The sequence below is a fragment of the Stackebrandtia albiflava genome, assembly GCF_007994225.1.
GTDB classification, from domain to species: Bacteria; Actinomycetota; Actinomycetes; order Mycobacteriales; family Micromonosporaceae; genus Stackebrandtia; species Stackebrandtia albiflava.
In genome coordinates, this window is record NZ_VLLL01000006.1 from 456,005 (window position 1) to 510,301 (window position 54,297).

General features: G+C 70.2%; 58 protein-coding genes, 1 tRNA gene, 1 pseudogene and 1 riboswitch. Of the genes and pseudogenes, 28 read left to right on the plus strand and 32 right to left on the minus strand.

Going from position 1 to position 54,297, the window contains the following annotated elements:
• Positions 1–251: 251 nt before the first annotated feature.
• From LX16_RS12880 to LX16_RS12890, 3 genes are all read right to left on the minus strand, one after another.
• Positions 252–419: a DUF397 domain-containing protein gene (locus tag LX16_RS12880; protein WP_147138532.1), complete on the minus strand. Its 168-nt coding sequence runs from the start codon at positions 417–419 to the stop codon at positions 252–254.
• A gap of 461 nt (positions 420–880) precedes the next feature.
• Positions 881–1,057, minus strand: a complete 177-nt coding sequence (locus LX16_RS27940; RefSeq protein WP_147138534.1) for a DUF397 domain-containing protein — start codon at positions 1,055–1,057, stop codon at positions 881–883.
• Positions 1,054–1,872 (minus strand): Scr1 family TA system antitoxin-like transcriptional regulator, encoded by an 819-nt coding sequence (locus tag LX16_RS12890; protein ID WP_158645581.1) that lies wholly within the window; start codon positions 1,870–1,872, stop codon positions 1,054–1,056. The genes LX16_RS27940 and LX16_RS12890 overlap by 4 nt, the downstream gene beginning before the upstream one ends.
• Before the next feature lie 377 nt (positions 1,873–2,249).
• Here LX16_RS12890 and LX16_RS12895 point away from each other — a divergent pair, with 377 nt between their 5' ends.
• Both LX16_RS12895 and LX16_RS26605 read left to right on the plus strand, forming a co-directional pair.
• Positions 2,250–2,558, plus strand: a complete 309-nt coding sequence (locus tag LX16_RS12895; RefSeq protein ID WP_147138538.1) for a hypothetical protein — start codon at positions 2,250–2,252, stop codon at positions 2,556–2,558.
• Positions 2,555–2,713 (plus strand): hypothetical protein, encoded by a 159-nt coding sequence (locus LX16_RS26605; protein ID WP_158645582.1) that lies wholly within the window; start codon positions 2,555–2,557, stop codon positions 2,711–2,713. The genes LX16_RS12895 and LX16_RS26605 overlap by 4 nt, the downstream gene beginning before the upstream one ends.
• A gap of 97 nt (positions 2,714–2,810) precedes the next feature.
• Here the strand turns inward: LX16_RS26605 and LX16_RS12900 are convergent, their stop codons facing one another.
• Entirely contained in the window at positions 2,811–3,653 is an 843-nt protein-coding gene (locus LX16_RS12900) for an ABC transporter permease (RefSeq protein WP_147138540.1), read from the minus strand.
• Positions 3,650–4,642, minus strand: coding sequence for an ATP-binding cassette domain-containing protein (locus LX16_RS12905; RefSeq protein ID WP_147138542.1), 993 nt, complete (start codon positions 4,640–4,642; stop codon positions 3,650–3,652). Before LX16_RS12905 ends, LX16_RS12900 begins: the two co-directional genes overlap by 4 nt.
• 225 nt (positions 4,643–4,867) lie before the next feature.
• Between LX16_RS12905 and LX16_RS12910 the strand changes: the two genes are divergently transcribed.
• Complete coding sequence (locus LX16_RS12910; protein WP_211354488.1) at positions 4,868–5,821, plus strand: DMT family transporter; 954 nt, start codon at positions 4,868–4,870, stop codon at positions 5,819–5,821.
• A gap of 139 nt (positions 5,822–5,960) precedes the next feature.
• On the opposite strand, the gene LX16_RS12915 is transcribed toward LX16_RS12910, so the two are convergent.
• Together LX16_RS12915 and LX16_RS27580 are read right to left on the minus strand one after the other, a co-directional pair.
• Entirely contained in the window at positions 5,961–6,605 is a 645-nt protein-coding gene (locus tag LX16_RS12915; RefSeq protein ID WP_147138544.1) for a DUF305 domain-containing protein, read from the minus strand.
• A gap of 2 nt (positions 6,606–6,607) precedes the next feature.
• Positions 6,608–7,522, minus strand: coding sequence for a thioredoxin-like domain-containing protein (locus tag LX16_RS27580; protein ID WP_244615817.1), 915 nt, complete (start codon positions 7,520–7,522; stop codon positions 6,608–6,610).
• Between the two features lie 177 nt (positions 7,523–7,699).
• Here LX16_RS27580 and LX16_RS12925 point away from each other — a divergent pair, with 177 nt between their 5' ends.
• From LX16_RS12925 to LX16_RS12935, 3 genes are all read left to right on the plus strand, one after another.
• Entirely contained in the window at positions 7,700–8,065 is a 366-nt protein-coding gene (locus LX16_RS12925) for a BlaI/MecI/CopY family transcriptional regulator (RefSeq protein ID WP_147138546.1), read from the plus strand.
• A complete protein-coding gene (locus tag LX16_RS12930; RefSeq protein ID WP_147138548.1) occupies positions 8,062–9,000 on the plus strand; it encodes a M56 family metallopeptidase in 939 nt (312 codons plus the stop codon). Before LX16_RS12925 ends, LX16_RS12930 begins: the two co-directional genes overlap by 4 nt.
• Before the next feature lie 448 nt (positions 9,001–9,448).
• A complete protein-coding gene (locus tag LX16_RS12935) occupies positions 9,449–10,096 on the plus strand; it encodes a dihydrofolate reductase family protein (RefSeq protein ID WP_147138550.1) in 648 nt (215 codons plus the stop codon).
• Positions 10,097–10,145: 49 nt separating this feature from the next.
• Here LX16_RS12935 and LX16_RS12940 read toward each other — a convergent pair whose 3' ends face one another.
• Complete coding sequence (locus LX16_RS12940; protein ID WP_147138552.1) at positions 10,146–11,192, minus strand: hypothetical protein; 1,047 nt, start codon at positions 11,190–11,192, stop codon at positions 10,146–10,148.
• A gap of 127 nt (positions 11,193–11,319) precedes the next feature.
• On the opposite strand from LX16_RS12940, the gene LX16_RS12945 reads away from it, so the two are divergent.
• Together LX16_RS12945 and LX16_RS12950 are read left to right on the plus strand one after the other, a co-directional pair.
• Positions 11,320–12,477 carry a sensor histidine kinase gene (locus LX16_RS12945; RefSeq protein WP_147138554.1) on the plus strand — a complete coding sequence of 386 codons (1,158 nt, stop codon included), beginning with the start codon at positions 11,320–11,322 and terminating at the stop codon, positions 12,475–12,477.
• Positions 12,417–13,223 (plus strand): response regulator, encoded by an 807-nt coding sequence (locus LX16_RS12950; protein WP_147138556.1) that lies wholly within the window; start codon positions 12,417–12,419, stop codon positions 13,221–13,223. Before LX16_RS12945 ends, LX16_RS12950 begins: the two co-directional genes overlap by 61 nt.
• A 66-nt stretch (positions 13,224–13,289) precedes the next feature.
• Here LX16_RS12950 and LX16_RS12955 read toward each other — a convergent pair whose 3' ends face one another.
• Genes LX16_RS12955 through LX16_RS12965 form a run of 3 tightly spaced genes read right to left on the minus strand, consistent with a single transcriptional unit; the run spans position 13,290 to position 14,597 of the window.
• Positions 13,290–13,748, minus strand: coding sequence for an SgcJ/EcaC family oxidoreductase (locus tag LX16_RS12955; RefSeq protein WP_147138559.1), 459 nt, complete (start codon positions 13,746–13,748; stop codon positions 13,290–13,292).
• 33 nt (positions 13,749–13,781) lie between these two features.
• Positions 13,782–14,363 carry a DUF6069 family protein gene (locus LX16_RS12960; protein ID WP_211354490.1) on the minus strand — a complete coding sequence of 194 codons (582 nt, stop codon included), beginning with the start codon at positions 14,361–14,363 and terminating at the stop codon, positions 13,782–13,784.
• 45 nt (positions 14,364–14,408) lie between these two features.
• The gene (locus LX16_RS12965) at positions 14,409–14,597 is read right to left on the minus strand and encodes a hypothetical protein (RefSeq protein ID WP_147138562.1); all 189 of its coding nucleotides are present in this window, start codon (positions 14,595–14,597) and stop codon (positions 14,409–14,411) included.
• A gap of 60 nt (positions 14,598–14,657) precedes the next feature.
• Here LX16_RS12965 and LX16_RS12970 point away from each other — a divergent pair, with 60 nt between their 5' ends.
• Both LX16_RS12970 and LX16_RS12975 read left to right on the plus strand, forming a co-directional pair.
• Positions 14,658–15,665: a hypothetical protein gene (locus LX16_RS12970; RefSeq protein ID WP_147138564.1), complete on the plus strand. Its 1,008-nt coding sequence runs from the start codon at positions 14,658–14,660 to the stop codon at positions 15,663–15,665.
• Positions 15,662–16,774, plus strand: a complete 1,113-nt coding sequence (locus LX16_RS12975; protein ID WP_147138566.1) for a class I SAM-dependent methyltransferase — start codon at positions 15,662–15,664, stop codon at positions 16,772–16,774. Before LX16_RS12970 ends, LX16_RS12975 begins: the two co-directional genes overlap by 4 nt.
• Before the next feature lie 36 nt (positions 16,775–16,810).
• Here LX16_RS12975 and LX16_RS12980 read toward each other — a convergent pair whose 3' ends face one another.
• The 3 genes and pseudogenes from LX16_RS12980 to LX16_RS12990 all read right to left on the minus strand — a co-directional run bounded on the left by LX16_RS12980 (position 16,811) and on the right by LX16_RS12990 (position 18,559).
• A complete protein-coding gene (locus LX16_RS12980; RefSeq protein ID WP_147138568.1) occupies positions 16,811–17,722 on the minus strand; it encodes a hypothetical protein in 912 nt (303 codons plus the stop codon).
• A 252-nt stretch (positions 17,723–17,974) separates the two neighbouring features.
• Positions 17,975–18,178: pseudogene (locus tag LX16_RS28250) on the minus strand (heavy-metal-associated domain-containing protein); the annotation flags it as partial.
• A 93-nt stretch (positions 18,179–18,271) separates the two neighbouring features.
• Positions 18,272–18,559: a metal-sensitive transcriptional regulator gene (locus LX16_RS12990; RefSeq protein ID WP_147138572.1), complete on the minus strand. Its 288-nt coding sequence runs from the start codon at positions 18,557–18,559 to the stop codon at positions 18,272–18,274.
• A gap of 214 nt (positions 18,560–18,773) precedes the next feature.
• Positions 18,774–18,943, plus strand: a riboswitch (cyclic di-AMP (ydaO/yuaA leader).
• Between the two features lie 13 nt (positions 18,944–18,956).
• Between LX16_RS12990 and LX16_RS27950 the strand changes: the two genes are divergently transcribed.
• From LX16_RS27950 to LX16_RS13005, 3 genes are all read left to right on the plus strand, one after another.
• On the plus strand, positions 18,957–19,904 hold the full coding sequence (locus tag LX16_RS27950) for a C40 family peptidase (protein WP_158645583.1): 948 nt from the start codon (positions 18,957–18,959) through the stop codon (positions 19,902–19,904).
• A 140-nt stretch (positions 19,905–20,044) separates the two neighbouring features.
• Positions 20,045–21,022 carry a C40 family peptidase gene (locus LX16_RS13000; protein WP_158645584.1) on the plus strand — a complete coding sequence of 326 codons (978 nt, stop codon included), beginning with the start codon at positions 20,045–20,047 and terminating at the stop codon, positions 21,020–21,022.
• Positions 21,023–21,243: 221 nt separating this feature from the next.
• Complete coding sequence (locus LX16_RS13005; RefSeq protein ID WP_147138579.1) at positions 21,244–21,900, plus strand: ribosomal eL19 family protein; 657 nt, start codon at positions 21,244–21,246, stop codon at positions 21,898–21,900.
• 79 nt (positions 21,901–21,979) lie between these two features.
• Here LX16_RS13005 and LX16_RS13010 read toward each other — a convergent pair whose 3' ends face one another.
• The 4 genes from LX16_RS13010 to LX16_RS13025 all read right to left on the minus strand — a co-directional run bounded on the left by LX16_RS13010 (position 21,980) and on the right by LX16_RS13025 (position 26,027).
• The gene (locus tag LX16_RS13010) at positions 21,980–23,626 is read right to left on the minus strand and encodes a beta-N-acetylhexosaminidase (RefSeq protein WP_147138581.1); all 1,647 of its coding nucleotides are present in this window, start codon (positions 23,624–23,626) and stop codon (positions 21,980–21,982) included.
• A gap of 189 nt (positions 23,627–23,815) precedes the next feature.
• Positions 23,816–25,069 (minus strand): coiled-coil domain-containing protein, encoded by a 1,254-nt coding sequence (locus LX16_RS13015; RefSeq protein WP_147138583.1) that lies wholly within the window; start codon positions 25,067–25,069, stop codon positions 23,816–23,818.
• A 155-nt stretch (positions 25,070–25,224) separates the two neighbouring features.
• Positions 25,225–25,599, minus strand: a complete 375-nt coding sequence (locus LX16_RS13020; protein WP_147138585.1) for a fluoride efflux transporter FluC — start codon at positions 25,597–25,599, stop codon at positions 25,225–25,227.
• Positions 25,596–26,027 carry a FluC/FEX family fluoride channel gene (locus LX16_RS13025; protein ID WP_147138587.1) on the minus strand — a complete coding sequence of 144 codons (432 nt, stop codon included), beginning with the start codon at positions 26,025–26,027 and terminating at the stop codon, positions 25,596–25,598. Before LX16_RS13025 ends, LX16_RS13020 begins: the two co-directional genes overlap by 4 nt.
• A gap of 180 nt (positions 26,028–26,207) precedes the next feature.
• Between LX16_RS13025 and LX16_RS13030 the strand changes: the two genes are divergently transcribed.
• Both LX16_RS13030 and LX16_RS13035 read left to right on the plus strand, forming a co-directional pair.
• On the plus strand, positions 26,208–26,978 hold the full coding sequence (locus tag LX16_RS13030) for a S1 family peptidase (RefSeq protein WP_147138590.1): 771 nt from the start codon (positions 26,208–26,210) through the stop codon (positions 26,976–26,978).
• 489 nt (positions 26,979–27,467) lie between these two features.
• The gene (locus LX16_RS13035) at positions 27,468–28,106 is read left to right on the plus strand and encodes a DUF998 domain-containing protein (protein ID WP_147138592.1); all 639 of its coding nucleotides are present in this window, start codon (positions 27,468–27,470) and stop codon (positions 28,104–28,106) included.
• 78 nt (positions 28,107–28,184) lie between these two features.
• On the opposite strand, the gene LX16_RS13040 is transcribed toward LX16_RS13035, so the two are convergent.
• The 4 genes from LX16_RS13040 to LX16_RS13055 all read right to left on the minus strand — a co-directional run bounded on the left by LX16_RS13040 (position 28,185) and on the right by LX16_RS13055 (position 31,907).
• Positions 28,185–29,207, minus strand: coding sequence for a hemolysin family protein (locus tag LX16_RS13040; protein ID WP_147138595.1), 1,023 nt, complete (start codon positions 29,205–29,207; stop codon positions 28,185–28,187).
• Positions 29,204–30,574 carry a hemolysin family protein gene (locus LX16_RS13045; RefSeq protein WP_147138597.1) on the minus strand — a complete coding sequence of 457 codons (1,371 nt, stop codon included), beginning with the start codon at positions 30,572–30,574 and terminating at the stop codon, positions 29,204–29,206. The genes LX16_RS13040 and LX16_RS13045 overlap by 4 nt, the downstream gene beginning before the upstream one ends.
• Positions 30,575–30,778: 204 nt before the next feature.
• Positions 30,779–31,552, minus strand: coding sequence for a TerC family protein (locus tag LX16_RS13050; RefSeq protein WP_147138598.1), 774 nt, complete (start codon positions 31,550–31,552; stop codon positions 30,779–30,781).
• 124 nt (positions 31,553–31,676) lie between these two features.
• On the minus strand, positions 31,677–31,907 hold the full coding sequence (locus LX16_RS13055; RefSeq protein ID WP_147138601.1) for a hypothetical protein: 231 nt from the start codon (positions 31,905–31,907) through the stop codon (positions 31,677–31,679).
• A gap of 332 nt (positions 31,908–32,239) precedes the next feature.
• Here LX16_RS13055 and LX16_RS13060 point away from each other — a divergent pair, with 332 nt between their 5' ends.
• Positions 32,240–33,154: a LysR family transcriptional regulator gene (locus LX16_RS13060; RefSeq protein WP_147138603.1), complete on the plus strand. Its 915-nt coding sequence runs from the start codon at positions 32,240–32,242 to the stop codon at positions 33,152–33,154.
• A gap of 692 nt (positions 33,155–33,846) precedes the next feature.
• Here LX16_RS13060 and icmB read toward each other — a convergent pair.
• Positions 33,847–34,251 (minus strand): coenzyme B12-dependent isobutyryl CoA mutase small subunit, encoded by a 405-nt coding sequence (icmB, locus tag LX16_RS13065; RefSeq protein ID WP_147138605.1) that lies wholly within the window; start codon positions 34,249–34,251, stop codon positions 33,847–33,849.
• A gap of 510 nt (positions 34,252–34,761) precedes the next feature.
• Here icmB and LX16_RS13070 point away from each other — a divergent pair.
• Genes LX16_RS13070 through LX16_RS13080 form a run of 3 tightly spaced genes read left to right on the plus strand, consistent with a single transcriptional unit; the run spans position 34,762 to position 36,905 of the window.
• Entirely contained in the window at positions 34,762–35,145 is a 384-nt protein-coding gene (locus tag LX16_RS13070) for a group I truncated hemoglobin (protein WP_147138606.1), read from the plus strand.
• A gap of 3 nt (positions 35,146–35,148) precedes the next feature.
• Entirely contained in the window at positions 35,149–36,264 is a 1,116-nt protein-coding gene (locus LX16_RS13075; protein WP_147138608.1) for a globin domain-containing protein, read from the plus strand.
• Positions 36,265–36,266: 2 nt separating this feature from the next.
• Positions 36,267–36,905, plus strand: a complete 639-nt coding sequence (locus LX16_RS13080) for a DivIVA domain-containing protein (protein WP_147138610.1) — start codon at positions 36,267–36,269, stop codon at positions 36,903–36,905.
• Between the two features lie 17 nt (positions 36,906–36,922).
• Here LX16_RS13080 and LX16_RS13085 read toward each other — a convergent pair whose 3' ends face one another.
• Both LX16_RS13085 and LX16_RS13090 read right to left on the minus strand, forming a co-directional pair.
• On the minus strand, positions 36,923–37,933 hold the full coding sequence (locus LX16_RS13085) for a GNAT family N-acetyltransferase (RefSeq protein ID WP_147138612.1): 1,011 nt from the start codon (positions 37,931–37,933) through the stop codon (positions 36,923–36,925).
• A 177-nt stretch (positions 37,934–38,110) separates the two neighbouring features.
• The gene (locus tag LX16_RS13090) at positions 38,111–38,968 is read right to left on the minus strand and encodes a lytic transglycosylase domain-containing protein (RefSeq protein ID WP_147138613.1); all 858 of its coding nucleotides are present in this window, start codon (positions 38,966–38,968) and stop codon (positions 38,111–38,113) included.
• Between the two features lie 618 nt (positions 38,969–39,586).
• Here LX16_RS13090 and LX16_RS13095 point away from each other — a divergent pair.
• On the plus strand, positions 39,587–41,194 hold the full coding sequence (locus LX16_RS13095; protein ID WP_158645585.1) for an adenylate/guanylate cyclase domain-containing protein: 1,608 nt from the start codon (positions 39,587–39,589) through the stop codon (positions 41,192–41,194).
• Between the two features lie 149 nt (positions 41,195–41,343).
• On the opposite strand, the gene LX16_RS13100 is transcribed toward LX16_RS13095, so the two are convergent.
• From LX16_RS13100 to dacB, 3 genes are all read right to left on the minus strand, one after another.
• Complete coding sequence (locus tag LX16_RS13100; RefSeq protein ID WP_483263573.1) at positions 41,344–42,972, minus strand: glycoside hydrolase family 10-like protein; 1,629 nt, start codon at positions 42,970–42,972, stop codon at positions 41,344–41,346.
• A gap of 452 nt (positions 42,973–43,424) precedes the next feature.
• Complete coding sequence (locus tag LX16_RS13105; protein WP_147138619.1) at positions 43,425–43,904, minus strand: adenine phosphoribosyltransferase; 480 nt, start codon at positions 43,902–43,904, stop codon at positions 43,425–43,427.
• On the minus strand, positions 43,901–45,229 hold the full coding sequence (gene dacB, locus LX16_RS13110) for a D-alanyl-D-alanine carboxypeptidase/D-alanyl-D-alanine endopeptidase (protein WP_211354491.1): 1,329 nt from the start codon (positions 45,227–45,229) through the stop codon (positions 43,901–43,903). Before dacB ends, LX16_RS13105 begins: the two co-directional genes overlap by 4 nt.
• Before the next feature lie 157 nt (positions 45,230–45,386).
• Between dacB and LX16_RS13115 the strand changes: the two genes are divergently transcribed.
• Together LX16_RS13115 and LX16_RS27595 are read left to right on the plus strand one after the other, a co-directional pair.
• Positions 45,387–45,899: an inorganic diphosphatase gene (locus LX16_RS13115; RefSeq protein WP_147138621.1), complete on the plus strand. Its 513-nt coding sequence runs from the start codon at positions 45,387–45,389 to the stop codon at positions 45,897–45,899.
• A 106-nt stretch (positions 45,900–46,005) separates the two neighbouring features.
• The gene (locus LX16_RS27595) at positions 46,006–47,244 is read left to right on the plus strand and encodes an LURP-one-related family protein (protein ID WP_147138623.1); all 1,239 of its coding nucleotides are present in this window, start codon (positions 46,006–46,008) and stop codon (positions 47,242–47,244) included.
• 2 nt (positions 47,245–47,246) lie between these two features.
• Here the strand turns inward: LX16_RS27595 and LX16_RS13125 are convergent, their stop codons facing one another.
• Together LX16_RS13125 and LX16_RS13130 are read right to left on the minus strand one after the other, a co-directional pair.
• On the minus strand, positions 47,247–48,836 hold the full coding sequence (locus LX16_RS13125) for an MDR family MFS transporter (RefSeq protein WP_147138625.1): 1,590 nt from the start codon (positions 48,834–48,836) through the stop codon (positions 47,247–47,249).
• Positions 48,837–48,890: 54 nt separating this feature from the next.
• A complete protein-coding gene (locus LX16_RS13130; RefSeq protein WP_147138627.1) occupies positions 48,891–49,436 on the minus strand; it encodes an alpha/beta hydrolase in 546 nt (181 codons plus the stop codon).
• A gap of 131 nt (positions 49,437–49,567) precedes the next feature.
• Here LX16_RS13130 and LX16_RS13135 point away from each other — a divergent pair.
• A tRNA-Thr gene (locus LX16_RS13135) sits at positions 49,568–49,643 on the plus strand.
• Between the two features lie 339 nt (positions 49,644–49,982).
• Positions 49,983–50,423 carry a VOC family protein gene (locus LX16_RS13140; RefSeq protein WP_211354492.1) on the plus strand — a complete coding sequence of 147 codons (441 nt, stop codon included), beginning with the start codon at positions 49,983–49,985 and terminating at the stop codon, positions 50,421–50,423.
• A 116-nt stretch (positions 50,424–50,539) separates the two neighbouring features.
• On the opposite strand, the gene LX16_RS13145 is transcribed toward LX16_RS13140, so the two are convergent.
• The gene (locus LX16_RS13145; protein WP_147138629.1) at positions 50,540–50,749 is read right to left on the minus strand and encodes a hypothetical protein; all 210 of its coding nucleotides are present in this window, start codon (positions 50,747–50,749) and stop codon (positions 50,540–50,542) included.
• A gap of 43 nt (positions 50,750–50,792) precedes the next feature.
• Here LX16_RS13145 and LX16_RS13150 point away from each other — a divergent pair, with 43 nt between their 5' ends.
• The 4 genes from LX16_RS13150 (at position 50,793) to LX16_RS13165 (ending at position 53,283) form a co-directional block, all read left to right on the plus strand.
• A complete protein-coding gene (locus LX16_RS13150; RefSeq protein WP_147138631.1) occupies positions 50,793–51,143 on the plus strand; it encodes a hypothetical protein in 351 nt (116 codons plus the stop codon).
• A 46-nt stretch (positions 51,144–51,189) separates the two neighbouring features.
• The gene (locus LX16_RS13155) at positions 51,190–51,984 is read left to right on the plus strand and encodes a hypothetical protein (RefSeq protein ID WP_147138633.1); all 795 of its coding nucleotides are present in this window, start codon (positions 51,190–51,192) and stop codon (positions 51,982–51,984) included.
• A gap of 98 nt (positions 51,985–52,082) precedes the next feature.
• Positions 52,083–52,793, plus strand: a complete 711-nt coding sequence (locus LX16_RS13160) for a DUF981 family protein (protein WP_147140752.1) — start codon at positions 52,083–52,085, stop codon at positions 52,791–52,793.
• A gap of 52 nt (positions 52,794–52,845) precedes the next feature.
• Positions 52,846–53,283, plus strand: coding sequence for a VOC family protein (locus LX16_RS13165; protein ID WP_147138635.1), 438 nt, complete (start codon positions 52,846–52,848; stop codon positions 53,281–53,283).
• A 12-nt stretch (positions 53,284–53,295) separates the two neighbouring features.
• On the opposite strand, the gene LX16_RS13170 is transcribed toward LX16_RS13165, so the two are convergent.
• Entirely contained in the window at positions 53,296–54,111 is an 816-nt protein-coding gene (locus LX16_RS13170) for a siderophore-interacting protein (RefSeq protein ID WP_147138637.1), read from the minus strand.
• Positions 54,112–54,297: the final 186 nt, after the last annotated feature.

The following is a 54,297-nucleotide window of genomic DNA, read 5'->3' on the forward strand; positions in this document are numbered from 1 at the left end:
CACCGGTCGCCTCCCGGCTCTGCCTTGGGTGGTCGGGGGCTCGTGCGTGCCGTCGAGAAGCGCCGAAAAACCGGACATCAGGGCTTATTCGAGGCACATCGATGGGCCTCAGGCCACCCAAGGCGCGGAGAGGGGTTACGAGACGGGTAAGGCGACGGCCGAAGAGATGACGTCATGCGGTGACCGACCGACCGCCTCCTGAGAGTTCCCGTGCGGTTCCGTCGAGAAGACCGCCGCCGGTGCGTACGGTGTCATTGCACCGCGCGCAGTAGGGCGGTGAAGTCGGTGCGTTCCAGGGCGAGGCTGCCGAGTTCGGGGGCTTTGCTGTCTCTCACCTCCACGGGGCCGGTCACGCGGACCTCGACGCAGTTGCCCGTGTTGGCACCGCTTCGGCTCGACTTGCGCCATCTGCCGGTCATGTGAGGGCTCCCTCCGGGAAGGTGGCGGTCGTCGGCTCCGCCGCGTATGTCCTCAACGTAGTGGCTATGGGCGTGACACCGTGAGGCCGCGCGAAGGATGTGGCACGAATGGATGCGGCCCGCGCCGGGAGAGGTCCCGCGCCGGGGTTCGCAGACTGGAAGCCCCGGCAGATGACACTGGAGGACCCATGTCCATCACTCGTCGTCGCGCCGGTGCGCTCGCCTGCGCGGCCATGACCGGCATGTCGGCGGCCCGTGGCATGTGTCCTCAATGTAGTGATGAGGGCTGTGACACGGCTTGGTTGGCCGTACGACGATCGACATGCCTCGAATAGGCTCTTATGTCCGATTGTTGCCGGTCGTATGACCAACCAAGCCGGCATTTTGCCCAACCAAGCCGATGCGGCCCGCGTTCGGGTGCGGGCCGCATCGGCTTGATGTGTTGCGGGTGCGCTTCGCTGCTATCCCACCGAGCGCAGAAGGGCGACGAAGTCGGTTCGGGACATTTCCAAGATCGGAGAGCGGTCGCCCATCTTGGAATCCCGGATCTCTGGGGTGCCTGCGTGCATCCGAGCTTCCACACAGTTTCCACCGGTGGAAGGGCTACGGCTCGACTTGCGCCACTTGCCAGGCGTCATTTCAAGTACTCCTCTATCGGCTGGGCTCTAGTCCAGACCATCTCGAAGATGGCCCTGTGACGAGACACTACGTCGGAGTCTTCGACGTAGCGACACCCGTCAGCGGCTTCAATGAACACGAACGGAACGCCGACGCCTTCCGGGCTGTCGATGGGGTCGATAATCGTGAAACCCCCGATCATGCTCGCGTGAAGCCGGGTGAGGACACGGACTTCCACGCTCGGCAATGCGTCGAGTTCTTGCAACCGGTTTAGTTGGCCGCTTTGAACCTCCGGAAGGTCATCGAGATAGCTGAGCGAGGACTGGCCCAGCACCAGGCGGATGGTGGGTACCGGATCGGTGAACACGAGTTCGTGTCTTTGGCGCCATGTCCGTTCGACCATTTCGGGAGTGGCAGAGGGACTGACCGGCGGGAGCTCGACGGCTTGTACCGCCCGCAGGTATTCCATTGTCTGAGCCAAAGCGGGAATGAGATCGAGTTCAACAACGTCGATGGAGGTCGCGGACATCTCGGCTTCATAGAGTGTGCGCAGTTCAGGAGACAGCTTTGCACTCTCCCAGATGCCCTGCTGTCCGGCTTGCATCAGGAGCCCGGTCATGCGTCCGATCTCGGCGGATGATGCGTTGTAGAGGCGGGCGAGCATCATCAGATCGGACCTTCGAGGTGATGATTTCGCCTTCTCCCACCGACCGACGGTCGTGGGGTCGCATCCGATTTCGGCTGCGGCGGCGTCAAGCGTGACGCCGCTCGCGCGGCGCAGCCGTCGCATCATTTGAGCGAGTGTGTGGCGGGCGAGAGCCGGTGTCTTGGACATGCAGATAGCTTCGCATGGGGCAGCCTGCACTGAACAAGCGGTGGATTGCAGGCTGCGCGGCATGTTCCGTTGCGTGACTGTGGTCACTTAAGGTGATGACTGTGGGCGATGCGGTGAGTGCGCGCTCACCGAGGGGGCCGGGCACGCTAGCGACGCGCCCGGCCCGTGGACCATCCACAGTGATCGGAGTCAGTCATGGACGGCAATCACAGGATACGTGGCGAGGCGGTGACGGTCCGCCGCCGCCCGCCCGCCCAGATTTCACATGGCGGACGCGAACACTGGAAGGATCCGTTCACCGGCCGCCGCTGCTGGGTCTGCGGCGAGCGATGGCCCTGCGATCCGGCGTGGCGCGCGGCGGAGCGGGCGGTGGGACGATGACCGCCGATCCCGTGACGGACGTCGTATGGGGCGGCCTCACCGTGTACGGGACGTTCCGGGTGTCGGAGGCGCGGCAGGTCCTCACCGTGACCTCGGCGCCGACCGCCGAGCACACCATCCGGGTGTGGGGCGTCTGGCGCGGCTCCCGTGTCCTCATCCTCACCATCTCCTGTCCCGGAACGTGCCCGGAGGCGCGGTGGGGTGCCGGATGGGTGGACAACCCGCCGGACTGGCGGCGCGACATCGAGAACGGGGCCGTCGCCGTGTACCGGCGGTGGATCGCCGAACGGGGGCGGACGCCATGACGGCCACGACGACACCGACCGTCACCTGCCCCGCCTGCCGGACCGCGCGGCGCGACGACTGCGCCATCTGCGGGGGCCGTGGCTGGGTGGCGTTCCGAGACCTCGTCCACGACCGGGTGTCCACACCCGGCCACGGTGTCACCGTCCGCCCGTGACACCTCGGGCCGCCCGTCGGCCGCCACCGGCGGGCGGCCTTCCCGGACACGCCACGGGGCCGGTCCGAATCACCCGGACCGGCCCCGAGACGGTGGTTCACTTGCGGTTGTAGAGCCGCATCGTCAGGGTGCCGAACACGACGATCAGGACCGCCGAGGCGATACCCGTCCACATGAGCTCGGCCGGGTCGAGGTTCCCGTTCATCAGGCCCCGCACCGACGCCGCGACGTGCGTGATCGGGTTGACCGACACGAAACCCTGCAACCAGCCCGGCATCGTCTCCGGCATCACCAGGATGTTGCTGAGGAACGTGCCCGGGAACAGCACCATCATGCTGACCCCCATCACGGACTTCTCGGAACGCAGCAGCAGCCCGAACATCGTCCACAGCCACGAGAACGCGAACGAGAACACCACCAGCACACCCACGCCCGCCAGGACGCCCAGGATCCCGCCTTCGGGCCGGAACCCCATGATGAGGCCCAGAACCAGGATCGTCACCGAGGCCATCGTGTACCGGAAGGCGTCACCCAGCAGGTAACCCACCATGGGCGCGGGACGCCAGATCGGCAGCGTCCGGAACCGGTCGAACACGCCCTTCTCGATGTCGGTGTTGACGGCCAGCCCGGTGTACATGGTCGTCATGACGACGCTCATCACCAGGATGCCCGGCAACACGTACGTCAGGTACTCCCCGGTGGAACCGGCGAGGGCACCACCCAGCAGGTACGTGAACATGAGCGTCATCATGATTGGGAACGCCGTCACGTCGAACAACTGCTCCGGCACGTGCTTGATCTTCAGCATCGCGCGCCAACCGAACGCCATCGACGCGGCCAGCGCGCTCGGGCGCGGCGGCGGTTCACCCTTCGCCAACACGGCGGACAGGCTCTCCGAGGCCGGGACGTAACCCGGTTCGGTCGCGGTCGTGGTGGTCATCGTGACTCCTCCTGCGTCGTCGCCGGGCGATCCGTCAACGCCATGAACACCTCGTCGAGGCTCGGCTGCCCCAGCGAGAAGTCGTCCACGGTGATTCCCGCGGCGGCCAGCTCGGTGAGCGCCTTCGCGGCCTGCTCGGCGGCACCGGCGTCCGACACCGTCCCCGACAGCCGCGCCGTCAACGCGACCGGGTCGGGCTCCAACCGCACCTCCACCGACAGGATCTTGTTCAACAACTGCTCGGCCTCCGCTCGCCGGTCGGCGTGCCGGAGCCGCACGTGCACCGAACCGGCACCGACCGACGCCTTCAACTCGCCGGGGGTGCCCTCGGCGATGACCTTGCCGTGGTCGATGACCGCGATACGGGACGCCAGGTGGTCCGCCTCGTCCAGGTACTGCGTCGTCAACAGGACCGTGGTGCCCTGGCCGACGATGATCCGCACGATGTCCCACACCTGGTTGCGGCTGCGCGGGTCCAGCCCGGTCGTCGGCTCGTCCAGGAACAACACCTGCGGCGTCTTGATGATGCTCGCGGCGATGTCCAGACGGCGCCGCATACCGCCGGAGTACTTCTTGACCTGCCGCCCGGCGGCCTCGGTCAGCCCGAACGCCTCCAGCAGCTCGGCGGCACGCGCCCGCGCCGCCGGTTTGCGGTGCCCGACGAGCCGCGCCAGCAGGGTCAGGTTCTCCGCGCCGGTCAGGTCCTCGTCGACCGAGGCGTACTGGCCCGTCATCGACACCTTGCCGCGCACCTTGTCGGCCTCACCGACGATGTCGTGCCCGAACACGGTCGCGGTGCCGCCGTCGGGACGCAACAGCGTCGCCAGCATCTTCACGGCCGTCGTCTTGCCCGCCCCGTTGGGGCCGAGCACGCCGTACACCGTGCCGGCCGGGACGGCCAGGTCGATGCCGTCCACGGCGCGGTTGTCGCCGAAAGTCTTGACCAGGCCGGTCGCCTCGATGGCCAGGCCGGTCGGTTCAGAAACCATCACATTCCCCTGTTGATCGTTTACCACCGACATCACGGCAGCGTATGCCGACGGCTCGGGTGACCGCATCGGTCGTGAGCGGTGGCCGCCGGCTACGTCACACGGAGTACGACGCGGCGACGGCACACCGTCGACGCGACCATACGACCCCGGTGTGACAGAACGCTCGGACTCGACGGCGGATTTCCGCTGGCGTGGCGGGCTCCGCCGCGCCAGGGTGTACACGTGTCCGAATCCCCCTCGGCCGGGACGCCCCGGTCCTCCACGCTACTTCCATTCCTGGCGCTGTGCTTCACCGTCGTGATGTGGGCCTCGGCGTTCGTCGCGATCCGCTACGTCGGTGCCGAGTTCACGGCCGGGCCGCTGTCACTGGGGCGGCTGGCGGTGGCGGCGGTGCTGTTGGGCGGCATGGTGCTGTGGCAGAGCCGCCGCGCCCCCGCCACGGACACGGCGGCGCGCGCCCTGCCGCGCGGACGCGCGTGGGGTTGGTTGCTGCTGTGTGGCGTGTCGTGGTTCGGCGTGTACAACGTCGCCCTCAACGAGGCGGAACGCCGTATCGACGCCGGAACCGCGTCGATGCTGGTCAACATCGGCCCGATCCTGATCGCACTGCTCGCCGGATGGCTGCTCGCGGAGGGTTTCCCGCGTGCCCTGCTGCTGGGTGGCGGTGTGGCCTTCATCGGTGTCGTCGTGATCGGCGTGGGCGGCGCCCCCGGCGGGGCCACCGACCCGCTGGGTGTGGTGCTCGCGCTGGTCGCGGCGGTCTGTTACGCGATCGGAGTGGTGAGCCAGAAGCGGTTGCTGGGGACGGTGTCGGGACTGCGGGTCACGTTCCTGGCGTGTGTGGTCGGCATGGTGGCGTGCCTGCCGTTCCTGCCCGCGCTGTGGTCGGAGCTGGCCGCCGCGTCCCCGGCGGCGGTGTGGTGGCTCGTGTACCTGGGTGTCGGCCCGACCGCGTTGGCGTTCAGCACGTGGGCGTACGCGCTGGCCCGGACCAGCGCGGGGCGGACGGGCGCGACGACGTACCTCGTGCCGCCGGTGGTGGTCCTGTTGGCGTGGCTGCTGCTGGGCGAGGTCCCGGCGTGGACCGCGGTCGCCGGCGGTGTCGTGTGCCTGGCCGGTGTGGCGTTGACGAGGCGGCGGGCACGGGTACCGGGCCCGGTGACGGCGACCCGGTGACGACCGGCGAATCGGCCTCGGCTCGCGCCGCCGGTCGACTTCCGCAGGACGCAGCCGCCTTGACCGACCCACGGGCGCGAATCAGGCTCACCGGGCGAGGCCATTGTCGCGGCCGACCGCCCGGCAAGCCGATTACACGTCAACCCGTCTGGGCGCTGCCCTCGGTGCCGCGCAGGCGATCCGCGATCTCGGTCAACGCGTCGATCTCGCTCTGCTGGCCGCTCACCATCGCGTCGGCGAGCCAGCGGACCTCCTCGTCCTCGGTGAGTTCGAGGACACCCTCGGCCATGTGCACACCGCCGACGTGGTGGTTGATCATCAGTTCGCAGAACAGCAGGTCGGCCTCCAGGCCGGTCAGCGAGTACAGCTCCGTCAACTCGTCCTGCGTCGCCATGCCCGGCATGATCCGGCCGTCCTTCGCCCAGGAACCCATGTCCATCGGCATGGTCATCCACTGCATCGGTTCGTCCGTGGAGGACTGCGGCAGGTTCCAGTCGCGCAGCCAGGTACGCATGACACCGATCTGTCCCTGCTGGGTCAGGCCGATGTCGTAGGCGATGGTCCGCAACGCCTCGTCGCCGCCGTTGTCGTACAGGTACATCGACATCGCGACGGCCTGACCGTGGTGCAGGGACATGTCCCACGCGAAACCCGCCTCGGGCGAGTCCGCGCCCGGCGGGTTCTCCCGGGTCGACATCACGCCCACCGACAGGCCCAGCGCCACCGCCACGAGTGCCGCCATCACCACCGACAGGATCGGCCGTGCCGAGATCGCCCGCCGCATCGTCACATCCCCGGCGCGAGCACCGGAGTGGTGCCGGTCGCGGTGACGCCACGCGAGCACGTCGCGTTGGGCTCCTGGCTCGCCGTCAGGCGGTACTTCGCGATGAACTGGTCGATGCGCTCGTCGTTGGCCGACTCCAACTGGAGCTGGTAGCCCCAGGCGGTCAGGATCACCGGCGCGGGCTGGTCAGGGTAGGGGCTCATGAACGTGTAGTCCTGGCCGGTCGTCTTGCCCGCGAGGCGTTCCACCTGCTCGGCGGGCAGATCCGGCTGGTAGGTGATCCAGATCGCGCCGTGCTCGAGGCTGTGCACCGCGTGCTCGTTGGGGATCTGCTCGTCGTAGACGACACCCGTGCACAGCTGCCACGCGACGTTGTGGTTGCCGCCGGCGGGCGGCGTGAGGGCGTACTGCACCGAGCCCTCGACGTGGTCGCGCTGGGTGACCCAGTCGGCGCCCTCCTCGAAGTAGTCCACCGAGCCCTCGATCGTGACGTCCGGGTCGGTGACGCTCTGCTCCGGCAGGGTCAGCACCGGGATCGCGATCAACGCGCCGACCACCAGCACCAGGGCGCTCACTGTGAGGATCATGCCCCACGGTAGCGACTTCTTCGGCGCCGCGACCGGTTTGCGGCCCTTCTTGGGGTTGCGTCCACCGGGGCGGTTGGCGGCGGCCTTGCTGCCGGGCCGGGACCCGGCGGCACCGGCGCGGGGGGTCTTGGGCTTGGCGCCGACGGGTTTGGTGTCGGTCTTCTCGGCGGGGGCGTTCGCGGTGTCGGCGGCCTCGGTCTCGTCCGTCGCGTCGGCGGTCGCGGTGTCGGCGTCGGTGTCCTCGACGGTCGCGGCGGCTTTCGGCTCGGTCCGGGCGGTTTTCGGCGGGCCGGATCGACCGGGACGCTGATTGGACTTCTTCTTCGCCATTGCGCGGTGCCTCACGAGGGGGATGGGGGTTGTCAACGACTCAACTACTAAGCACGATAGTAGTCGATGACATTCTCAGCGGATCGACCACGATCCATCCGAAAACACTGCTGGCGATAGTAGTCGCCGACCAGGGCTAAGATCAACGCTCGCTATCTACCGGGGGTAACGAACATCATGCGCCGGTTCGGCGAACTCGAACAGCAGATCATGGACACCGCGTGGGCGGCCGACCGGCCGCTCACGGTCAGACAGATGCTCCAGTGCGTGGACCGCGATCCACCACCGGCCTACACCACCGTCATGACGGTCATGGACAACCTCCACCGCAAGGGCTTCCTGGTGCGGTGCCGACAGGGCCGCGCCTGGTCCTACCGGCCCGCCGAGAGCCGCGCCGACCACGACGCCCGGCTGATGGCCGAAGTGCTCGGCTCCTCCGCCGACCCCGCCGCCACCCTGCTGCGGTTCGTGGGCCGGATGTCACCCGAGGAGCTGAACCGGCTCCGGGCGCTCATGCCCGAACCGCCCGGAGGTGGACGGTGAACGTCGCACCCCTGCTCATCGCGTACGCGGGACTGCTCACCTTCGCCGGACCCGTCCTGCTCCGCCGCGCCCGATGGACCGACAAGGCGCCCCGGCTCGCCCTGGCGACCTGGTTCAGCCTCGCCGGTTCGGCGGTGGCCGCCGCCGTGCTGTCCGGGGTCGTCCTCGTCGTCCCCTACCACCCGGTCGGCGGCGGACTCCCCGGCTTCCTGCGGAGCTGCCTCGCCGCCCTGGACCACCAGTGGGGACCCACCGGCGCGCGCCTCGTCGCGACCACCGCGCTCCTGGTCACCGCCGTCACCGCTGCCCGGCTCGCCTACGCGGCGGTCGTCGTGCTCAGCCGGCAGCACCGGACCCGCCGCGCGCACCTCGACGGGATCCGGCTGCGCGCCCGCCCCGACCGGCGGACCGGGACGCTGCTGCTCGACCGGGCCACACCGGCGGCCTGGTGCCTGCCCGGCGACGGCGGCACCGTCGTCGTCACCACCGGTGCCCTCCGGGCCGTCGACGCCGCCGGGCTCGCCGCCGTCCTCGCCCACGAACGCGCCCACCTCGCGGGGCGGCACCACGTGTTGACCGACCTCGCCCGGGTGCTGCGCCGCGCATTCCCGGGGCTTCCGCTGTTCGCGCAACTGCCCGCGCAGGTGGACCGGCTGGTGGAACTGCGCGCCGACGACGTGGCCGCCGGGCGGTCCTCCCGGCGCGGCGTCGCGACCGCCCTGCTGGCGCTCGCCCTGTCGGGTGCCCCGCGCGCCGCGCTCGCCGCCTCCGGCGGCGACACCGTCCGCCGGGTGGAAAGGCTGCTGGCGGCACCGGAACGCCTCACCGGCCTCGCCCGGGGCGGCGTGGTCACCGGTAACGCCGCGTCACTGCTGTTGCCGGTGATGCTGGCCGCCGTACCGGCGTTCACCGTCGCGCAACTGTGCTGCCGGTGAGCGGCGACGGGGTCCCGGTCGTCGTCTCTCGCCCGCCTTCCGGCTCCGGTGGCGGTCGGTCGTTCACCGGGATGCCGTCGTCCAGCCGGGCGCCGACGGTGACCGGGTTACGGGCGGCCTCTCGTTCGGGCGATGGGCAGCCGTGTTCCGGGCGATCCCTCGTCCAGGCGGGTGCCGACTGTCGGACCACACGGACACCGGCGATCGACCGTCCACACGGGATTATCCACAACCCCGCCCGTGTCCACAACCCTCCGCCGCGGTGCTCGACGGCGGAGGGTCGCCGCTCCTAGGCTCGACGCCATGGGGAGGAGGAGTGGCGGCCCCCGAGCCCGGGGCGGCGTTGATCACGTCCTCGGATCCCCGCCCGTACCCCCTACGTGACGCCGCCGATCCCGCTGGCCTACAGTACCGGTTGTATTTTGCAATCACTCTGAAGGAGTCGTAAGTGGGCCAGGTACGCGTCGATCTGAACATCTCCCTCGACGGCTATGCGACCACCACCGACCAGACCCCGCAGGACCCGATCGGCCAGGACTGGGGACGCCTGCAGGCCGCCTACCTCGCGACCCGCACGATGCGTGAACGCGTGTTCGGCGAATCCGGCGAGGGCACCACGGACCTCGACGACGACTTCGCCGCGGCCTACTTCGAAGGCGTGGGCGCCGAGATCATGGGCGCGGGCATGTTCGGCCTGCACCTCCACCCCGACGACCCCGACTGGCAGGGCTGGTGGGGCCCCGAACCGCCGTTCGGTATCCCGGTCTTCGTGCTCACCCACGAGCGGCGGCCCACCCTGACCATGGAGGGCGGCACCACGTTCCACTTCGTCCAGACCTCCTTGGAGGAGACCCTCGCCCGCGCGAAGGAGACGGCGGGCGACCTCGACGTCCGTATCGGCGGCGGAGCCAGGGTCGTACGGGCCTACCTGGCGGCGGGCCTCGTCGACCGGCTCCACGTCGGCATCACCCCCATCCTGCTCGGCCGCGGCCGGAACCTCTGGGAGGACCTGCGCGGACTCGAACAGGACTACGAGGTCACCAGCGAGGTCGCCCCGAGCGGAACCATCCACGTGACCTTCACCCGCCGCACCTGACCCCGCACGACCCGGAGCGGCGGCCCCGACCGGGCCGCCGCTCAGCCGTCTACCGCCGAACCGCCACCCCGTCGCACTCGGCGCAGACGCGCCTGCGCCGCCGGTACGCCACGGTCGCCGTCAGCAGCGCCGCACCCCACACCGGCCACAGTGTCTCCGGCAGGGTCGCCGCCATGTCCTCGACGGACACCCCCATCACCACCACCACCCTGATGTACATGAACCCTGCCGCCGTCACCAGCACCGACACGAACGTGGCGGGCACGACCGCGAGCATCGGCGGCACCCGCCTGCCCGCCAACCCGACCATCCAGCGTGGGAACACCTCACCCCACCGTTGCACCAGGCCCAACGTCAGGACGGCGCCCCCGGCGCCGAGGGTGGCCAACAGCGCACCCGCCAGCCACACCCCCTCCCGCTGCCCATCGGCGAAGTCGACGGGGTCCATCCCCAACGGGAACCCCAACGCCCAGAGCCACCGGGTCGCGCCGTACACCAACGGAACCACGACCGCCACCGCCACCGCGACCCGGCTGAGCCGCGCGATCCGGGCGGAATCCGCCCGGCGTCCGCATCCCCGGCATCCGGTCCCCGTCTCCCGGGCGTACCGCACTGTGGTGACGGCGACACCCGCGCCGATGAGCGTCAGAAGCAACAGGTTCACGCGCGGCCAGGTGTACAGCTCGGCGAAGCCCGCGTCGGGCGGCCACCCGAAGAACGTCTTACCGACCGCGAGGATCGGCGTGTACGCGACCACGATCAGCGGCCGGAAGTCCTGGATCACGACGGTGAGTCCCGCCGACAGCACCGCCCCCGCCGATATCAACGCCCACCGCGGCCGCCATCGCCGCAGCAGCCCCACACAGGTCAACGCCGCCGCCGCGCCGACGACGGCGGTCCACGGCCCCGCCACCTCCGGGGTGGCCCACCCCAGCAGCGATGCCACGATCGCGTTCTCTCCCTCGTCGACCATCTCCGGGTCCCCGGTCCCGAACGGGAACCCCGGCATCCCGAACGTCCATCCCAATCCCGCCACCGCGTACAACAGGCACGCGGCGACGGTGACGTGACCGATCCATCGTCTCTGGTGTCTCATGTGTCCAGCCTGCGTGCCGGAACGAGAGGCGTCGATGTGCCGTCCGGGGGAACGTGCCGCCGCAGCGCGGTCACCATGTGCCGTTCGGCATATCGGAGACGCGCCGGCACGCGCATAGGCTGATCGCATGACGAGTCGGCGGTTGTTCGTGGTGGCGGGCGTCGCCGCCCTGACCGCCGGCGCCGTCCTGCTGCCGTCACGGCCGCTCGACTACATGGTCACGCCGGTGCTGGGTTGTCTCGGGCTGGCGGCGCTGTTGTGGTGGTGGCCGTCCCGTCGTCGCCTGACGGCTCCGGTCGTCTGCGCCGCCGGCGTGATGTCGCTGCTGGTGACGCTTCACCTGGTGGCGGGGCCACGGCCCGGATCGCAGCCGGTGGTGCCGACGACGCTGTGGATGATGCTGGAACCGCTCGTGTTGACGGTGACGGTGTACCTCGCGGTGCGCTGGTCACCACCGCGACCCGCCGTGGCGGCCGCGGTACTGGCGGCGGCGGGCACGGGCGTCCAGGTCCACCGGTTCCCGGTCTTCTCCCCGTGGTGGGAGGGTGTCGCTGGCAGCCTGTTGTGGACGCTTCCCGCGTTGGCCGCGGCGGCCGCCGGGTGGTATCTGCGGGACCTGTCGCGTCGCCGTGCCGCGGCCGTGGAGGAGGCCCGGCGGGTGCAGCGGTGGGACCTCGCCGCCGACCTTCACGACTTCGTCGCCCACGACGTGAGCGAGATCGTCGCGCAGGCCCAGGCGGCGCGGGAGGTGCTGGCCCTGGAGCCGCCGGCGGCGGCGGTCCTGGAGCGGATCGAGACCGCGGGCCTGCGCGCACTGACCTCGATGGACAGTATGGTCGGTGTGCTGCGGGGGCGGGACGGGCCGTCGGCGACGCCTTCCGGAGGGGTCGCGGACATCCCCGCGCTCGTGGAACGGTTCGGGGCGGCCGGCAGGACGGCCGCCAGGCTGAAACCGGAGGTGCCGCCACAGGTTCCCCGGGAGGTCGGGAACGTCGCGTACCGGGTGGTGGTGGAGGCGTTGACGAACGTGCGGCGTCACGCCCCGGGCGCCCGGACCGTCACGGTCGGGCTCACGGTGGTGGCCGACCGGTTGCGCACGACCGTCACCGACGACGGTGGTGGCCGACCGGAGGCGGCGCGTTCGTCGGGCCTGGGGCTGGCGGGCCTGACCGAACGGGTCGAGTCGGTGGGCGGGGAGTTGACCGCCGGCCCGTACCGGGGCGGATGGCGGGTGGTGGCGTCGTTGCCGTGCGGCAAGGGTGCGGTGAGGGGAGGCGGGTCGTGACGATCCGGATTCTGGTGGCGGACGACCAGGAGGGCATCCGGGCGGCGTTTCGGATGGTGCTCGACGCCCAACCGGACATGACGGTGATCGCCGAGGCCGGTGACGGGAACGGTGCCGTGGAGCAGGCGAGGCTGCTGCGGCCGGACGTCGTCCTCGCGGACGTGCGGATGCCGGGTATGGACGGTCTCGGGGTGACGCGGGCGTTGGCGGGACCGGACGTGGCCGAGCCGATCAGGGTCATCGTGGTGACCACGTTCGACCTCGACGAGTACGTGCACACGGCGTTGCGCAACGGGGCGTGCGGCTACCTGTTGAAACGTTCCGGGCCGACGTTGATGGTGGAGGCGGTCCGGGCGGCGATGGCGGGCGACACCCTGATCAGTCCGCAGATCACGGTGCGGTTGTTGCGGCACATGTTGCCCGCCGAGCCGCCCGAACCACCCGAGGTGCCGTTGTCGGAACGGGAGCGGGAGGTGGTGAGGCTGTTGGCCACCGGCAGGTCCAACGCCGAGATCGCCGAGGAACTGTTCATCAGCGCCGGGACGGTGAAGAACCACCTCGCGAACGTGCAACGCAAACTCGGCACCGCCAACCGGGTCGGCATCGCGGCGTGGGCGTGGTCGTCGGGCCTGGTCGCACGGTTACCGCCGGGACGGCCCGGTGCCTCGTCGCCGGGTTTTCCACAACCGGACGGTTTTCCACAGGCCGGTGCCCGGCGGCTCGACGTGACCACGGGACCGGCATAGGCTCGACGCCATGGGGAGGAGGAGTGGCGGCCCCCGACTCCACCCGCAACCCGCCCCCGTCCCCGGTCACTCCGGTGGTGTGGTCGTCGTGCGGCGCAGTTCCTCACGCAGTTCGGCGGTGAGCCGTTCGGCGGCCTCGGGCCGCCCGTGGAACGCGGCGGGCGTGTTGTGGAACAACACGACGCGCCATCCCGCCCCGGTGTCGGTCGCGACGAGCGACTGCACCGCGTTGGCGGCGGGTTCGAGGTCCGTCCTGCCGGGCGGCACCATTCCGGCGACCGCCCGGACCAGGTAGACCCCTTCGGACAGTCGTCGTGTCTCGCGCACGACGGTGACGTACCGGGCCGGGGTGTGGTCGGCGAAGATCTCCGCCAGGTGCGCGGTGACGGCTTCGCGGCCGTCGACGGTGCTTCCGTCGAACCCGACCAGTGCGCCGTCATCGGTGAAGGTGTCGCCGTAACCGGTGGCGTCGTGCCGGTTCCAGCAGTCGATGAGCCGGTGGTACAGCCGTGTCGCCGGATGCATGTCGTCAGTGAACCACAACCCGCCGACATCCGGTCACCGCAGCGGTTCGCCGCGCTGGTCGTAGGCGACCGGCGGTGGTTCGCCGCTGTCCTTGAACGCCAGGGCGACCGCCGAGGAACCGATCGAGCCGAGGATCGACATCATGCAGATGCCCGCGACGAGGTTCAGCGCGGCGGTGGCGATCTGCGCCGACGGCTCGGCGTCGAACGTGAACGGCAGCAGCACCGCCACCGCCGTCAAGAGGACGCAGATCCAGTAGAAGAACTGCATCGGGCGCGGCATGAACGCCAGCAGCGCGTGGAGCAGGGCGGTCACCATCACCGCGACGACCGCCGCCGCGAACGCGTACGTGGTGGTGGCGGCGGTCCCGTAGGCGCCGGCGCCCTCGGGTGCCAGTACGGGGATGCCGAGTATGCCGCGCACCAGCATGATGCCGACCAGGATCACGAGGGCCACCACGACGGCGGTGCCCAGGCCGCCCGCCCACAGGCGTGCCGGGTTGACGCGGGGGATCGTGTTGGACGGGGGAGTCGGGGGTGCCGGTTCGGCGGGGGGAACCGGAGGCGGTGTCGGCTCCGGCCTGGCCCTTCCCGAACCGTAAACGGGTTCAGTCATGACGTGGCGTTACCCACGTGACACCGGTGGGGAACCTGAGCCGGGTCAACCCCAGTGGGGCGGGCGTTCCTCCAGTAGCCGGCTGTCGTCGTCGCGGCGGGCGTAACCGCCCCAGCCGGTGTCGGTGTCGTCGCGGGTCTGGTCGGGAAGTATCTCGTAGTCGTCGAACGAGACCTCCCGGTCGTCGTCGCCCCGGGACGCGGGTGTCGGCGCGGACAGTGGGATCACCTCCATCGATTCACGTCGGCCGCGCCAAGCGTATGCGCCGGGCGACCCGATGCAAAACTGGGCGACGTGCTTTCCGGAGTCGAGGTCCTCGAAGCCCTGTGTCGTCGTTACGCGTTCCACGACGTGTGGGCGTTGTTGCCGTCGGCGGGGCTGCCCGACGACGAGTTGCGGCGGCTGCGCCGGTTGTGCCTGTTCGGTCAGCGGTTGCTGGACCTGGACGCCGAGGACTTCGACATGGCCGACGCCGAGGCGGGTGGCGCCGAGTACACGGAGCTGGTGCGGCGGGCGAGACGGTGCCGGATCCCGCAGGAACCCCGGGAACGTGACCGGGGCGCGCTGGCGACGATGCGGCCGGCGTACGCGTTGCTGCTGGAGGTGATGGCGGCCCAGCACATGCGGCACGACATGGCGGCGTTGGTCGCGACGGCTCACATGATCGCGGAGTACCTTCCGGTGCTGGTGTGGGAACCGGTGTGGGGGCACGCGGCGGATCCGTTGCGGATCGGCCGGGACGTGCGGCGGCGCGGCAGCCGGTTCGGGTCGCGCGACCCCGAATGTGACCACCGCAGGCCCGACCAGAACGCGGCGGCCCGCATCCTCACGATCGGGAAGGCGCCGGGTGAGGGCTGGCGGGCCTATCTCGACCGGCAGCACAGCAACGTCGCGCACGCCCTGGGGGTGTGCGCGGCGGAGTGCCGTCGGCCGTGCGGGATGGTGACGGCGTTGCCGGAGGAGGTGCGGACGGACGTCGGCACCCGGGCGGCGGTGGCGATGGCCTTCGGCGACAGCGCGTTGATCAGGTTGCGGCATTCGGCGCCGGTGGGGCACGGTTTCGGGGTGCCGAGCGCGGAGGAGGTCGCCCGTACCTGGGATCACACCCGTACGGTGCTGGCCAGGCGCCTGCCCGCCGCGGAGGTCGCGTTGCGGGACGACGGGTACTGTCTGCCGGGGTTGCCGGGTCTGGTCTCGGTGGTGGCGGGGGCGCCGATCGTCCCGGACACGCTGCTGCGGGACACGGCCGACCTGACGGTACGGAAGTTGCACGCCGCGTTGGCGGTGGGGGAGAGGTCATGACTGAACCGTTGGCGCGGGTGCGTGAGGCGTTGGGCGACGCCGACCGGTTGGTGCGTGCGATCGGTTCGGGGCGCCGGGCCGGGACGGAACCGACCGCGGAGAAGGTGGAGGTGCGGCCGGTAGCGTTGAAGAACGGCCTGCGCCTGCAGGTGACCCGGTTCTCGGGGCCTCGGCCGACGGTGGCGAACCTGGAGCCGCCCGCCACGGAGGCGTTGGACGCGTTGCTGGCCGAGCCGTTCCGGCACTGGCTGGTCGAGACGACCGACGCGACGCTGCAGTTGCGGTTCACGAAGCGCGGGAAGCCGTTGCTGCACGAGGCGGCGGCGGACCGGGAACGGGACCTGTCGCACGACCGGGTCGCGCCGCACCTGATCGACCCGGGTGACCCGTTGTTCCGGGTGTTGGGCGCGTCGGCGGCGAAGCGGCGGCAGGTGGACGCGTTCCTGCGCGCGGTCGCCGGTGAGGTGGACCGGTTGCCGTCGTCGCCGGTGGTGGCGGACCTGGGCTGTGGTAACGCTTACCTGACGTTCGCGGTGTACCGGTATCTCACCGGGACCGGTCGGACGCCGCGACTGACCGGTGTGGACGTACGGGACGATCAACGTCGCCGCAACACCGCGATCGCGGCGGAGCTGGGTTGGGCGGATTCGGTGGTGTTCCAGGCGACCCCGATCGCCGACGCCGACCTGTCCGGTGTGGACATGGTGTTGGCGTTGCACGCGTGCGACACCGCGACCGACGACGCGTTGGCGGCGGGGGTGCGCGCGGGTGCGGGCCTGTTGTTCGCGGCGCCCTGCTGCCATCACGACGTGGCGGCGCAACTGCGGGAGGTGTCGCCGCCGCCGGGGTACCGGGCGCTGACGGGTGACGGGATCCTGCGGGAGCGGTTCGCCGACGTGCTGACGGATTCGTTGCGGGCGTTGGTGTTGCGGGAGCACGGGTACCGGGTGGACGTCGTGGAGTTCATCGCCTCCGCGCACACGCCCCGGAACACGCTCATCCGGGCGGTGCGCCGGGGTGGCGAGGACGCGGCGGCGTCGCGGGAGTACCGGGAACTGACCGGTCAGTGGGGTGTCACGCCGAAGCTGGCGACGTTGTTGGACGTGTAACGGCGTGCGGCGACGAGCCGGATCGAGCCCGGCCGGTCACGGTATCGACAGGGTGAACCCGGCCGTGTGCACCTGTCCGTCCACTTTGAAGTCGAAGTGGGCGCGGTAGTCGCCCTGCGACGGGATCGTCGTCCAGAACCGCAACGCGTCGCCACCGCCGTCGTCGGGGTGGACGTGCAGGAAGCCCAGGTCCCCGTCGCGCAGGACGACCAGGTGGCCCACGGCCCCCAGGTACGGCTCCAGTTCGGCGGGTTCGCCGTCGCGGGTGACACGCAGCAGCAGGGGCGAACTCACCGCCACCTCGGGGGCGAACTCCATGGTGACCTCGAATCCGTCGACCCGGACCACGTCCTCGGCCGGGGGGAGGTCGGCGGCCCGGTACTCGCCGGGGACCGACACGTCGACGCCCAGGGTGATGGGGATGGTGGTGTCGCCTTCGGCGACCGCGAAGTCGGTGATGATCCGCCAGGGGCCGGACGCGGCCCATTCGGGTGTGGCCGTCCAGGTGCCGTCGTCGTCCATGGTGGGGTGTAGGTGCTGGTATCCGGACAGGTCCCGTCGCATCACGAACAGGTGCATCGGTGCCTCGTGGATCTCGGTGAACGAGGTGACGGGCGTGCCGTAGGAGTCGGCGATGTGGAACCGGAGCGGCGTGTCGTCGCCCGCGTCGAACTCGCGGGCCTGCGGGATGAGGGTGTAGCCGGAGGCGGACATCGACTGCCCGGTGACGGCGGCGGCCGGGCCGGCGGCGTCGGTCTGGCCGGGCACCGGGTGGATGTGGCCGTCCTCGGCCACCGCCGCCTCGTCTCCCGGGTCCGCCGCCGCACCCGGTTCGGTGACCGGCCCGGTCAACCGGCCGACGGCCACACCCAGCAGTAGCGCCACGAAGGTGACGGCGGAGACGAGTGGAAGCCACCGGCGCAGTGCCGGGTCGATCACCGACCGCATGAGAGCTCCTGGATCATCGGCGCCCCCGAGCCGGACGGTTCAATGGCCGGGGCACGTGCAGAGGTTGTCGTTGATCCTGCTGTTCTGCTGCGCGTCGCCCGGTCGGCGCCTCGCTGCGTTGTCGGAGGCAGCGCCGCTGAAGAACCGGTGCGTACCACACCGGTACGCAGGACCTTCTCCGCCTTGCGAACGCACTCGACCGGACACCGCTCGCGACGAACGAGGACCAAAGACAACCTCTAAGTTCACGGTACCCGCCAGGGTGTAACCGGCCTCGTCCACGGCGTCGCGCACCCGGTCGACGTCGAGGGGGGCGTCGGAGGTGACGGTCACCTCGCCCTTGCCCAGGTCCACCTGTACTCCGGTGACTCCGGACACTCCGGTGAGTTCCTCGGTGACGGCGTTGACGCAGTGGCCGCAGGTCATTCCGGTCACCTGGTACGTCTGGGTGGTCATGGTGGTCTCTTTTCTCGGTGGGTCGAATTCCGGTCGGGTTGGGGCCGGTGACCCGGTGGTCACCGGGTGGGATGACGCCCCTGACGGGGTGGGTCAGGACTTGACGAGCCGGGCGATGGCGTCGGTCGCCTCCTTGACCTTGGCGGCCGCGTCCTCGCCGCCCTCGCGGGTGGCCTCGGCGACACAGTGCCCGAGGTGTCCTTCGAGCAGGCTCAACGCGACCGCCTGGAGTGCGCGGTTCGCCGCCGAGATCTGGGTCAGGATGTCGATGCAGTAGACGTCCTCGTCCACCATGCGCTGTAGACCGCGCACCTGTCCCTCTATCCGGCGGAGCCGTTTCTGCAGGGCGTCCTTGTCGGTGTGGTACCAGTACTCTGCCATGTGGGGGTCACCTCCAAGCGGAACTATACCCCTGACGGGTATATGTCGACCAGTTTCGGTGTCACTGGGTGAAGCCGTGGCGGCAGGCCGTCACGGTGTCCTAAAAAGCCGTCGCACGAACCAAAAACAGCCTCGTGGCCCTTGAAATAATGCCTTGCGCCCCTCTACTCTTGGCGCGTTGCACCCGGCCCCTCGTCCGCCACACCGGCGACACCGGGTGACACCGCCGAATCGTTCGAGCACGAGCCGGGGACCCAGTTCCCGGGGTGAATCCGTCACCGGGACCGGTGACGGTAGGGCGCAGACAACCGGCCGAATGCCGAGCACCGCTTCTTCCCGCCCGAACCCGTCAGCTAACCCGGTAGGCGGATACCAGGAAGAAGGAGCACGCCTGACGGTGAGAAAGCGTCTTGCCTTCATCGCTGCGGCCGTGGCCGCGATCACCTTCACCATGACGACCCCCACCACGGTCCACGCGGACCCCTCCCCCGAGGAGGTGGAGGAACAGGTCAAGGAGAAGAGCGAAGAGCTGGAAGCGGCCATCGAGGAGTACAACGGGGCCAGGGAAGACCTCAAGGACACCAAGGAACGCATCGAGGAGATCGAGGAGTCCCTTCCCGAGCTGGAGGAGGAGGCCGCCGCCTCCAAGACGGTGGCGACCGACATCGCCGTGGCGTCCTACACCTCCGGTAACACCCGGATGAGCACGGTCAACACCCTGCTGGACGGCTCCCCCACCCGCACGATCGAGCGGCTGTCCGTCCTCGGCGCGATCAACGCGTGGCAGGCCGCCGACCTGGCCGCCTACGCCGACCTCGCCCAGCAGTACGAGGACGACCTGGAGACCCTTGAACAGTTGAAGGCCGACCAGGACGAGATCGCCGAAGACCTGGAGAAGGAGACCGAGAAGCTCGAGGGCGAACTCGCCGAACTCAAGGAGTTGCAGGCGCAGGTCAACCCGAGCAGCGGATACGACGGCACCCTGCCGCCGCCTCCGTCGGGCGCGGCGGGCGACGCCGTCCAGTACGCGTACAACCAGATCGGTGCCGGCTACGACATGGGCGCCGCCGGACCGGACTACTTCGACTGCTCGGGCCTCACGATGATGGCGTGGCGGCAGGCCGGTGTCGGCCTGTCACACCAGACCAACGCGCAGTGGGCCGAGACCGCACGGGTGTCCCGCGACGATCTCGTGCCCGGTGACCTCGTGTTCTACAACAACCTCAACCACGTCGCCATCTACGTCGGCGACGGGCAGATCATCCACGCACCCACCTACGGTCAGACCGTGTCGGTGGCCGGTATCGACTCGATGCCGATCGTCGGTTACGGCCGGCCGGGCTGACGCGGAGCCGGTGCGGTCGCGCGTGTCGCGTGACCGCACCGGGCGTGTCGCGACCCAGGACACCCCGGGCGTGGTGCTAGCGTGCCTTGCTGACCCCTGCACTCGTGTCACCACCCCCGGGGACTTACAGGAGGACGACCGTGACTCGGTCGCCCCGATTCGACGCCTTCGCCAGACGCCTACTGATCACCTCGGCCGCCGTGTGCGCGGTCGCCGCGCCCGGCGTCGCCGTGGCCGAACCCGACATCCAGACCCTGGAACACCGGCTCGCCGACGTGACCGGGGAACTCGACGTCATCGTCGAGGACTACAACCGGCTCGACCAGGAACTGACCGACGTGACGGCCAGGTACACCGAACTGGCCGACGCGATCATCCCGTTGCGTGACCGCGCCGACGCCGCGGGGGCGCGGATCGGTGACATCGCCGAGGCACTGTACCGGGGCGGCGACACCGCCACCGTGACCTCGCTGCTGTCCGGCAGCCCGGAGAGCCTGGCAGACCGGTTGACCGTCCTCGACTACCTGGCCCACGACCGCCGCCGCGAACTCGACGCCCTCGTCGACGCCGAGACCGAACTGGAATCCCGGCGGCTGCTGTTGACCGACCTCACCGAGCGGCGCGGCGAACTCGAGGACCTCAAGACGGACAAGGAGCGGGAGATCTCCGAGGCCGTCACCGAACTCGGGCGCGCCCGGGCGCAGGCCGTCGGCGCCGGATTCCGGTTCGGCCCGGACCTGGTGCCCCCGCCCGTCCCCGGGGGAGACGCCGGAGCGGCCGGGGTCGCGGTGCGGTTCGTGCACGGCGCGCTCGGCACCCCCTACCAGTGGGGAGGTTCCGGGCCGGGCGGCTACGACTGCTCGGGGCTGACGAGCGCGGCGTGGAGCAGCGCCGGTGTGTCACTTCCGCACAGCAGCCAGGGCCAGTACCACGCGGTCGCCCGCATCGACCGCTCCCGGCTCCAACCTGGAGACCTGGTCTTCTACTACGGGGACCTTCGGCATGTCGGCATGTACGTCGGTGACGGCAAGATCATTCACGCGCCGACCGCCGGACAGCCGGTGCAGGTGGCGCCGATCGACCAGATGCCCGTCCAGGGCTACGGCCGCCCCGGGTGACGGCGCCGGAGCCGACCCGGTGAAACCGGCGCGTCGGGTCGGCGACCGTCCTATGATGCCGCGGTGATCCGCGCCGGCGACCGTCCGGCGTGGAACCCCGTAGATTCCCGGGTTTCCTCCGTGGCCGTGCGCATGCACAACTACGGTGAAAAGTGACTGTGCGGATTCACAGCGTGATCGGCACGCCTCTGTCAACCGGCAACTTCAGGGGGAGAACACACATGCACATCACTTCTCGCAAGGTGGCCACGCTCGTCATCGCGAGTGCGGCCGGACTCGCCGCGCTCGGGCTGGCCTCACCGGCCATGGCGGAACCGAGCGCGAGCCAGACCGGCCCGGCGTCTTGCGTCGCGACACCGGCCGACCCGAGCGTCCAGGACCCGGCGGTGGACCCGGCGGTTCAGGACCCGGCCGTTCAGGACCCGGCCGTCCAGGACCCGGCCGTTCAGGATCCGGCGGTTCAGGACCCATCCGGACAGCGGTCCGCGGCCGGTCGTTTCGTGGAGCAGCCCGGTTCGCCCGCCGAGGCGGCTCCCGCTCCGGACCTCGGCGGAGCGGTTCCGGCACCGGCACCGGCGCCGAACAACCCGTGCCCGGCCGCGCCCGCCGACCCGGGCGCCATACCGGCCGACCCGGGCGCCGTGCCTGCGGATCCGGGTGCGGTTCCGGCCGACCCGGGTGCAGTGCCCGCGGATCCGGGCGCGATCCCGGCCGACCCCGGTGCGGTTCCGGCGGACCCGGGTGCCGTTCCGGCGGACCCCGGTGCCGTTCCGGCGGACCCGGGTGCCGTTCCGGCGGACCCGGGCGCTGTCCCCGCCGACCCGGGTGCCGTGCCCGCCGACCCGGCCGCGCCCGTGCCGCTGGCGGACCCGAGCTGACGGCGACGTTCACCGCACGACGGCGTGAGGGCCGGAAGACCACACTGGTCTTCCGGCCCTCACGCGTGTCCGGGTGACGTCACATGGACGGGAGGTCCGGGGTGGCGCCGTGTCCACTGTCGGGGTCGATCCGGACCCGGGAGCCGGTGCCGCCCTGCTGCCACGGATGCGGGCCCTCCAACGGCCGGTAGTTGACGCCCAGGGCGTCGAGCCTGGTCAGGTGGTGCGTGATCCGGTCGCCCAGCGGGTGGGAGCGGCGGGTCTCCGAAGCGCTCCAACCGATCTCCGCGATCGCGGCGAGCCGGGGGAACGCGGCGTACTCGACGGCGCGGGGGGTCTGAAGGTACTCCGACCACAGTTGCGCCTGCACACCGAGGACGAGCGAGTCGTCGACACCCTCGGGAACCGGTTCGAAACCGGCGACCTTCTCCAGCGTGATGACCTGGTCCTCGTGGATGTGCAGCGGCTCCTCCGGCAGGTCGGAGGCGTAGTAGTTGAGGTAGGTCGCCTGTACCGGCGCCACGACCACCCGGTGGCCCTTGGCCGCCGCCTTCGCGGCGATCGCGAAGTCCCGCCACACCATCACGACGGCGTCGGAGGGTGCCCCGCCGTCCATGATCTCGTCCCAGCCCACGATGGACCTGCCCTGCGCGGCGAGGTGTTCGGCGAAGCGCGCGGTGAACCAGGACTGCAACAGGTCCGGTCCGGCCAGGCCGAGTTCGGTGGCGCGTTCCCGGGCGGCGGTGCTCTCCCGCCATTCGGTGCGGGGCACCTCGTCACCGCCGATGTGGATGACCTTGGACGGGAAGATCGACGTCACGGTGTCGAGGACGTCACGGCAGAAGCCCAGCGCCTCCTCGGTCGGGGCGAGTATCTCGGAGAAGATCCCGAACGTGGTGGCGACCGGTTTGCGTTCACCGGTGTTGCCCAGTTCCGGGTAGGCGGCGAGGACCGACCGGACGTGGCCGGGCAGGTCGATCTCCGGGACCACCGTCATGCCCTGGGCGGCGGCGTAGGCGACCACCTCGCGCATGTCGTCACCGGTGTAGTAGCCGCCGTGCGGGGTGCCGTCGTATCCCCTGGCGTCCAGGGCGTGCCCGACGACGGTCTCGGTCCGCCAGGCCCCGATCTCGGTGAGCTTGGGCCAACCGGGGATCTCCAGCCGCCAGCCCTGGTCGTCGGTCAGGTGGAGGTGCAGGGTGTTGAGGTGGTGGAGGGCCGCCAGGTCCACCATGCGCAGCAGGAACTCCTTGGGCACGAAGTGCCGCGCGGTGTCCACCATGACGCCGCGCCACGCGAAGCGGGGTTCGTCCTCGACGACCACCTGGTCCAGCAGGTAGGGCGGGGCCGTCACGACGCCGGACCGGAGCGTGTCGGCGGGCAGCAGTTGCCGGATGGTGTGGACGGCCTGGACGAGTCCGGCCGGGTGCGCGGCGGAGACCGCGACGGTGCCGGTGGAGACGTCGAGCCGGTACGCCTCGGCGGCCGTGGTGCCGTCGTCGGGCCGGTCACCGGTGAGGGTGAACTCCACGACGGAGCCGGCGTCGCCGGCGGCCGGGAGGACGGGGAGCGCGAGCCCGGTGCCGGCGCGCAGCCGGTCGTGCAGCAGCCAACCCGCGGCGGCCGCGTCGCCGGAGGCCACGATGACGGTGTCGCCGTCGAGCCGGAACGGCTCGCCGTCCCGTGCGGTCAGCGAGTTCGGCTGCGGAATCAGGGATGGGGACATGTGAACCTCACTGGCGTCGTCGACAGGTGCCGTTCGGGCCACCGTACGACACGGATCCCGGGAAATCCATAGCCGGAAACGAAATGGTTCAGAATGTGAAAAATTCAGTCACCGCCCGCTCCCACCTGGTGGCAAGCGGTTGCGTTCGGTGGCGGCGGTCCGCCCTCCCGTTCCCGGACCGCCACCGGCTCAACTGATCACCGGAATGTGCTGGGTCGGGGTCTCGACCTCGAAGTTCCGGCGGGGCGGGTTGATCGGGACGGGCTCGGAGGCGACGTCGCCGCTCAGCGCCAGCAGGTCTCCCGCGACGGTGCCCAACTGCCGCCGCAGGTCGTCCAGGTTGGAACTGACCGACGCCTTGCGCTGCTGGAGCACCTCCACCTCGTTTCGCAGTGGTATGACCATCTCCTCGGCCCGCGTCTTGGCCTCGGCGCGCAGCCGTGCCGCCTCCTCCCTGGCCTCCGCGAGCAGGGTCGCCACGGTGTGCTTGGCCTGTTCACTCAGTTCGGCGGCCTTGCGGTCGGCCTCCGCCTCGCGGTCCTCGGCGCGCTGCCCGCTCTCCCGGGAACGCTGTTCCGCCAGCGACCACCGCTGTTCCGCCTCGGTGACGATGCGTTGGGCCGCGGTGACCGCCGCGGCGTGCCGCTGGGAGTGGTCGCGTTCGGCCTGTTCGCGTCGTTCCGCCTGTTCCAGCGCGAGGTTCTGGAGTTTCGTCTGCCGGGCGTCGGCCGCCTCGGAGAGCAGGGCGGCGGCGGCCGCCCGCTGCTCGTCGGCCTCCCGGGCGGCGGTGGAACGCAGCTGGGTCGCCTCGCGTTCGACGGTCGCGCGGTTGACGGCGATCTCCCGCTCCACGCTCGCCTTCAGTTCGGAGACCTCCTGGGCGGCCTGGCCCCGGCGCTGTTCGACGTCGCGGATCGCGTCGGCGCGGGCGAGGTCGTAGTCGCGGCGGGCGGAGTCGCGCAGGTCGGTGGTCTCCGCCTTGGCGGTGGACGTCAGTTCGGTGGAGTCGCGTTGGGCCGTGGAGGTGATGAGGGCGGCCTCCCGTTGGGCGGCCTCGACGATCTTGCTCGCCTCCACGCTCGCGACCGCGCGGATCGAGGCGGCCTCCCGTCGGGCGTCGGCGCGCTGTTCGTCGGCGTCGCGTTCCGAGGCGCGCAGTACCTTCTCGACCCGGGCGCCGAGGCCGGCGAGGGTGGGCTGCTCGTTCTCGGCGATCTGGGCGGCGCCGTCGGCGAGGCGGCGTTCCAGGTTGTCGATGCGCTCCTCGGTGCGGCGCAGCAGGGTGCGGGCTTCGCCGAGTTTCGTCTCGGCCTCGGATCGGGAGGTTTCGGCGGCCTTGATGGCGGTGGCCATGCGGCGGGCGTGGCCGTCGACGTGTGCGCGGTCGAATCCGCGCATGGCTACGGAGAAGTCGGTGGCGGAGGGATCGAAAAAGTTTGACATGTCCATCCATATGTGGTTAAACGGTGCAATTCGCTGATTCGCCATCATCACATCCGGAAACGGACGGGAACGGCTGCGACGCGCCGATTACCACATCGTGTGGGCTCTTCGCGGAAGACGCGATTATCATTGTCCGTCGCAAAACGGACGAGACGTCACCAAAGCGGCAAATCGGCGAGCAGTCGGCCCGTCAGGTCACCCAGGACCACCGCGGCGATTCCCGCCCCCGACGACAGCACCACGTTCCACACCGCCGCGCGCGGCGCGCCCTCCCGCCACAGCCGAAGGGTCTGGTCGGCGAAGGTGGAGAACGTCGTGAGCGCCCCGAACAACCCGGCCGTCACGCCGGTGGCCACGACCCCGGAGGCTCCGGCGGCCACCACGGCGGCCAGCCCGAACGCGCCCGCGCAGTTGACGAGCATGACGCCCCAGGGGAACCCGGTGGCGCCCCGGCCGTGCAGCCGGTGGTCGGCCCAGTAGCGCAGCGGGCCGCCGATCGCCGCGCCGATCACGATCGCCAGTACCGTCACCGCCGGCTCCGTCCCGCCCGTCGCGCGAGGCCGTCGCCCAGCCACGCCGCCGCCAGTCCGGTGAACAGGGTGACCGCCAGGTAGAGGCCGGCGCGCCAGGGTGCCGCGTCGGCCAGTGCCACGGCCTGGGTCGCGTAACCCGAGAAGGTCGTGAATCCGCCGAGCAGCCCGACGCCGAGCAGCGGCCGCAGCCATCCGGGGACCGGTCGCGTCGCGGCCAGGCCGGTCAACACTCCGATGAGGAGGCACCCGGCGACGTTGACGCCGAAGGTCGGCCACGGGATCGCGCCGACGGGTACCGGCCAGGCGAGTTCGATCCCGTACCGGGCGAGCGCGCCGGCGACGGCACCGAGGGCGACGAGCGGCACGGCGGTCGCGTGGCGCGGCGTGCCGCCGCCGGGGCGGGCGGGCGCGGTGTCGACGGGCACCCGGTCATCCTGCCACCGGGTGCGGTCGTCGTCGGCGCGCCCGGCCACCCCGAATAGATAAGAAGGATTTAAATATCGCGTTCAGTGCTTGACATGTCACGTGCCGCCTGGGACAAAAGGTGTGATCGGGCGAACCCGGTCGAAACCCTCACCAATGGACCTCCACCCCCGAGGAGCACCATGAAACCGTTCCGCCTGTGGCGGCGACTCGTGCCCGTCGCGGTGATCGCCACCGCCGCGCTCGCGGTCGGCGCCGCCCCCACCGCGCACGCCGACGTCACCGTGTCCCAGCACCACGGCGACGTCGGCACCGACATCGTCGGCGGCGGCACCGTCACCGAACCCAAGCCCTGGATCGCCGCCCTGTACAACAACGGCGGCTTCACCTGCACCGCCAGCCAGATCGGCGCGCAGTGGATCATCACCGCCGCCCACTGCGTGGAGGGGTCCGGCGCCTACTCGGTCAGGATCGGCTCCCTGTCGCGCAGCGGCGGCGGCACCGTCGTCACCGTCTCGGAGAAACACCTGCACCCCGAGTACGCCTGGCCGAACAACGACATCGCCCTGCTCCGGCTCAGCCAGTCGTTCCCCAACAGCTACGCGCCGATGGCCACCTCGGCCGACCTGTCCACCGGTCAGGCGTCCACCATCTACGGTTGGGGCTCCGAACAGCCCGACTGGGGTGGCACCCTCCCCGACCGGCTGAAGTACTCCGACGGCAACACCACCACCCAGTGGTGTGACACGCCCGGTGTCATCTGCATGATGGGTGACGGCGGCGTCGCCGGCGGCGACTCCGGCGGCCCCGGGTTCGTCGCCAGCGCCCAGACCGGGCGATACGTCCTCGCCGGTGTCTGCGCGATCGGCCACGTCCCCGCCGACACCCGTTGGGGCGGCTACACCTCCATCCCCCACAACGCGACCTGGATCAATCAGGTGAGCGGACTGTGAACCCCGTGCCGGGTACCGGCCGCCCGGTACCCGGCACGAGTACTGCTGGACCGGGGTGACTCCCGCCGGGCCGATCCGGCCGCCGAGTTCGCCAGACCGCCGTCGCGGGCCGTGCCGTTCGCGTTGCGCGGCCACCTCTCCGGCTCCGACTCCCCGACACCGTGGGCGGCCCGGGTGTCGCGGCACCACCTCCCCTGGGTGAATGTCCCGGCTCGGCACCCCCGCGGACCCGTCCGGCGGGCACCGGAGCGCCCGACCGGGCAACCGGCTACTGGAGATCCTGCGGTTCTTCGCCGGTGACCGGCCACCGGGACGGCCCGGCTTCGGCTCACCGGCGGTGACCGCGCCCTCCGAAGCGACCGTCACAACCCGGACCGGATGACACGGGACGGTTTCAGGGTTGAATCCGGGTGTCACCCGACGGCGGTGACCACCATCCGCTCCTAGCGTTGAAGGCATGCCACCCCCGGTACCCCTGAAAGGCGCGACATGCTGACGAAATCGGCGCTCTGGCTCGTCAGGCTGTCCTTCGGCGGCCTGCTGTTCTCCGCGTCCATCGTCCTGTTGGGACATCTGGGCGCGGACGAGGCGCTGTCGCCGTTCGACAGCACGATCTCCGCGTACGCCGCGATGGACAGGATGGGGCCGGTCGAGTTCGGGATCCTCGTCGCCGGGCTCGCGAGCCTGGCGCTGCTCGCCGGGATGTACGCCGCCCGGATCCGGGTCGGCGGGCCGCTCGCGGCGTCCATGGGCGTCGGCGGCGCCGGATTCCTCATCGCCGCACTGGTCCCCACCGTCGAACCCGGAACCCCGTTCACCGCCGCGGCGCAGGTGCACCGGTACGCCGCGATCCTCGGCTGCATGGCGTTCATGCTGGCCGGTCTGCTCCTCATCCGGTTGGCGACCACCGAGGACTGGACCGACCTGCGATTCCCGCTCCAGGTCCTCGCGATCGTCTCCACCACCGCCGGACTCGCCGTCACCTACGCCATGTTCTTCGGTGACCGGTTCCTCATCGGCCTGTACGAGCGGATCCTCGCCGGGACGATCATCGCGACCATGGCACTGGTCGCGACCCGGCTGCTGCGACTGCCCCGGCACGGCCACGCCGCCGTCCGGCGGCGCTGACCGTCACGGCGAGACGGAACCGCCGCGCGTCCGATCGGGACGCGCGGCGGTTTCACATCGGGCCGGGGGAGCCGACCGTCACGGCGTGTCGGTCTCGTCCTCGAACTCGCCGATGATCTCCTCCAGCAGGTCCTCCAACGCGACCAGCCCGACCACCCGCGTGCCGTCGCCCACCAGGGCGAGCTGGGACCGGCGTTGCCGCATCAGGGTGACCGCGCCCGCGACCGTCTGGTCCTCCGCCAGGGTCAACGGCTGCCACATCAGCTCGGCGGCCCCCGTGTCGGCGTCGGCACGCACCACGTCGCGGATGTGCACCATCCCGACCGGGACGTCACCGTCGACGACGACCAGGCGGGACCGGCCGGTGTCACGACTGGTCGCCTCGATCTCGACGGCGTCCGCCGACTGCGGCACCGTCACCATCTCCGCGCGCGGGACCATGACGTCGGCCACCGTCGTCGACTGGACCTTCAACGCGCCCGACAGCATCAGATGCTGCTGCTCCGGAAGGAACCCCTGCTCACGCGACTCCCGCAGCAGGATGCGCAGCTCGTCCGGGCCGTGAGCCTGGGCGGCGGTGTCCTGCGGGGTCACACCCACGAGGCGGACCAGGCCGTTGGCCATCCCGTTCAACGCCAGCAGCAGCGGCCGCAGCAGCCAGGCGAAACCGCGGAACGGCAACGCCAGCATCACCGCCGAGGTCTCCGGGTGCGAAATAGCCCACGACTTCGGCGCCATCTCACCGATCACCATGTGCAGGAACACCACGACGACCAGGGCGATGAGGAACGCGATCGCGTACGACGCCTGCTCGGGGATCCCCCAGCTCTGGAACCACGGGTCCAGCAGGTGCGCCAACGCCGGTTCGGCGAGCGCACCCAGACCGACGGTGCACACCGTGATCCCCAGTTGGGCGCCCGCAAGCATCACGGTCAGTTCGCGGGTGCCGTGCAGCGCGGCCCTCGCCGCGCGGCTGCCGTCGGCGGCCATCGTCTCCAACCGGTGCCGCTTGCTGGCGAGCAGCGCGAACTCCGCGGCTACGAAGAACGCGTTCGCGACCAGCAGCAACAGTGACACCACCAGTGCCCACACCGTACTCACGCATTCACCTCCGCTCCGCCGGCGTCGACCAACTGCACCGCGACGGTCTTGGGCACGTGCCGTCTTACCGACACCACTCGCAGCCGCGCCAGCGGCGGGGTGCCGTCACCGTTGCCGGACTCGTCCTGGAGCGTCCACGACACCGGCCGGACGTCCACGACGTCCCCGGAGTGCGGGATACGGCCCAGCGCGTCCATGACCAGGCCACCGAGCGTCTCGTAGTCGTCGTCCTCGGGCAGTTGCACACCCGTGGCGTCGGCGACCTCGTCCACCCGCAGCCGCGCCGGGACCAGCCAGCTCCCGTCGGTGCGGTGGATGACCCGTTCGGCGGGCCGGTCGTCCTCGTCGCGGATGTCGCCGACCAGCTCCTCGGCCACGTCCTCGAACGAGACCACGCCCGCCAGGCCGCCGTACTCGTCCAGTACGCACGCCTGCTGCCGGTGTTCGGCACGCAACCGCTCCAACACGTCGGGCAGCGGCAGGCTCTCCGGGATCAGCAGCGGCGGTGCGGCGATGTCGCGGACCCTGACCCCGTCGCGCCGGTCGCGGGGCACCGTCACCGCCTCGGCGATGCCGACGACGCCCACGACGTCGTCGATGTCGTCACCGACCACCGGGAACCGGGACCGGCCGGTGGCGAGCAGGTCCACCAGGTGCGACACCGGGACGTCGGCGTCGATCGTGTCGACGTCCACGCGCGGCGTCATGACCTGCCCGGCGGTGAGCTCACGGAAGTCGAGGCCGTTGTCGAGGATCCGCGACAACTCGGCGTCGATGTGCCCGCCCTCGCGGGACTCGTCGATGATGTGGTGGAGGTCGTCGGCCGACGCGCCGTGCGGCAGTTCCTCGACGGGTTCGATGCCGACCGACCTGAGCAGCCAGTTCGACACCGAGTCGAAGAACCGGATGACCGGCCCGGCGATCGCCAGATAGACCAGGGTCGGCGCCGACAGCCAACGTGACAGGGCGACGGTCTCGGCGATCGCGAGGTTCTTCGGCGCCAGTTCGCCCAACACCATCTGCACCACGTTGGCGAACAGCAGTGTCAGGACCATCGCGACGACGGTGCCGACCGACTCCGGGACCCCCAGGTCACCGAACGCGGCGGCCAACCCCTGACCGAGGTACGGCTCGGCGAAGAAACCCACGAACAGGGCCGTGACGGTGATACCCAGCTGCGCGCCGGACAGCATGAACGACAACCGGGCGGTGACCTTCAACGCGCGTGTCGCCTGTTTGTCACCGGCCTCGGCGAGCTGCGCCAACCGGGAACGATCGACCGCCACGTAGGCGAACTCCTGGGCCACGAAGAACGCCGTGGCGACGGTGACGGCGACGATGATCACCAATCCGACCAGGATCAGCACGGGGGTCCCACCTCCGTGCGCGCGACGCACACCGTCGCGTGGATCTGCCGGGCCCTCTCGCCCGGCCGGGTACTACACCCCTCCGGGTCACCGATCGTGGTCAACATCCGTCAATCCTAGGGGATCTCGGTGACTCCGGGAAGTCGCCGTGACGCACACCGCAGCCGGTGGGGCGGGCGGGGAGACCGCCCGCCCCACCGCGGCTCAGCCGGTCTTCGATTCCTCGGCGGTGTCGTGGTAGGCGTCGCGCAACCGCACGGGCTTGCTGCGGATCTTCTTGGCGCGGATGTTCAACAGCTCCACGATCAGCGAGAAGGCGATCGGGCCGTACACGTAGCCCTTGTCGATGTGGGCGCCGAAGCCCTCCGCGATCAGGCTCGCCCCGATCAGCACCAGGAACGACAGCGCGAGCATCTTGATCGACGGGTGGGCGTCGATGAACCGCGATATCGCACCCGCGAAGTAGAGGGTGATCGCGATCGCGACGATGATCGCCGCCGCCATGACCCACAGGTTCTCCACCATGCCGACCGCCGTGATCACCGAGTCCAGCGAGAAGACGATGTCCAGCACGGCGATCTGGATGATGATCGACGTGAAGACGGCGCCCTTCTTGCCGTCGCCGGCGTGCTTGCCCTCTTCGGGACCCTCCAACCGGTGGTGGATCTCGTGAGTGGCCTTGACCAGCAGGAACAGACCGCCCAGGATCAGGATCAGGTCACGTCCCGAGAAGTCGTGTGAGAACAGCGTGAACAACGGGGCGGTCAGCCCGACGATCCACGACAGGGTCGCCAACAGGGCGAGTCGGGTGACCAGGGCCAGCGACAGGCCGATGAACCGGGCACGGGGGCGTTGCTCCTCGGGCAGTCGCCCGGTGAGGATCGAGATGAAGACGACGTTGTCCACACCCAGGATGAGTTCCAGCAGGAGCAGCGTGGCGAACGATATCCACGTCGCGGGGTCGGCGAGGATTTCCATGGCGATGACGATAAGCGATCGATGCTCGTTTCCACAGCCCCGGACCGGTGGATATCCGGGTCGTGGAACGCCGAGACCGCCGCACCCGTGGCGTGCGGCGGTCGGTGGGCCGTCCGTCGGACCGTCAGACGGACGGAAGCTCCGGGTGCCCGTGACGCAGCGTCGCCATGTCGGCGGTGGGCCGGCCCCGGGTGACGACGGCGGTCTCCTTACCCCTGGGCTGCTGCCGCATCTGAAGGGAACCGCACGCACACCTGGTCCAGGACATCAGGCCGCTGTCACGGGTCAGACGCCGGGACACCACCTGGTAGACCTCGGCGTCCGGCCAGCCGCAGTGCGGGCAGAGAGAGTTCATGAGCGCTTCCCTTGTGAATGGCGTGTATCGGTTTACGTGGTGCGGCGGCCCCGGCTGCACGGCGCCGGTTCGTCGCCGTGGTTCCGGGGCCCGCCCCGTGGGACTACCCCGGCGCGGACCCGGCGGAACCGGTTGCGGCCGCCTCGGTGCGGTGGTGGGGACCGACCGGAGGCAACACGCGCCGTCTGCTCGCAAGGATGCATCGGGAAACGCTAAAGGTCTAACACGAATCGGCGCACGGGACCGTTAAGATTCGCCTTCACGATCGCCCCCGGGGCGGTCCCGGAACGACTCGACCCCGACCACGTACCGCGAAGGAGGCGCACCTCACGGTGATTGACCTGCGAAGACTCCACGTACTGCGAGCGGTGTCACATTACGGCACCGTGACAGCCGCCGCCAAGGCTCTTCACATGAGCCCTTCAGCTGCTTCACAGCAGATCAGACAGCTCGCCAGGGAGTTGAACGTCACACTCCTGGAACCCCAGGGGAGGCGGGTCAGACTGTCGGCGGCGGCGCATCTGCTGCTGTCCCACGCCGACGCGATCGATGCCCGGTGGCGCCGCGCCGAGGCCGAACTGCACGCCACCGGAGCCGAGCCCGGCGGGGAGATGCGATTGTGTGGTTTCGGCACCGCAATAGCGACACTATTGGCCCCCACAGCTGAACTGTTGGCCGTCCGGCACCCGGCGATCGAGGTGAGTCTGCGCGAGGCGCAGGCGGGGGAGTGTTTCGACCTGTTGTTCGCGGGCGACGCGGACCTGGCGATCGTGGAGGCGACGCTGGACTCACCGCCGCTGGACGACCTGCGTTTCGATCAGCGTCCGCTGTTCGACGACCCCTTCGACGTCGTGGTGTCCTCCGACCACCCGTTGGCGGAACGGGACACGGTGACGCTCGCCGACACCGCCCGGGAACGGTGGATCCTCGGACTGCCGGGCAGCACCTCACGCCAGCACGTGCTCGCGGCCTGCGGCAACGCCGGGTTCAGTCCCTCCGTCGCGCACCAGGCCAGCGAATGGTCGGTGGTGGCGACCCTGGTGGCGTATCGGCTCGGTATCGCGATCATCCCGCGCCTGGCGGAACTGCCGCCGCACCTGGCGTTGCGACGCGTGCCCATCGCGGGGCCGCACCAGCCGTTCCGGCACTTCCTCAGCGTCACGCGACGTGGTTTCCGGGAACATCCCGCGGTGGCGGCCACGACCACGGCGCTCGAGGAGATCACCGCCCTACGTGACCGGGGCTGACCGGCGGAACGACCCGGCCGGTGTGATATGTCCCGAGTGGATGGGTGCGGCCGCTCCGGATGCGAGGTGGGAAGCGCGCTGCGCGGATCACCGATGGGAGGGTCCTTCGCGGGTACTCGCGGTCGGAGTGGTTCCGGGGTGCTGTAGGACTCACGCGGTGCATGGCGTGTGCCGGCTGGGCGGACGCTGACGGCCCTTTCGGATTCGTGTGCTGGTACACGCGGTGCAACTCGGTCTCGTGTGCCCGCTTCGCAGGCACACGTGGAGGGAGCGGTTCCGGAGCGCTGTAGGACTCACGCGGTGCAGCTGGTTTCGCGTGGCCGCGAAGCCGGCGCACGCGGTGCTTTTGGTTTCGTGCGCCGGCGAAGCCGGCGCACGAAACGGGGGCCGAACTCACCCCTCAGAAGCTCGGCCCCCCTATATGCACGATGCCCCGTCGCCACCCCTCGACCGACAGGGCATCGGCCGTTCCGCATTCGGAGCTGGTATCTCTTGTGGATACCGGCCTCGGCTTCTTCGCCGCTTGCCGTGTTGCTCCGACGTCTATTAAAACGACGGGTACGGACGGGGGTTACGCCTTCGCCGAAATCTTTTTCGACGAAAGTTCCCGGACGGGTGACGGGCGTCGCCGGGATGCCGCTGAGCAGGCACGATGCCGCTCGGGCGGTCGTCACCGGACCGGGGGGCCGGGTTCAGGCGGCCGCGGCCGCCACGTTGCCGCGCACCCACTCGACAATGGACTGCGTCGTGGCGCCCGGCGTGAAGATCTTCGCCACCCCGTACTCCTTCAGGACCGGGATGTCCTCCTCCGGGATGATGCCGCCGCCGAACACGACGATGTCGCCGGCGTCACGTTCGGCCAACAGCTCGGTGACCCGTTTGAACAACGTCAGGTGCGCACCGGACAGGACACTCAGCCCCACCGCGTCCGCGTCCTCGGCGATGCAGGCCGCGACGATCTGCTCCGGCGTCTGGTGCAGGCCGGTGTAGATGACCTCCATGCCGGCGTCGCGCAACGCCCGTGCCACCACCTTGGCGCCACGGTCGTGGCCGTCGAGCCCCGGTTTGGCCACCACGACGCGGATCCGCGATTCCATTGACTTTCCTTCCGGTGTGCGCCGACGACACTGTCGAGGCCGGCTGTGGTCAACAGGTCATCGAGGGGAACCGGTCGCGGCGCCCGTGAGGCGGACGAACCGGAACAGATGACCCGCCGAGCTTACCCAACGTTCAGGTGGCCTGGCAGTCGTCGTACGCACCGGTTCTGACCAGACCCGTCACGGTGGCCTAGAGGCCGTCTTCGATCCCGCTGTTCTGCTGCGCGTCGCCCGGTCGGCGCCTCACGGCGTTGTCGGACGTCCTGTGTACGACACCGGTACGCAGGACGTTCTCCGCCTTGCGGATGCACTCGACCGGATCGCCGCTCGCGACGAACGAGGACCAAAGACGGCCTCTTACGTCCCGCCGGGGCTTGGGTACCGTATGGCTGAACCCTCAACCTCCGGGGAGCCGCCGCCCCGCCGGTATCGATCCGAGCCGGTGGGTAAACCCCCGACGGCCGGCTCCGCCGGTGGACATCCCTCGAAACCCGCAGGAGAACGAGTTCAGTGCCGACTTCCGAAAGCCTCGCCTTGTCTCCGTACGAACGCCTCGGTGGCGCCCCCACCATCGCCGAGGCGGTGGAGCGCTTCTACACGAGGCTGCTGGCCGACCCGCAGGTCTCCGGCTACTTCACCCACATCGAACTGCCCACCCTCAAACGGCACCAGGCGGCCCTGCTGTCGCAGGTGCTCGGCGGCCCCAAGGCGTACGACGGGCGCGAGCTCAAGGACGCCCACCGGGGCATGGGGATCAACCGCGCCGACTACGACAAGGTGTGTGAACACCTCCTGGCCGTACTGTCCGAGATGGGCGCTCCGCAGGACATCGCCGACTCGGTGTCCGGCGTCCTCAAATCGGTCGCCGACGACGTGGTCGAACGGGACTCGTAACGCATGGTCGACGCCGATCGCTTGAAGGCGAGCTGGGGCCTGGTCGCCGCTCACGGTGAGCAGGTCCCGCTGTTCTTCTATTCACGACTGTTCCTGGCACACCCCGAGGTGCGCGAGCTGTTCCCCATCGCGATGGCCTCGCAACGGGACAAGCTGGTCCGGGCACTGGGAGCGGTGGTCAGCAACGTCGACAACCTCGACGCCGTGGTGCCGTACCTGCGCCGCCTGGGCGCCGACCACCGCAAGTTCGGCGCGCTGCGGGAGCACTACCCCGCGGTGGGTGACGCGCTGCTCGCCACCCTCGCGCACTTCAGCGGACCCGCGTGGACGCCGGAGGTCGCCGCCGACTGGGAGACCGCCTACGGCATCGTCGCCCAGGTCATGGCCGACGCCGCGGACGAGGCCGCCCACGTCACTCCCGCGTGGTGGGACGGCACCGTGGTCGACCACCGCCGGATCGGTATCGACCTGGCCGTGTTGACCGTGGTCCCCCACACCCGGTTGGACTACCGTCCGGGGCACTCGATCACCGTGTCGTCGCCGCTGCGGCCCCGGCTGTGGCGCGCCTACTCGCCGGCCAACGCACCCCGCGAGGACAACTCCATCGAGTTGCACGTCCGGTTGGTGGACGCGGGCCTGGTCTCCACCGCCCTGGTGGACCTCACCCGGCCCGGCGACGTGTTGCGGCTCGGCCCGCCCATCGACGACAACCTCGTGTTGCGGGACAACGACCGCCCGGTGCTGATGCTGGCGGGCGGCACCGGCTTCGCGCCGATGAAGGCGCTCATCGAACAACTCGCCCGCCGACCCCGCCCGACGCATCTGTTCTGGGGCGCCGAGACCACCGACGCCCTGTACGACCTTCCCGGCCTGCGCCACTTCGAGGCCGGCAACGACTGGTTCCGGTTCACCGGTTGTGTCCGCGCGGGGTACCCGGAACCGGGCATCCAGGTCGGCAACCCGGTGGAGGTGGCGCTGCGGTACGGACACACCGTCGGTGTCGACGCGTACGTGTGCGGACCGCCCGGCATGGTGTCGGCGGCCCGGAGCGGCCTGGTCGAGTCCGGCGTCGACCCGGCGTGCATCTACTTCGATCAGTACGGGGACGAGGAGAAGTGACCATGACGATGTCGGACCGCGCCTATGAGGGCGCACCCGTGGAGAACCGGATGACCGCGATCCAGGTCAGCCGGGTCCGATTCAACCGGTCGGCGCTGGGCCGGCGCGGATACGACCAGGACGAGGTCGACGGTTTCCTGTCGGACGTCGCCCGGGAACTGTCCCGCCGGTTCGAACTGGAGACCTCGCTGCGGGCCGAGGCCGACAACTACAAGCGGGCACTGCGGGACTGGCAGAGCCGCACCAACGACCGCCGTCAGGCCGAGACCATGCGGAACATGGACCCCGACGCGATCAACCTGCTGTCGCAGGCGCAACAGCAGGCCGAGGGGTACGTCACGCAGGCGCAGGACTACTGTCGCCAGATCATCGGCCAGGCCCGTGGCCAGGCGCGCGAGGTACTTCAGATGGCACGCGAGCAGGCCGAGGTGGAGGCCGAACGCGCCGCCGAGGCGTACCGGCTGCAGGCGGGCGGGCAACGCGACTCCCAACAGGAGGACCAGGCCCGGCAGTTGGCGCGTGCCAAGGCGTTCATGACCGCCATCAACGCCGCCGAGGAGCAGCTCCGCATGGCCAGGATGCAACTGGACGCCGACATCGCCGACCTGCACGCCCAGGGCGTCGAGGTCACCGCCGACTGAGACCGCCCCGGGCCGCCTCAACCCAGGCGCCGCACCAGTTCCGCGACGTCGGCCTCGTACTCGAACCACTGGACGTCGTTGCGGAAACCCAACTCCGCGTCGACGTGGGCCATGGCGTCACCGTCCAGTGACGTCCAGGTCTGCACGTCGACCAGTTGCGGTTCGGCCTCGCGCAGCTCGCACAACATGCGGGCCTTCATCGCCATGCCGAGGCCGTAACTGCGGTGTTCGGGTGCCACCACCGTGTCGTACTGGTCGCCACGGGTGGGGCGCTGGGCGGCCACGACCAGCTCCGTCAACCCCACGACCGCCTCCTTGCCCTCGGCGATCGCGACGACCAAGTGGGGGCGCAGACCCCGTGCGGACAGTGTCGCCAGGCTGTCGCGCAGCCGCCTGGCGTCGGCGGAACCGCGCCACGTACCCACGTTGTACGCCGGTTCCGCCTTCAGGTGCACCTTCGTGGCGGCGTAACGCTCCATGAGGTGATCGGGCAGGCCGCCGGTGAAGTACTCAAGCCGGTACCCGGCGGCGAGACGCCCCGCGCTGTCGGTCACCGTCTCCCAGTCCACGTCGGCGAGCCGCAGCAGGTGCCGGTTCTCGACGACGGCGCGGCCGAAACCCAGCCGGTCGTAGAAGCCGACGGCCGGTGTCGTCGCGATGACCTCGACGCCGATGGCGCGCAGGCCCTCCCGGGACGCCCGCCGCGCCACCGCCCGCAACAGGCCACGACCCACGCCGGAACCGCGGTGGCCCGGTTCCACGAAGATCTCGAAGATGCCGGTGTCGGCGAACTCGCCGCCGTACACCAGCAGGTTCGCGTGGCCGACGATCCGGCCCGCGTCGTCGCGGGCCACATAGGCCAGCCGTCTCTCGTTGGGCATCGTGATCGACAGGTAGTCGCGCATCCGGTCGCCGTGCCATCGAGGCTCCCCCGGCATGTCTGCCTCGGTCATGGCGTTGAGCACCTCCCGCCACTGCTCCAGCTCCTCGGCGCTGGCGTGGGCGGGCGTGAACTCGGCGATCTGCATGGCGTGACTACCTCCTAGGCCAATGGTCCCGGATGGCGGTGACCGGTTCGTCACCGAACCCCTCACCGCCCGCCGGGACCCCGGTCACCGGCCGTCGGCGGACACGCGACCCACGGGGCGGCCGGGCATGCCCGTGCCGCCACCGCACCATCTGTCGGGCCCTTCTCGCCAGGCGGTCTACGACCGGGGACTCTTGCTGCGCTTGCCGTAGTCGTCCGCGCGGGCGTAGACCTCACGGACGTACGTGTCGAGGTGGTTGTACGAGAAGACGGCCGCGTACCAGTCGGCCGCCCGGGAGAGATCGCGGTTGTCGGCGCACAGGTAGTGACCGGCCGCCACCGCCGCGTCGTCGATGTCGTTGGGGTCGCGGACGCCGTCGCCGTCGCCGTCGGCCGCCCAGCGGTCCCACGTCTCGGGGATGAACTGCATGGGGCCGACCGCCCGGTCCCAGGTGGTGTCGTCGTCGAGTTCACCGCCGTCGGAGTCGGGGTGCGCGCCGTTGCCGTTGGTGCCGTCCAACGCCGGGCCGCGGATCGGTTTCGCGGGCCGCCCGTCGGCCGCCAGCGAGGTGCCGCCGGTCGTGCCGTGGTTGGTCTCGACGCTGCCGATCCCGGCGAGGGTCGTCCAGGCGAGCCGGCACGCCGGTCGCGCCGACTTCAACACCATCTCGGCGTGCCCGTACGCCTGCAGGGCCCGCGCCGAGATGCCGAGCGGTTCCTCCAGGGAGGCCGCCCAGTCCTGCAGCACCGGGTCCGCCCCGGTGGGGCCGCCGGATTCGGTGCCCGGTTCCTCGGAGGGGAACGAACCCGGGACACCCGGTACACCAGGGACCGCGTCCACTCCCGGGGGCAGCGCCAGGGGTGCGTCGCCCGAGTCGGCGACGGTGGTCGGATCGACCTCCTCACCGTAGGCCCACTCCGGCCCGGCGTGGGGGACGGCGTAGACGGCGAGCCCGAGCACTCCGGCCAGCACCGCCACCGTCATCGCACCCTGGGTGACCATCCGGCCGCCGGGGCGGCGGGCGGCGGTCCACACCCGACGGAGGCGGCGCCTTCCCGCACCGAGAAACCGTCTCGCCGCGACTTTCAGCCGTCCGGGGGTAACATTCCACGCCGCCACGTTCGCGAGTATCCCTTATATCAGCGGCCGACGCCACCCCGGTCGAGTCGGCTGTCGGGTCATCGTGACGTGACTCCGGATCCCCACCGGGTGAAACCGGTTACCGGTCACCGGGTTCCCATGGACGCGGCACGAGTCGCACGGCCTGGTGCGCTTTGGCGTGTGCTGCCGGAAAAGCCGTCCCGATTGTGTTCAGATCGCAACCGAACGGGAGCCGGATCGTTTCGTTCGTCGAACCCGAGAGGCTGCTCCGTCACCTGTGGCCAGGCGAGACGGCGATGTGCGCACACCGTGTCCGCCGGCCGGGAGGACAACGAGGTCCTTCCGGCCCGCGTGCGTTCGGTGTGCCCGGAATCGTGTCGCATCCCGGGTATTGGGCAACCGGAGAGCCTCTGATGTGCGGCGGCGGAGACGGTTTTATCGTCCTCGTATCGTTTGGAGACAACAATTTCCACGTTTGTCGTCACCATGCCGCGCGTATTGCGTTCAATTGGAGCGGAATGCGCATTGCCCACGGGGGAAGAGGAGGTTCGAGTGGGCGGCTTGACATCGCCGGGGAGTGGTCTCCCCAGCGGGCTGGTCACGTTTCTGTTCACCGACATCGAAGGTTCCACTCGATTGGCGTGCGAACTGGGCGACGGCTACCGCCGCGTCCTGCACGACCATCGACGGTTGCTTCGCCGGGTCTTCAGTCGCCGGGTCGGGACGGAACTGCTCACCGAGGGCGACTCCTTCTTCGTCGCCTTCGCCGACGCGGCCGCGGCCGTCGCGGCGGCGGTGACGGCACAGCGGATGTTGGCGCGACACGAGTGGCCCACGGCTCCACACTGGAGCGCACCCGCACGGCCGCGGGTCCGGATGGGACTGCACACCGGTCACGCCGTACCGGACGCCCAGGGCTACGCCACCTCGATCGTCCACCGGGCCGCCCGGGTCTGCGCCGCCGCGCACGGCGACCAGATCCTCTGCTCCCAATCCACACTGGAGGCATGTACGGAACTGCCCGCCGACGTCACCGCCGTCGACCTGGGCCTGCACCGGCTGCGCGGCTTCGACGACTCGCTGCGGCTGCACCAGCTCACCGCGGTGGACCTGCCGAGCCGGTTCCCGCCACCGGCGACCGAGTCGCGCCACCACAACCTTCCCGCCGACTCCGACCGGTTCATCGGCCGCCGCGACGAACAGTGCCAGTTGATCAGGCTGCTCGACGGGCACCGGCTCGTCAGCGTCACCGCCCTACCCCAGACCGGGAAGTCCCGGCTGGTGTGCCACCTCGGCCGTGAACTCGCCTCCACCTACCGCGACGGCGTCTGGTACGCCGACCTGAGCCGGCACGTCGACCTCGGGGAGGCACTGTCGGCGGCACTGGGACTGCGCGGCGACCCGTTCCGGTCACTGCTCGACGCCGTCATCGAGGTCCTGCGGCACCGGCACTGCCTCCTGGTGCTCGACGACACCCGCACCCAGGACGCCGCCCAGGTGACCCGGCTGCTGGCCGAATGCCAGAAGGTGAGCGTCCTGTCGGCGTCCCGGCACCCGCTCGGGCTCGCCGGGGAGGTGAAGTGGGCGCTGCCGACGATGTCGGTACCCGACGCCGCCGAACTGCTGCGGTCCCGCGCCCGCGCCGCCTCCGGCGGCGTCGACCCCGGCGACTGCACCGCGCTCGCCCGGTACGTCGACGGCTTCCCGCCCGCTGTCAACGTCCTCGCCGCGGCCGTACCCGTGTTGGGGACCGACGGACTGCTGCGACGGCTCCGGGAGGACCCCCTGAACGTCCTCGACGCCTGCGGGGAACTGTCCACCGTGCTCGACAAGGTGTGCGAGGAGCTGACCCCACGCGCCGCCCACCTGCTGCGCGCCCTTTCGACGTGGCCGACGCCCGCGGGAGTGGACGAGGTGGAGAGACTGTGCGGCGGTTCCGCCGCCGCGCTCGACGCCCTGATCAACCTGGTGGACGCGTCACTCGTAGACGTGCACCACACCGAGACCGGTGCGGCGTACCGGTTGCCGGCGCCGGTGCGGTGGTACGCCGACGACCGCCGCCGCCGGGCCGGCGAGTCGAACCCGAGACTGACACCGATGTCGGCCGGGCGCATGCCGTTGCCGCGACTCAGTTGGGCGCAGGCGCTGCCGTCGAGGTGAACACGTGGGGGACCCGGCGGCGGGCGGCAGCGCGGATGCCCGCCGCCGGGTTCGACGCGGTGTGGTGCCGGCTCCTGCCCCACACCGTGGCGGCGGCGGCCCGGCCCCGGGCCGCCGCCCCGTCGTCGCGGTTCGGAATCCTCGAACCGTCAGTTCTTACGGGTCTTGCGGACGCCGGCCCGGCCCTCGGTCCACACCCGGTTCAGCGCGGTCACCGCGAAGCGCCGGCCGGACTCGAAGCCGCCCTCCCAGCGGAAGGACTGCACCTCGGCGCCGGGGTCGTGCGGGACCACCGCGACCAGGTTCGTCGCGTCCGCCAGGTCGCACTCGTCGGGGTGACCGACCGTCGTGTACACGGCGTACCTGACGATCTCGTCGATGCCCTCACCGCGCCGGTGCGGACGCCACTCCACGGTGTACGCGCCGTCGCGCCACTCCACCGAGGACACCTTGGGGGCCTTCGGTGTCCGGCCGCCCAGGTGGGACGACGCCGGAACCAGCGCCGGACGGCTGTAGTGCTCGTCGCGCAGCAGCGTCATCGCCGACAACTGGTCCTGCCGGACGGGGTTGCCCGAGAAGTAGGCGTTGCCGACGATGTTGGCGTGCTCCCGGCACAACGTCAGGTGGTTCAGCAGTTCACGCGGGTCCTGCTTCCACTCGGGCGAGACCGTGTCGACGTTGACCTTGTAGGTGGCCTCACCGAGGTACAGCTGGCAGTCGGTGTTCTCACAGGCGTCGTTCCACCACTCCGCGAGGACCCGGTACGACGCCGCCGGAAGCGACATCGCCCAGTAGATCTGCGGCAGGATGTAGTCGATCCAGCCCTCCCGCACCCACTTGCGGGTGTCGGCGTACAGGACGTCGTACGTCGGGGCGCCCGCCCGGGTGTCGGAGCCCTCCGGGTCGTCGGCGATGTTGCGCCAGACACCGAACGGGCTGACCCCGAACCGCACCCACGGCTTGGACTCCTTGACCCGGCGCCCGAACTCCAGGATCAACTGGTCGGTGTTGTACCGGCGCCAGTCCGCCTTGTCGGTGAAGTCGCCACCGTACTCGGCGAACGCGGCGTCGTCGTCGAAGTCCTCGCCGCCGGCCGGGTACGGGTAGAAGTAGTCGTCGAAGTGGACGGCGTCGATGTCGTAACGGTCGACGGCGTCCATCATGGCGTCGATGACGTGCGCCCGGACCTCCGGAATGCCCGGGTTGTAGTACAACCGCCCGGCGGCCCCCACCTTCGGGTAGGGCACCACCCAGTCGGGGTTCTGGCGCGCGGGGTGGCTCTCGTGGAGTTTCGACGGGTCCGTCCCGGCGTCACCGGACGAGGCCGGCATCGACACCCGGTACGGGTTGAACCAGGCATGGAACTCCATTCCCGCGGCGTGGGTGGCCTCCACCGCGAACGCCAACGGGTCGTAGCCGGGGTCGCCGCCCTGCTCACCGGTGAGCCAACGTGACCACGGCTCGTGCGAGGACGGCCAGTAGGCGTCGGCGGTGGGACGGATCTGCGTGATCACCGCGTTGAACCGGTAGTGCTTGGCGTCGTCGAGCCACCGCAGGTACTCGGCCTGCTGAGTGGCGGCGTCCAGTCCGGTGGTCGACGGCCAGTCGATGTTGACGACGCCCGCGATCCAGACGGCCCGGAACTGCTCCTTGGGGCGCGCCGGATCGAGTTCGTCGTGCCGGCCCTGCGGCGTCACGGTGTCGCCCGGGTCGGCGGACGCGCCGGATCCCGTCCACAGTGCGGCGCCGGCGGCGGCCGCTCCTGCCGCGCCCAGCATGGTACGCCGGGACAGTGCGCCGGGTCGGGTGTCTGGCATCTGCCGCTCCTGTTCCACAAATGTAGAGAACTATCGATGGGTGGATCAGCATTGCAGATTTCCTTCGGGAAAGGAACCCCGTCGCCGGGCCACACCACCGGGCGCACGCCACGGCGGGACGGTGGGGCGGGCGGGGCACCCCACCGGCGGGAACGCGGGGGCCGCCACTCCTCCTCCCCATGGCGTCGAGCCTATGCCGGTGAACGGTCCGTGGGAAACCCCGATACGCGGGCCTGTGGACAACGACGGCATTGTGGATAACCGGCCGGTGGAAGGCGTTCGGTGGCGCCGTGCGTCGTTCGGCCACCGCCGTTCCGCCGAGCCTCGCCGACCACCGCGGCCACTCCCGAGGACCGCAGCCATCCCCGAGGACCGCCGCCACCGCGACGGTGCCCGAGGATCGCGCCGGCCGGTCAGCCCGCCGGGCGCAGTGAGTCCACGTCGGCCAGCGACCACACACCCAACTCCGGGAAGTCGCCGTACGACACCATCGCCGCCACGCCCGACCACCGCGCACCGGTCGCCTCCACGAGGTCCTTCACCGCCGCGGCCTGCGCTCCGGTCTCCACGACGTCGTCCACCAGCAGCACCCGGTCGGAGGCGTCCGGCCGGCCCGCGACCGTCGCCAACATGATCCGCCCGTCGGGCTGCGGAAGCTTCTGCACACCCAGCATCCCCACCCCGAAGACGTTCGCCACCAGTGGTGCCAGCAGATACCCCGACGACTGCACGCCCGCGACCAGCGTCGGCGGCTCCCCCCTATGCAGGTCCGCGAGCGCCGCGCCCAGTCGGCTCAGCAGGCGTGCGTCGGTCCACCACGCCAGGGTCGCCAGGCGGTCGCCGTCCCAGCGGGTGGCGGCGGCCAACACCTCCACCGCGGAATCGGCCGTCACCGGCAACCGCATTCGGCCAGCACGGTGGCGAAGGCGTCGATCGCCGCCTCCGCCTCGAAAAGGTTGCCGCGGTCGTTGACGATCACCGCGAACGTCAACCACCGGCCGTCGGCGTCCACGACCATCCCGGTCAGTGAACTGACCTTCGACAGCGTCCCGGTCTTGGCGCGGACCTCGCCGTGCGCGGCCCGGTCGTCGTCGAACCGGTGCCACAGCGAACCGCTGTGGCCGGCGACCGCCATCGTCGCGGCGAGGCCGCTCAACTCCGGGTGCTCCCCCGACGCCGCCACCGACACCAGTGACGCCAGCAGCCCGGCCGACAGCCTGTTGTCCTTGGACAGGCCGCTGCCGTCCTTCAGGACCATCCCGTCGACCGGAAGCCCCAGGTCGGCGAGCACGCGCATCGTGGCGGCGGCACCACCGGCGAAACTGCCGGGTTCGCCGGTCGCCAACGCCGCCTGGCGGGCGAGCGCGTCGGTCAGCAGGTTGTCGGAGGTGAGCATCGCGTACTCCGACAACCGCTGCATCGTCGGTGAGTACACGACACCCAACTCGGTGGCGCCGTCCGGCGCCGTGCCCGCCACGACCTCACCGGCGCCGATCAGCGCCGCGAATGTGTCCGCCGCGTGTCGCGTCGGGTCGCCGTGCCGGGCCGACGGCGAGTCCGGGCCGTCCTTGTCCACGCGCCCGCCGTCGAGCATGAGGGGCGTCACCTGCGCGGTGTAACCGTCCCGCACGTCGGCCGCCGCGACTCCGGGCGCCACGCCGTCGTCGGCGGCGAACACGGAGGTGTCGACGACCAGCGTCGCGGGCGACTCGCCGTTCAGGGCGGTGAGGACCTGCTCCGCGAGGTCGGACAGTTCGGCGGCACCGTGGTAGAAGCCGTCGCCGTCCTCGGTCAGGGTGACGTCGCCGCCCGCCACCAACACCACCCGGCCGTCCTCACCGGCCACCACGCGGGTCGGTATCCGGTAGGCCGAGCCGCGGGTCGCCAGGACGGCCGCGGCCGTGGCGGCCTTCGTCGACGACGCGGGGATCAACGCGGTCTCGGAGCCCCGGCCGTACAGTTCGTCGCCGGTGAGGCCGTCCCGCACCGACACGCTCAGGTCGCCGTCGAGCGCCGACGAGTCCAGCAGCGGGTCGAGGACGGCGGCCAGGCCGTCGGCCGTGGGCATCGGTGCCTCCGCGGCCGGGCCCGTGAACGGCTCGGGCGCGCTCACCGCGGACAGATGTGGCCAACGCAACACGCCGTTCTCGGGAGGCGGCGTAAGGTCCACCACGGAGACGAACACGGCCGCACCGACCGCCAGCACCAGCGAGGACACGACCGCCACCGCGGGCCACCGGCGGCGGGCGGGGGTCTCGTCCGGCTCCCCGTGTGGTGCATCACTCTGATCAGCAGGGCTGTTATCTACGCTTATGGCCACTGAGTGAGACTACTTGCGATACCCGTCCAGTCATCGAACAGTCAGGGGAGGCGCCGTGGAGTTCGACGTCACCATCGAGATTCCCAAGGGGAACCGAAACAAGTACGAAGTGGATCACGCCACCGGGCGGATCCGGCTCGACCGGACCCTGTTCACCGCCACCCAGTACCCGGCCGACTACGGATTCATCGAGGACACGCTCGGTGAGGACGGCGACCCGCTGGACGCCCTGGTGTTGGTTCCGGAGCCGACGTTCCCCGGCTGCCTGATCCGGGCGCGCGCCATCGGGATGTTCCGGATGCGGGACGAGAAGGGCGGCGACGACAAGGTGCTGTGTGTCCCGGCCGAGGACCCCCGGCAGGAACACCTGCGCGACATCCACCACGTGCCGGAGTTCGACCGGATGGAGATCGAGCACTTCTTCACGGTGTACAAGGACCTGGAGCCCGGCAAGAGCGTCGAGGGCGCCACATGGGTGGGGCGGGTCGCCGCGGAGGAGGAGATCCGCCGTTCGGTACAGCGCGAGATCGACCGTAAGGCCGCCGAGGGCGGCACGGAAGGTCACTGACCGGTCGGCCGAACCGGCAGGTCGTGGGGGCGGGATGCCGCGGAGGATACGGGCGAGGGGCGCAGACCGGACAAACCGGTTCGGGATCGTCGGGTAGGGTCGCGCCATGGCACAGACCCCTCCAGGCTGGTATCCCGACCCTTCGCAGCCCGGTCGGCAGCGTTACTTCGACGGCAACCAGTGGACCGAGCACGTTCACGACTCGCAGCAGCCCGCTTCCGGGCAGAGTCCGCAACAGTCGCAGGCGGAGGCCGGTGACCAGCGGGACCGGACACCGTCGCAGGGGCAACCGGTGACCACCGACCCCGCCGGCCGGCAGGCACACCAGGTGCCCTCCCAGGCCCAACCGGTGAACCACATCCCGGCCGAGGGTTACGCCGCACAACAGGCACAGCCGCAGGGTCAGGTGTACGGGCAGGGTGGTCAGCCGCAGCATCAGCAGCCGCAGGGTCAGGTGTACGGGCAGGGTGGCCAGCCGCAGCACCAGCAGCCGCAGGGTCAGGTCTACGGCCAGGGCGGCCAACCGCAGCCGCAGGGCCAGGTGTACGGCCAGGGCGGTCAGCCACAACATCAGCAGCACGGCGGCCAGGTCTACGGCCACCAGCACGCCGGCGCTCCGCCGCAGCAGCCCGAACAGTCGCAGTTGGAGAAGATCGCCGAACTGGACGTCTCCGGCCACCACGACCCGGGGGCCGTCCAGCGGCAGGTCCAGATGGCCGGTGGCGGCCCGACGGTCCAGGGCGGCGGCACGCTGTTCAGCGAACCGGTCCTGGTGGTCAACCAGAAGACGAAGCTGGTCGAGATCAACAACGAGTACTCGGTGTTCAACCAGCACGGCCAGCAGGTCGCGGCGGTGGTGCAGGTCGGCCAGAGCGCCCTGAAGAAGGCGGTCCGCTTCCTCGGCAGCTACGACCAGTTCTTCACGCACAAGCTGGAGGTCCGGGACGGGCACGGCCAGGTGCTGCTGCGTGTCACGCGCCCCCGGAAGGTCTTCAAGTCGCGGATCATCGTCGAACGCGGCGACGGTTCGGCCGTCGGCGAGATCCAGCAGCTCAACATGGTCGGCAAGATCAACTTCTCGATGCAGGTCGACGGTCAGGAGTACGGCCAGATCCGCGGCGAGAACTGGCGGGCGTGGAACTTCGCGATCGTCGACCACACCGGCGCGGAGGTCGCCCGCATCACCAAGACCTTCGAGGGCATCGCCAAGACCCTCTTCACCACGGCCGACAACTACGTGTTGCAGATCCACCGGCCGCTGCAGGAGCCGCTGCGTTCCCTCGTGGTGGCCTCGGCGCTGACCGTGGACACCGCCCTGAAGCAGGACGACCGCGGCCTGGGCTGACGTCACGGCACGGCGGTGCCGTCCCCGGGGCGGGCCGTCGCGCCCACCTGGTGTCGCAGTTCCTCGTCGGGAAGCAGCAACGCGACGACGACCGCCAGCGCCGCCACCACCGCCGCGATCAGGAAGATGTGGTCGAGCGCGGTGACGAACGCCTGTTGCACGGCCTCTCGCAGCGGCGCCGGGAACGCCAGGATCGTCGTGGGGTCCTGCAGCAGCGCGTCACCGCCGGCGGCCTCCTGTTGGGCGGCGAACGCGGCTGCCTCCTCCGGCGGCAACTGCGCCAGCGCCGACGGCAGCGACTCCCGCAGTGAACGGTCGACCTGCGCGGTCATGACGGCGCCCATCGCGGCGACCCCGAACGACCCGCCCAGCGACCGGAAGAACGTGGCCGTCGACGTGCCCGCCCCCAGGTCGGAGGGCGCGACGGAGTTCTGCACCGCCAACACCAGCGGTTGCATGAACATGCCCAGCCCGATACCGAGCACCGCCATGAACGTGAACGTCTGCCACAGCGGCGTGTCGGTGTGGAGGCCGGTGAACAACGCCAATCCGGCGGTACTGAGCACCGCGCCCGCCACGATGAACCACTTGTAGCGTCCGATGTGGCTGATCAGCCGGCCTGACACGATCGACGTGAACACCACGCCCAGCATCATCGGCAACATCATCAGCCCGGAGTCGGTCGGCGAGTAGCCCCGTACCAGTTGCAGGTACATGGGCACGTAGATGATCCCGCCGAACATCGCCACACCCAGCGTGAACGATCCGATGTTGGCCAGGGAGAAGGTGCCGCGCCGGAACAGGCGCAGCGGCAGGATCGGTTCGGCCGCGCGGGTCTGGGCGAACACGAACGCCACCGCCAGCACCGCGCCCGCGACGAACAGCCCGATGATCACGCCCGAGTCCCACGGGTACTGCTCGCCGCCCCACGACGTCGCCAGCAGCAGGCACACCACCGACGTCACCATGAGCACCGCGCCCACGTAGTCGATGCGGTGCGGCCGGCGCGGCGTGTCCACCAGCCGCAACACCCGGGCGATGACGATCATCGCGGCGATCCCGGTCGGCAGGTTGATGTAGAAGATCCACCGCCAGTCGACGTCGGCGAGCCAGCCGCCCAACAACGGACCCGCGACACTGGACGTCCCGAACACCGCGCCGAAGAACCCCTGGTAGCGGCCCCGGTCGCGGGGCGACACCACGTCCGACACGACGGTGAAGGCCAAGGTCATCAACCCGCCGGCGCCGAGGCCCTGCACACCTCGGAAGATCACCAGTTGCAGCATGTTCTGGCTGATCCCGGCCAGCAGCGAACCCAGCAGGAACACCCCGATGGCGAACAACAGGACCGGCCGCCGCCCGTAGATGTCGGACATCTTCCCGTACAGCGGGGTGGACGCGGTGGCGGCGACCAGGTACGCGGTCACGACCCAGGCGTACTGGTCGAGCCCGCCCAGCGACCCCACGATCGTGGGCAGCGCGGTACCGACGATGGTCTGGTCGAGGGCCGCCAGCAGCATCGTGAGCATGAGACCGGCCAGCAGGGCGTAGAACTGCCGGGCGGGCAACGGTCCGGCCGGTGGCGGAGTCATGGAACGACGATAAGCGGAGTGTCCCCGCCGTCAGGCGGTTTCGCGGTAGGCGGTTCAGCCGGTCCACACGTCGTCGAGGAACCGTTCGACGGCTGTGCCCACCTCGGACAGGATCGCGGCGTAGTCGGCCAGCGGCCGGTCGGCGCGCATCAGGCCGTGATCGGCGCCGGGGATCTCGCACACCCGGGGCGTCAGGCCGCGGGCGACGTCACCGTCCCAGGACGGGTCCGCGGTACCGCCGACCAGCATGAACGGTGCAGTGGCACGCTTCAGTCCCGCGACGATCTCGGGGCGGTGCAGCAGCGGCGTGATCCACACGGCCGGGAGGTCGAGGTTCGCCGCGATCAGGCTCGCATAGCTGCCGAGCGACTTGCCGACCAGCAGCGGCCGGTCGAGGCCGGCCAGCGCCGGGTTCACCTGGTCGGCGACCCACTCCTCGGCGCGGATGCCGCCGGTGCCGAGTTCGTCGAAGTCGCGGTGCCAGGACACCGGCACCACCTCGGCGCCGCGTCGCCGCGCAGCGAGCTGCGGTAGGAACATCAGCGGCGAGTACGGCCCGAAGTTCCTGCCCGGGATCACCACCATGTGACGGTCGTCCATGTGTCGAGGGTAGTGGCGGGCGGTCGGGGGCGCGTGCGGGTTTCGCCGACGTCCGTCGCCCCGTGTGGGCGACGGCCAATCCCGCTGTACGCGCCGCCGCGCCTCCGGCTACACTCGATGCCGCAACACCCGCCGCCTTAGCTCAGTCGGCAGAGCGATTCACTCGTAATGAATAGGTCGTCGGTTCGATTCCGACAGGCGGCTCCACGCTTCAACAGCAAGAACGCCCCCGGCACCACACGGTACCGGGGGCGTTTCGCGTGTCAGGGGGCCTAAAGGGGGCCTACACCTCTCCTGCCGCCCCGATCTCGCCTTGGGTGGTCTGAGGCCCACCTTGGGTGGTCTGAGGCCCACGCGAAACCGGACAAACAGGTCAATTCGAGGCATGTCGATCGGCCTGCGGCCACCCAAGGCACTCAACCGGACCAACAGGAATGCGGATCGGTGGCACCGAATCCGTCTCCGGATGTCGAGAATGGGGTGACGGCTCCGTCCCAGGGGCGACGGCGGCCGCAACGGGCCGCGCGACGATCGAGGAGAGACACCATGGCGCTCAAACGGATGGACAACATCGAGATCATCGTCGAAGACCTCGACGCCGTGATCGCGTTCTTCACCGGACTCGGCATGGAACTGGAGGGCACGGCACGTGTCGAGGGCGCCTGGGCGGCCCGCCTCGTCGGGCTCGACGACCAGACCGTCGACATCGCGATGCTGAAGACGCCGGACGGATCCGGCCGGGTCGAGCTGGCCAGGTACGTCAGTCCGGAGCCGGTCCGGAGCCTGCCGGTCAACGCCCCGCCGCACACCCTCGGCATCCGGCGCATCATGTTCGCCGTCGACGACATCGACGAGACGATCGACCGGATGCGGGACCTCGGTGCCGAACTCGTCGGCGAGGTCGTGCAGTTCGAGGACGTCCACCGGTTGTGCTACCTCCGTGGCCCCGAGGGGATCCTCGTCGCACTCGCCGAGGACCTCCGCTGACGCACCTGTCCGCGAGCGGACGGCACCGGGAGGCACGGTCGGTGTTCTGTTCATGGCTGCCGATGCCCGGCCGTCCCGGGTCGACCGGTGTCGGTGTACCCGTGGTGGCGCACGTGTCAGCGGCCGGCGCGTTCCGCTTCGGCCCGCAACCGCGCCTCGCGGACGATTGCAATCTCCAGGTCGTAGCAGCGATCCTTGAGGAACAGGATCTCCCGGCGGTAGTCGCTGAGCAGGTTCTGGATCGCCGCTTCGGTCTCGGCGACGAATTCCGCTTCGGACAGGTACGCCCGGGTGCCCGGCGCTATCCGGCACTGCCAGTTCCGCATTGCGATATTGCGGAACCGCACCATGTTCTGGGAGGTGCGGCCGGTGACGACCATCGTCGCCGGAGGCGGGGGTATCGCTCCGGCGGGGATCTATCTGGCGGGCGCCGAGGCGAAACCCGCCGATATCAAGGGCGGAACGGTCCAGGAGATCCTGGAGAGCATGCAGACCGCTCTCGACACCCTGTGGACCGACATGCAGGACGCCGAACGGGCGATCGCGGCGTATCTGAACACCACCGGCGACGAGGTCGACGGGTATCTTTCCAGTTCGAGTGCCTCGGAGAAGCGGACCATCCTGCCGCATGAACCGGAGGACTCCGTTCCGGACATCACCGACGGTGCCGACGGTATCTCGATCGACCCGGAGGACGACCACTTCCGGCCGCGGGAGTGAGCGGTGGCGAGAATCGGACGGCCGGCCCGGCGAGTAGGGAGACGGAATGCTCAAGCGAGCCGCAGTGACGGGCCTGGCCGGGCTCGCTTTGATCACCGGCTGTACCGGGGGGCCGGAGGATCCGGAACCCTCGCAGTCCGCATCGCCGGAACCGCCGTTGCAGGCGGCGTTGGATGCCGCCGAGTTGTTGACCGTGGCCGAATCCGGTTTCACCGTCGACTCCGGAGACGACGGTGAGACAACCGTGTCCTACGCGATCGTGTTGGAGAACCAGAGCCCCGACCATGCCTCCTTCCAGGTCGGTGTGGACGTCGGTTGGGTCGACGACGCCGGGGAGCCGCTTCCGGTGCTCCCTCCCGCCGGGGACCCGGTACGCGAACACGACGTGAAGTGGATCCCGCCGGGGGAGACCTGGGTGCTCGCCGACGTCGTGGAGGTCGACGGCGAACCCACCGATTTCACCCTGGAGTTCGCCGATGACCCGTCGGTGAATCGCTGGTTCGCGTTCACGCGACTGGTGGGGTACGGCGAACTGGCCGTGACCGACGCGACCGTGCGCGACGGCGCCGACGACCGCACCGCCACCCTGACCGTCGAGTCGACGTTCCCCGAGACGCTCAACGCGGTGAACTTCGCGATGGTGTTCCGCGATGACAGCGGCGCGATCGTCGGTGGCAACAAGACCTACGGTGAGGCCAGCCCGCAGGTGGCACCCGGCACCACCGAGCACGACGTGTACACGCCGGCGTCCGGCATACCCGAGTCGGCGGACATGTCCGCCGTGGAGTATCACGCCCAGTTGACGTGGCGGACGGTGTGGGCGCCGACCGAAGTGAACTGACTCGCGCGGTCGATTCGGGCTATATCCACCCGATCGGTCGTTATGGTGACTGAGGCGGTGGGGGCCGCCTGTCATGTCACACGGGGGGCGGGGTGCCGATGTACGCGCTGGAGACCCAGTTGAAGATCGACTGGGCGAACATGCCGACCTATAACACCGTCATGGCGGTCGCGGCGGGGGCGGGGCTGCTACTGATCGTGGCGTTGATGCGCAAGGTGTTGACCGGGACGGCCGAGGTCGAGCCGGCCGGTTGGGCGTTGGCGTTCGCGACGCTGGGCACCATCCTGACGACCACGGGCCTCCACATGACCCTCACCTGGCCGTTGGCCGCCGGCGGCTTCCCCTTCGACAACATCATCTTCGGTGAACCCGCGCTGGCGTTCGGCGTCATGCTGCTGGCGGCGGCGCTGTTCCTGTGGAAACGCGGCGAGGTGCTGGTGGTCGGCCCGGACCGGGCCGCGATCGTGGCCAAGGTCGCGGGTCCCATCTCGGTTTTCGTCGTCGGCATGGGACTCGCGTGTTTCGGTATCGCGGCGGCGGGCGTGAAGTACCAGTTGTTCGCGGCCCCGCCGGAGGAGCCGATCTCGGGGGCGTTCGCGGACTACCCGCTGGTGGAGGCGATCTTCATCTCCGGCCTGTACGCCCTGGTGGGGCTCGGTGCGTTGCTGGGTCCGTGGGGCCTGCGGAACCGCAGTCGCGGCCTGTTCGGCGCCACCGGGGTCTGCTGGGGGCTGGCCGGCCTGGCGTTCCTGTTGTTCGGCGCGATGAACTTCTTCACCCACATCGGACTCATCGTCAACACGATGTGATCCGGTGTCGGTGGCGGCCGGTACGGTGGCCGCTTCCGAGCGAAGGAGCACCATGACGTTCCAGTGGAGCCTGACGGTCGACTGTGCGGATCCCGCCGCGTTGGCCCGGTTCTGGTCGCTGGCGTTGGGGTACGTGCCGAAACCGCCCCCGGAGGGCTTCGACTCGTGGGAGGCGTGGCTCCTGCGGCACGGTGTACCGGAGGCGGAGTGGGACGACGGCGCCTACCTCTGCGACCCGGAGGGGCGGTTGCCCGGCATTTCCTTTCTCAAGGTGCCCGAGGGGAAGAGCGCCAAGAACCGATGGCACATCGACATTCCCGTCGGGGGTGGACGTGCGGTGCCGGCGGCGCGGCGCTGGCCGAGGGTGGAGGCCGCCGCGGAGCGGCTGGTCGCGGCCGGTGCCGCGATCCTGTCTCGGCACGACGTTGACGGCGTGCCGGATCACCTGGTGATGTCCGACCCGGAGGGCAACGAGTTCTGCCTCGTGTGATGCCGCCGTCGGTCAGCCCGGGGCGGCGCGTCCGTGCCGCCAGTACCCGGTGAAGCTGATCGAGGACTTGGGGACGGACCTCTCGACCAGGTGGCGGCGTAGTTCGGTGACGAGTCCCTGTTCACCGGCGATGAACACGTAGGGCGGTGTGGTGGGCGGCGCGGCCGTGGTCACCGCCTCCAGCGCGAGTCGGCCGGGAACGCGATCGGGGTCGTCGTGGCGGAACAGCCAGTTGACCCGTACCCCCTCGGGCGCGGCCAGTTCCTGGACGTCGTCGAGGCAGGGCAGTTCGAGGAACACGTCGCCGCGCGCGTCGGCGGGCAGGGACGCGACGATGCCCGCGATGGCGGGGAGCGCCGATTCGTCGCCCACGAGCAGGCGGTGGGTCTCGGGGCGGTCGGGCTGGTAGATGAGTCCCTGGTCGAGGATTCCCACGGTGGTGCCGATTGGGGCCTCGGCGGCGAACCGGGCGCCGGGTCCGGCGTGGTCGTCGTGGGTGACGAAGTCGATGTCGAGTTCGGGATCGTCACCGGGCCGGTAGTGACGCACCGTGTAGTTGCGGACCCATGGGCGCCGGTCCTTCGGGGTCATGAGGAACTGCGCGTACCAGAGGGCGTTGGTCCTGGTGGGCAGCGCGAGGGTCTGCTGTCCCTCCCTGGGGAAGAAGAACCGGAACCACTGGTCGTGGCCGAGCGGCCGGAAGTCGGCGAGTCCGGGGCCGCCCAGGGTGACGCGGCGCAGGTGGGGGCTTATCTGGTGGCTCCGCCGGAGTTCGGCGGTGAGGACCTTGGGGTCGGCCGGTCTGGTGGTGCTGGGGCGCGCGGCCACGGTGGCTCCTGGGGCGAGTAGACGGGTACCCGCATATTAGGCATGCCTAACCTAAATTGCAATGCCGGGTCACCACCGTTTCGACCTCCACCACCGCCGCGGGCTCCGGCCCCGGCGACCCGTCCGCCATCGCCTCGCCCACGCCCGGCCCCGGCCCCAGCCGCCACGGCGACCGTAAAGCCTCGG

Coding starts and splice junctions, on each gene's coding strand:
- LX16_RS27580 (WP_244615817.1), bottom strand. CDS start 7,522: ATGGCGAAGAAGAAGTCCAATCAGCGTCCCGGTCGATCCGGCCCGCCG.
- LX16_RS12955 (WP_147138559.1), bottom strand. CDS start 13,748: ATGCATCCGGCGACACGGCTGTACCACCGGCTCATCGACTGCTGGAAC.
- LX16_RS12925 (WP_147138546.1), top strand. CDS start 7,700: ATGCGCCGGTTCGGCGAACTCGAACAGCAGATCATGGACACCGCGTGG.
- LX16_RS13165 (WP_147138635.1), top strand. CDS start 52,846: ATGACGTTCCAGTGGAGCCTGACGGTCGACTGTGCGGATCCCGCCGCG.
- LX16_RS12895 (WP_147138538.1), top strand. CDS start 2,250: ATGACCGCCGATCCCGTGACGGACGTCGTATGGGGCGGCCTCACCGTG.
- LX16_RS12980 (WP_147138568.1), bottom strand. CDS start 17,722: ATGCGGTCGGTGATCGACCCGGCACTGCGCCGGTGGCTTCCACTCGTC.
- LX16_RS13080 (WP_147138610.1), top strand. CDS start 36,267: ATGACGATGTCGGACCGCGCCTATGAGGGCGCACCCGTGGAGAACCGG.
- LX16_RS26605 (WP_158645582.1), top strand. CDS start 2,555: ATGACGGCCACGACGACACCGACCGTCACCTGCCCCGCCTGCCGGACC.
- LX16_RS13075 (WP_147138608.1), top strand. CDS start 35,149: ATGGTCGACGCCGATCGCTTGAAGGCGAGCTGGGGCCTGGTCGCCGCT.
- LX16_RS12960 (WP_211354490.1), bottom strand. CDS start 14,363: ATGACTGAACCCGTTTACGGTTCGGGAAGGGCCAGGCCGGAGCCGACA.
- LX16_RS27595 (WP_147138623.1), top strand. CDS start 46,006: ATGGCACAGACCCCTCCAGGCTGGTATCCCGACCCTTCGCAGCCCGGT.
- LX16_RS13160 (WP_147140752.1), top strand. CDS start 52,083: ATGTACGCGCTGGAGACCCAGTTGAAGATCGACTGGGCGAACATGCCG.
- LX16_RS12890 (WP_158645581.1), bottom strand. CDS start 1,872: ATGTCCAAGACACCGGCTCTCGCCCGCCACACACTCGCTCAAATGATG.
- LX16_RS12950 (WP_147138556.1), top strand. CDS start 12,417: ATGGCGGGTGGTGGCGTCGTTGCCGTGCGGCAAGGGTGCGGTGAGGGG.
- LX16_RS12990 (WP_147138572.1), bottom strand. CDS start 18,559: ATGGCAGAGTACTGGTACCACACCGACAAGGACGCCCTGCAGAAACGG.
- LX16_RS13145 (WP_147138629.1), bottom strand. CDS start 50,749: ATGCGGAACTGGCAGTGCCGGATAGCGCCGGGCACCCGGGCGTACCTG.
- LX16_RS13035 (WP_147138592.1), top strand. CDS start 27,468: ATGCTGACGAAATCGGCGCTCTGGCTCGTCAGGCTGTCCTTCGGCGGC.
- LX16_RS13155 (WP_147138633.1), top strand. CDS start 51,190: ATGCTCAAGCGAGCCGCAGTGACGGGCCTGGCCGGGCTCGCTTTGATC.
- LX16_RS12905 (WP_147138542.1), bottom strand. CDS start 4,642: ATGGTTTCTGAACCGACCGGCCTGGCCATCGAGGCGACCGGCCTGGTC.
- LX16_RS13130 (WP_147138627.1), bottom strand. CDS start 49,436: ATGGACGACCGTCACATGGTGGTGATCCCGGGCAGGAACTTCGGGCCG.
- LX16_RS27940 (WP_147138534.1), bottom strand. CDS start 1,057: ATGACGCCTGGCAAGTGGCGCAAGTCGAGCCGTAGCCCTTCCACCGGT.
- LX16_RS13055 (WP_147138601.1), bottom strand. CDS start 31,907: ATGAACTCTCTCTGCCCGCACTGCGGCTGGCCGGACGCCGAGGTCTAC.
- LX16_RS12900 (WP_147138540.1), bottom strand. CDS start 3,653: ATGACCACCACGACCGCGACCGAACCGGGTTACGTCCCGGCCTCGGAG.
- LX16_RS13010 (WP_147138581.1), bottom strand. CDS start 23,626: ATGTCCCCATCCCTGATTCCGCAGCCGAACTCGCTGACCGCACGGGAC.
- LX16_RS13085 (WP_147138612.1), bottom strand. CDS start 37,933: ATGCAGATCGCCGAGTTCACGCCCGCCCACGCCAGCGCCGAGGAGCTG.
- LX16_RS13050 (WP_147138598.1), bottom strand. CDS start 31,552: ATGGAAATCCTCGCCGACCCCGCGACGTGGATATCGTTCGCCACGCTG.
- LX16_RS13125 (WP_147138625.1), bottom strand. CDS start 48,836: ATGACTCCGCCACCGGCCGGACCGTTGCCCGCCCGGCAGTTCTACGCC.
- LX16_RS12880 (WP_147138532.1), bottom strand. CDS start 419: ATGACCGGCAGATGGCGCAAGTCGAGCCGAAGCGGTGCCAACACGGGC.
- LX16_RS12945 (WP_147138554.1), top strand. CDS start 11,320: ATGACGAGTCGGCGGTTGTTCGTGGTGGCGGGCGTCGCCGCCCTGACC.
- LX16_RS12975 (WP_147138566.1), top strand. CDS start 15,662: ATGACTGAACCGTTGGCGCGGGTGCGTGAGGCGTTGGGCGACGCCGAC.
- LX16_RS13005 (WP_147138579.1), top strand. CDS start 21,244: ATGCACATCACTTCTCGCAAGGTGGCCACGCTCGTCATCGCGAGTGCG.
- LX16_RS12915 (WP_147138544.1), bottom strand. CDS start 6,605: ATGCGGCGGGCGATCTCGGCACGGCCGATCCTGTCGGTGGTGATGGCG.
- LX16_RS12940 (WP_147138552.1), bottom strand. CDS start 11,192: ATGAGACACCAGAGACGATGGATCGGTCACGTCACCGTCGCCGCGTGC.
- LX16_RS12965 (WP_147138562.1), bottom strand. CDS start 14,597: ATGGAGGTGATCCCACTGTCCGCGCCGACACCCGCGTCCCGGGGCGAC.
- LX16_RS13140 (WP_211354492.1), top strand. CDS start 49,983: ATGGCGCTCAAACGGATGGACAACATCGAGATCATCGTCGAAGACCTC.
- LX16_RS13030 (WP_147138590.1), top strand. CDS start 26,208: ATGAAACCGTTCCGCCTGTGGCGGCGACTCGTGCCCGTCGCGGTGATC.
- LX16_RS13015 (WP_147138583.1), bottom strand. CDS start 25,069: ATGTCAAACTTTTTCGATCCCTCCGCCACCGACTTCTCCGTAGCCATG.
- LX16_RS13100 (WP_483263573.1), bottom strand. CDS start 42,972: ATGCTGGGCGCGGCAGGAGCGGCCGCCGCCGGCGCCGCACTGTGGACG.
- icmB (WP_147138605.1), bottom strand. CDS start 34,251: ATGGAATCGCGGATCCGCGTCGTGGTGGCCAAACCGGGGCTCGACGGC.